The organism is Pseudarthrobacter sp. alpha12b (assembly GCF_054130495.1).
Window position 1 is genome coordinate 1543830 of sequence record NZ_CP196746.1, and the last position, 55868, is coordinate 1599697.

Annotated in this window: 57 protein-coding genes (2 of these 57 cut by a window edge); 25 read left to right on the forward strand and 32 right to left on the reverse strand. The window is 66.1% G+C overall.

Annotation, left to right across the window (positions count from 1 at the left end):
• The 4 genes from ACTAQI_RS06955 to ACTAQI_RS06970 all read left to right on the forward strand — a co-directional run.
• Positions 1-345: the end of a cation-translocating P-type ATPase gene (locus ACTAQI_RS06955; RefSeq protein WP_457950328.1), read on the forward strand. The gene continues 2463 nt to the left of window position 1, outside the view; only the last 345 of its 2808 coding nucleotides appear in the window; the start codon falls outside the window, past its left edge; the stop codon is at positions 343-345.
• Positions 346-487: 142 nt separating this feature from the next.
• On the forward strand, positions 488-745 hold the full coding sequence (locus ACTAQI_RS06960) for an SHOCT domain-containing protein (protein ID WP_457951005.1): 258 nt from the start codon (positions 488-490) through the stop codon (positions 743-745).
• Positions 746-785: 40 nt separating this feature from the next.
• Positions 786-1103, forward strand: a complete 318-nt coding sequence (locus tag ACTAQI_RS06965) for a DUF3040 domain-containing protein (RefSeq protein WP_457950329.1) — start codon at positions 786-788, stop codon at positions 1101-1103.
• A complete protein-coding gene (locus ACTAQI_RS06970; RefSeq protein ID WP_457950330.1) occupies positions 1100-1630 on the forward strand; it encodes a hemerythrin domain-containing protein in 531 nt (176 codons plus the stop codon). The genes ACTAQI_RS06965 and ACTAQI_RS06970 overlap by 4 nt, the downstream gene beginning before the upstream one ends.
• Before the next feature lie 10 nt (positions 1631-1640).
• On the opposite strand, the gene ACTAQI_RS06975 is transcribed toward ACTAQI_RS06970, so the two are convergent.
• Positions 1641-2123: a universal stress protein gene (locus tag ACTAQI_RS06975; RefSeq protein ID WP_457950331.1), complete on the reverse strand. Its 483-nt coding sequence runs from the start codon at positions 2121-2123 to the stop codon at positions 1641-1643.
• Positions 2124-2416: 293 nt separating this feature from the next.
• On the opposite strand from ACTAQI_RS06975, the gene ACTAQI_RS06980 reads away from it, so the two are divergent.
• On the forward strand, positions 2417-3040 hold the full coding sequence (locus ACTAQI_RS06980) for a response regulator (protein WP_457951006.1): 624 nt from the start codon (positions 2417-2419) through the stop codon (positions 3038-3040).
• A 19-nt stretch (positions 3041-3059) separates the two neighbouring features.
• Here ACTAQI_RS06980 and ACTAQI_RS06985 read toward each other — a convergent pair whose 3' ends face one another.
• Positions 3060-4712, reverse strand: a complete 1653-nt coding sequence (locus tag ACTAQI_RS06985) for a GAF domain-containing protein (RefSeq protein WP_457950332.1) — start codon at positions 4710-4712, stop codon at positions 3060-3062.
• A gap of 266 nt (positions 4713-4978) precedes the next feature.
• On the opposite strand from ACTAQI_RS06985, the gene ACTAQI_RS06990 reads away from it, so the two are divergent.
• From ACTAQI_RS06990 to ACTAQI_RS07005, 4 genes are all read left to right on the forward strand, one after another.
• Complete coding sequence (locus ACTAQI_RS06990; protein ID WP_457950333.1) at positions 4979-5437, forward strand: pyridoxamine 5'-phosphate oxidase family protein; 459 nt, start codon at positions 4979-4981, stop codon at positions 5435-5437.
• A 72-nt stretch (positions 5438-5509) separates the two neighbouring features.
• Positions 5510-6376 (forward strand): universal stress protein, encoded by an 867-nt coding sequence (locus ACTAQI_RS06995; protein WP_457950334.1) that lies wholly within the window; start codon positions 5510-5512, stop codon positions 6374-6376.
• A 24-nt stretch (positions 6377-6400) separates the two neighbouring features.
• Positions 6401-8947 (forward strand): HAD-IC family P-type ATPase, encoded by a 2547-nt coding sequence (locus ACTAQI_RS07000; protein ID WP_457950335.1) that lies wholly within the window; start codon positions 6401-6403, stop codon positions 8945-8947.
• The gene (locus ACTAQI_RS07005) at positions 8944-9366 is read left to right on the forward strand and encodes an Hsp20/alpha crystallin family protein (RefSeq protein WP_457950336.1); all 423 of its coding nucleotides are present in this window, start codon (positions 8944-8946) and stop codon (positions 9364-9366) included. The genes ACTAQI_RS07000 and ACTAQI_RS07005 overlap by 4 nt, the downstream gene beginning before the upstream one ends.
• A 102-nt stretch (positions 9367-9468) precedes the next feature.
• On the opposite strand, the gene ppsA is transcribed toward ACTAQI_RS07005, so the two are convergent.
• From ppsA to ACTAQI_RS07025, 4 genes are all read right to left on the reverse strand, one after another.
• Positions 9469-11892 carry a phosphoenolpyruvate synthase gene (gene ppsA / locus ACTAQI_RS07010; protein WP_457950337.1) on the reverse strand — a complete coding sequence of 808 codons (2424 nt, stop codon included), beginning with the start codon at positions 11890-11892 and terminating at the stop codon, positions 9469-9471.
• Positions 11893-11939: 47 nt separating this feature from the next.
• Entirely contained in the window at positions 11940-14495 is a 2556-nt protein-coding gene (locus tag ACTAQI_RS07015) for a cation-translocating P-type ATPase (RefSeq protein ID WP_457950338.1), read from the reverse strand.
• Entirely contained in the window at positions 14492-14953 is a 462-nt protein-coding gene (locus ACTAQI_RS07020) for a universal stress protein (RefSeq protein ID WP_457950339.1), read from the reverse strand. The genes ACTAQI_RS07015 and ACTAQI_RS07020 overlap by 4 nt, the downstream gene beginning before the upstream one ends.
• 63 nt (positions 14954-15016) lie before the next feature.
• The gene (locus tag ACTAQI_RS07025; protein ID WP_457950340.1) at positions 15017-16954 is read right to left on the reverse strand and encodes a heavy metal translocating P-type ATPase; all 1938 of its coding nucleotides are present in this window, start codon (positions 16952-16954) and stop codon (positions 15017-15019) included.
• A gap of 59 nt (positions 16955-17013) precedes the next feature.
• Between ACTAQI_RS07025 and ACTAQI_RS07030 the strand changes: the two genes are divergently transcribed.
• Positions 17014-17319, forward strand: coding sequence for a DUF5655 domain-containing protein (locus ACTAQI_RS07030; protein WP_457950341.1), 306 nt, complete (start codon positions 17014-17016; stop codon positions 17317-17319).
• Between the two features lie 64 nt (positions 17320-17383).
• Entirely contained in the window at positions 17384-17854 is a 471-nt protein-coding gene (locus ACTAQI_RS07035) for a GyrI-like domain-containing protein (RefSeq protein ID WP_457950342.1), read from the forward strand.
• 19 nt (positions 17855-17873) lie between these two features.
• On the opposite strand, the gene ACTAQI_RS07040 is transcribed toward ACTAQI_RS07035, so the two are convergent.
• Complete coding sequence (locus tag ACTAQI_RS07040) at positions 17874-18260, reverse strand: hypothetical protein (RefSeq protein ID WP_457950343.1); 387 nt, start codon at positions 18258-18260, stop codon at positions 17874-17876.
• Between the two features lie 144 nt (positions 18261-18404).
• Here ACTAQI_RS07040 and ACTAQI_RS07045 point away from each other — a divergent pair, with 144 nt between their 5' ends.
• Both ACTAQI_RS07045 and ACTAQI_RS07050 read left to right on the forward strand, forming a co-directional pair.
• Positions 18405-19229, forward strand: a complete 825-nt coding sequence (locus tag ACTAQI_RS07045; protein ID WP_457950344.1) for a DUF4386 family protein — start codon at positions 18405-18407, stop codon at positions 19227-19229.
• 146 nt (positions 19230-19375) lie between these two features.
• Complete coding sequence (locus tag ACTAQI_RS07050) at positions 19376-19639, forward strand: YegP family protein (protein WP_457950345.1); 264 nt, start codon at positions 19376-19378, stop codon at positions 19637-19639.
• A gap of 11 nt (positions 19640-19650) precedes the next feature.
• Here the strand turns inward: ACTAQI_RS07050 and ACTAQI_RS07055 are convergent, their stop codons facing one another.
• On the reverse strand, positions 19651-21108 hold the full coding sequence (locus ACTAQI_RS07055; RefSeq protein WP_457950346.1) for a DUF5129 domain-containing protein: 1458 nt from the start codon (positions 21106-21108) through the stop codon (positions 19651-19653).
• A 103-nt stretch (positions 21109-21211) separates the two neighbouring features.
• On the opposite strand from ACTAQI_RS07055, the gene ACTAQI_RS07060 reads away from it, so the two are divergent.
• From ACTAQI_RS07060 to ACTAQI_RS07080, 5 genes are read left to right on the forward strand one after another with little or no spacing between them, the layout of a single operon-like run.
• Entirely contained in the window at positions 21212-22060 is an 849-nt protein-coding gene (locus tag ACTAQI_RS07060) for a universal stress protein (protein ID WP_457950347.1), read from the forward strand.
• 53 nt (positions 22061-22113) lie between these two features.
• Positions 22114-22644 (forward strand): hypothetical protein, encoded by a 531-nt coding sequence (locus ACTAQI_RS07065; RefSeq protein ID WP_457950348.1) that lies wholly within the window; start codon positions 22114-22116, stop codon positions 22642-22644.
• Positions 22641-22835: a hypothetical protein gene (locus ACTAQI_RS07070; RefSeq protein ID WP_457950349.1), complete on the forward strand. Its 195-nt coding sequence runs from the start codon at positions 22641-22643 to the stop codon at positions 22833-22835. The genes ACTAQI_RS07065 and ACTAQI_RS07070 overlap by 4 nt, the downstream gene beginning before the upstream one ends.
• Before the next feature lie 54 nt (positions 22836-22889).
• Positions 22890-23759, forward strand: coding sequence for an HNH endonuclease (locus ACTAQI_RS07075; RefSeq protein WP_457950350.1), 870 nt, complete (start codon positions 22890-22892; stop codon positions 23757-23759).
• 24 nt (positions 23760-23783) lie between these two features.
• On the forward strand, positions 23784-24755 hold the full coding sequence (locus ACTAQI_RS07080) for an alpha/beta fold hydrolase (RefSeq protein WP_457950351.1): 972 nt from the start codon (positions 23784-23786) through the stop codon (positions 24753-24755).
• Between the two features lie 3 nt (positions 24756-24758).
• Here ACTAQI_RS07080 and ACTAQI_RS07085 read toward each other — a convergent pair whose 3' ends face one another.
• A complete protein-coding gene (locus tag ACTAQI_RS07085; RefSeq protein ID WP_457950352.1) occupies positions 24759-25367 on the reverse strand; it encodes a hypothetical protein in 609 nt (202 codons plus the stop codon).
• 211 nt (positions 25368-25578) lie between these two features.
• On the opposite strand from ACTAQI_RS07085, the gene ACTAQI_RS07090 reads away from it, so the two are divergent.
• Positions 25579-26064: a hypothetical protein gene (locus tag ACTAQI_RS07090; protein ID WP_457950353.1), complete on the forward strand. Its 486-nt coding sequence runs from the start codon at positions 25579-25581 to the stop codon at positions 26062-26064.
• Here the strand turns inward: ACTAQI_RS07090 and ACTAQI_RS07095 are convergent.
• Complete coding sequence (locus tag ACTAQI_RS07095) at positions 26061-26432, reverse strand: hypothetical protein (protein WP_457950354.1); 372 nt, start codon at positions 26430-26432, stop codon at positions 26061-26063. The genes ACTAQI_RS07090 and ACTAQI_RS07095 overlap by 4 nt on opposite strands.
• A gap of 500 nt (positions 26433-26932) precedes the next feature.
• Between ACTAQI_RS07095 and ACTAQI_RS07100 the strand changes: the two genes are divergently transcribed.
• Positions 26933-27475, forward strand: coding sequence for a DUF3090 domain-containing protein (locus ACTAQI_RS07100; protein ID WP_457950355.1), 543 nt, complete (start codon positions 26933-26935; stop codon positions 27473-27475).
• 125 nt (positions 27476-27600) lie between these two features.
• Here the strand turns inward: ACTAQI_RS07100 and nrdF are convergent, their stop codons facing one another.
• The 8 genes from nrdF to ACTAQI_RS07140 all read right to left on the reverse strand — a co-directional run bounded on the left by nrdF (position 27601) and on the right by ACTAQI_RS07140 (position 36072).
• Positions 27601-28575 carry a class 1b ribonucleoside-diphosphate reductase subunit beta gene (gene nrdF, locus ACTAQI_RS07105; RefSeq protein WP_013601219.1) on the reverse strand — a complete coding sequence of 325 codons (975 nt, stop codon included), beginning with the start codon at positions 28573-28575 and terminating at the stop codon, positions 27601-27603.
• Between the two features lie 93 nt (positions 28576-28668).
• Positions 28669-30789: a class 1b ribonucleoside-diphosphate reductase subunit alpha gene (gene nrdE, locus ACTAQI_RS07110; RefSeq protein ID WP_457950356.1), complete on the reverse strand. Its 2121-nt coding sequence runs from the start codon at positions 30787-30789 to the stop codon at positions 28669-28671.
• Between the two features lie 20 nt (positions 30790-30809).
• Positions 30810-31280 carry a class Ib ribonucleoside-diphosphate reductase assembly flavoprotein NrdI gene (gene nrdI, locus ACTAQI_RS07115; RefSeq protein WP_457951007.1) on the reverse strand — a complete coding sequence of 157 codons (471 nt, stop codon included), beginning with the start codon at positions 31278-31280 and terminating at the stop codon, positions 30810-30812.
• 103 nt (positions 31281-31383) lie between these two features.
• Positions 31384-31629 carry a glutaredoxin-like protein NrdH gene (gene nrdH, locus ACTAQI_RS07120; RefSeq protein ID WP_013601222.1) on the reverse strand — a complete coding sequence of 82 codons (246 nt, stop codon included), beginning with the start codon at positions 31627-31629 and terminating at the stop codon, positions 31384-31386.
• 368 nt (positions 31630-31997) lie between these two features.
• The gene (locus ACTAQI_RS07125) at positions 31998-32534 is read right to left on the reverse strand and encodes a TspO/MBR family protein (protein WP_457950357.1); all 537 of its coding nucleotides are present in this window, start codon (positions 32532-32534) and stop codon (positions 31998-32000) included.
• Between the two features lie 39 nt (positions 32535-32573).
• Positions 32574-33950 (reverse strand): class I SAM-dependent methyltransferase, encoded by a 1377-nt coding sequence (locus ACTAQI_RS07130; RefSeq protein ID WP_457950358.1) that lies wholly within the window; start codon positions 33948-33950, stop codon positions 32574-32576.
• Positions 33947-34678 carry a DUF1365 domain-containing protein gene (locus ACTAQI_RS07135; RefSeq protein ID WP_457950359.1) on the reverse strand — a complete coding sequence of 244 codons (732 nt, stop codon included), beginning with the start codon at positions 34676-34678 and terminating at the stop codon, positions 33947-33949. The genes ACTAQI_RS07130 and ACTAQI_RS07135 overlap by 4 nt, the downstream gene beginning before the upstream one ends.
• The gene (locus ACTAQI_RS07140) at positions 34675-36072 is read right to left on the reverse strand and encodes an NAD(P)/FAD-dependent oxidoreductase (protein ID WP_457950360.1); all 1398 of its coding nucleotides are present in this window, start codon (positions 36070-36072) and stop codon (positions 34675-34677) included. Before ACTAQI_RS07140 ends, ACTAQI_RS07135 begins: the two co-directional genes overlap by 4 nt.
• Positions 36073-36169: 97 nt before the next feature.
• Between ACTAQI_RS07140 and ACTAQI_RS07145 the strand changes: the two genes are divergently transcribed.
• The 3 genes from ACTAQI_RS07145 to ACTAQI_RS07155 are packed head-to-tail and all read left to right on the forward strand — an operon-like array spanning position 36170 to position 38411.
• Entirely contained in the window at positions 36170-37087 is a 918-nt protein-coding gene (locus ACTAQI_RS07145; RefSeq protein ID WP_457950361.1) for a LysR family transcriptional regulator, read from the forward strand.
• 45 nt (positions 37088-37132) lie between these two features.
• On the forward strand, positions 37133-37639 hold the full coding sequence (locus ACTAQI_RS07150; RefSeq protein ID WP_159631825.1) for a DUF2004 domain-containing protein: 507 nt from the start codon (positions 37133-37135) through the stop codon (positions 37637-37639).
• A 46-nt stretch (positions 37640-37685) separates the two neighbouring features.
• Positions 37686-38411 carry a hypothetical protein gene (locus ACTAQI_RS07155; protein ID WP_457950362.1) on the forward strand — a complete coding sequence of 242 codons (726 nt, stop codon included), beginning with the start codon at positions 37686-37688 and terminating at the stop codon, positions 38409-38411.
• Between the two features lie 20 nt (positions 38412-38431).
• Here ACTAQI_RS07155 and metE read toward each other — a convergent pair whose 3' ends face one another.
• The 7 genes from metE to ACTAQI_RS07190 all read right to left on the reverse strand — a co-directional run bounded on the left by metE (position 38432) and on the right by ACTAQI_RS07190 (position 47192).
• Complete coding sequence (gene metE, locus ACTAQI_RS07160; RefSeq protein ID WP_457950363.1) at positions 38432-40762, reverse strand: 5-methyltetrahydropteroyltriglutamate--homocysteine S-methyltransferase; 2331 nt, start codon at positions 40760-40762, stop codon at positions 38432-38434.
• 78 nt (positions 40763-40840) lie between these two features.
• A complete protein-coding gene (locus ACTAQI_RS07165) occupies positions 40841-41806 on the reverse strand; it encodes a methylenetetrahydrofolate reductase (RefSeq protein ID WP_457950364.1) in 966 nt (321 codons plus the stop codon).
• A 326-nt stretch (positions 41807-42132) separates the two neighbouring features.
• The gene (locus ACTAQI_RS07170) at positions 42133-42849 is read right to left on the reverse strand and encodes a hypothetical protein (RefSeq protein WP_457950365.1); all 717 of its coding nucleotides are present in this window, start codon (positions 42847-42849) and stop codon (positions 42133-42135) included.
• On the reverse strand, positions 42846-44795 hold the full coding sequence (locus ACTAQI_RS07175) for a VWA domain-containing protein (RefSeq protein WP_457951008.1): 1950 nt from the start codon (positions 44793-44795) through the stop codon (positions 42846-42848). The genes ACTAQI_RS07170 and ACTAQI_RS07175 overlap by 4 nt, the downstream gene beginning before the upstream one ends.
• A complete protein-coding gene (locus ACTAQI_RS07180; protein WP_457950366.1) occupies positions 44795-45271 on the reverse strand; it encodes a hypothetical protein in 477 nt (158 codons plus the stop codon). The genes ACTAQI_RS07175 and ACTAQI_RS07180 overlap by 1 nt, the downstream gene beginning before the upstream one ends.
• Positions 45261-46178 (reverse strand): DUF58 domain-containing protein, encoded by a 918-nt coding sequence (locus tag ACTAQI_RS07185; protein ID WP_457950367.1) that lies wholly within the window; start codon positions 46176-46178, stop codon positions 45261-45263. The genes ACTAQI_RS07180 and ACTAQI_RS07185 overlap by 11 nt, the downstream gene beginning before the upstream one ends.
• A gap of 6 nt (positions 46179-46184) precedes the next feature.
• Positions 46185-47192: an AAA family ATPase gene (locus ACTAQI_RS07190; protein ID WP_457950368.1), complete on the reverse strand. Its 1008-nt coding sequence runs from the start codon at positions 47190-47192 to the stop codon at positions 46185-46187.
• 139 nt (positions 47193-47331) lie between these two features.
• Between ACTAQI_RS07190 and ACTAQI_RS07195 the strand changes: the two genes are divergently transcribed.
• Positions 47332-47535, forward strand: coding sequence for a hypothetical protein (locus ACTAQI_RS07195; protein WP_457950369.1), 204 nt, complete (start codon positions 47332-47334; stop codon positions 47533-47535).
• Here ACTAQI_RS07195 and ACTAQI_RS07200 read toward each other — a convergent pair.
• The 6 genes from ACTAQI_RS07200 to ACTAQI_RS07225 all read right to left on the reverse strand — a co-directional run bounded on the left by ACTAQI_RS07200 (position 47532) and on the right by ACTAQI_RS07225 (position 54278).
• Complete coding sequence (locus tag ACTAQI_RS07200) at positions 47532-48362, reverse strand: carbohydrate ABC transporter permease (protein ID WP_457950370.1); 831 nt, start codon at positions 48360-48362, stop codon at positions 47532-47534. The genes ACTAQI_RS07195 and ACTAQI_RS07200 overlap by 4 nt on opposite strands.
• Positions 48359-49240 (reverse strand): carbohydrate ABC transporter permease, encoded by an 882-nt coding sequence (locus ACTAQI_RS07205; protein ID WP_457950371.1) that lies wholly within the window; start codon positions 49238-49240, stop codon positions 48359-48361. The genes ACTAQI_RS07200 and ACTAQI_RS07205 overlap by 4 nt, the downstream gene beginning before the upstream one ends.
• Before the next feature lie 3 nt (positions 49241-49243).
• Positions 49244-50596 carry an extracellular solute-binding protein gene (locus tag ACTAQI_RS07210; RefSeq protein ID WP_457950372.1) on the reverse strand — a complete coding sequence of 451 codons (1353 nt, stop codon included), beginning with the start codon at positions 50594-50596 and terminating at the stop codon, positions 49244-49246.
• 7 nt (positions 50597-50603) lie between these two features.
• On the reverse strand, positions 50604-51803 hold the full coding sequence (locus tag ACTAQI_RS07215) for an ROK family transcriptional regulator (protein ID WP_457950373.1): 1200 nt from the start codon (positions 51801-51803) through the stop codon (positions 50604-50606).
• 169 nt (positions 51804-51972) lie between these two features.
• Positions 51973-53145 carry a class I SAM-dependent methyltransferase gene (locus tag ACTAQI_RS07220; protein ID WP_457950374.1) on the reverse strand — a complete coding sequence of 391 codons (1173 nt, stop codon included), beginning with the start codon at positions 53143-53145 and terminating at the stop codon, positions 51973-51975.
• Between the two features lie 50 nt (positions 53146-53195).
• Positions 53196-54278 (reverse strand): FAD-dependent oxidoreductase, encoded by a 1083-nt coding sequence (locus ACTAQI_RS07225; RefSeq protein WP_457950375.1) that lies wholly within the window; start codon positions 54276-54278, stop codon positions 53196-53198.
• Positions 54279-54324: 46 nt separating this feature from the next.
• Here ACTAQI_RS07225 and ACTAQI_RS07230 point away from each other — a divergent pair, with 46 nt between their 5' ends.
• Entirely contained in the window at positions 54325-55701 is a 1377-nt protein-coding gene (locus tag ACTAQI_RS07230) for a class I SAM-dependent methyltransferase (protein ID WP_457950376.1), read from the forward strand.
• A gap of 38 nt (positions 55702-55739) precedes the next feature.
• On the opposite strand, the gene mctP is transcribed toward ACTAQI_RS07230, so the two are convergent.
• On the reverse strand, positions 55740-55868 hold the end of the coding sequence (gene mctP / locus ACTAQI_RS07235) for a monocarboxylate uptake permease MctP (protein ID WP_457950377.1). Its footprint extends 1548 nt past the window's final position; 129 of the gene's 1677 nt are visible here — the last part of the coding sequence; its start codon lies beyond the right edge, outside the window — the gene reads right to left on this strand; the stop codon is at positions 55740-55742.

Genomic DNA, 55868 nt, shown 5'->3' on the forward strand with positions numbered 1-55868 from the left:
ACCTGGTGGCTCTTCGACCACGAGGTGGCCGTTGGCGCATCTGTTGCCCAGGCCCGCACTTCCGCCGTGAACCTGTTCGTGGCCGTGGAGGTCTTTTACCTTTTCAGCTGCCGGTCCCTGACCCGGCCGGCCTGGCGGATCGGACCGTTCGGCAATTGGTGGCTCATCCTCGGCGTCGCGGTCCAGGCGGCCGGCCAACTGGCCCTCACCTACACGCCGCTGATGAACGGGCTCTTCCACACAGCCCCCATCAGCCTGGATGCCTGGCTGCGGATCTTTGGCCTGGCAATGCTCGCGTCCCTGGCCGTCTCCGTGGACAAGCGGTTCCGGCGCCGCGGCTTCTAGTATCACGGCTTCCAACCACTGGACCCGCCGCCAGATGGCCGAAACAGGACCAATGGCTCTCCCCCGGCCCCGGCCGGGGCCCAATACTGGAACGGAAAGCAGACGGCTGGCGTCCGCCTTCATGGGAGCGGAGGTCGTGGAAATGTACGGCTGGAACGATGGCATGGGCCTGTGGGGCTATGTCCTGATGAGCATCAGCATGGTGGTGGTCTGGGGAGCAATCATCACCGGCATTGTCCTGCTGGCCCGTTCCCTGCGGGCACCCTCCCCATACGGTACCCACCCGCAACCCCCTCGGATGGCAGAGGACGTCCTGGCTGAGCGTTTCGCCCGCGGGGAGATCGACACTACGGAATACCAGAACAGGTTGGCTGTCCTGCGCGGCCAACCGGGTACCTGAGTCCGTGGCTGCCGTAGGCAATGGACGGTGGGGTGCAGCTGTGCCACTCTCTGAATTCGAGAAACGCGAACTCGACCTGATCATCCATGGCCTGGAAGCGGACGACCCCAAGCTGGCAGCCCTGCTCAACAAGGACGCCTTTGCGGTTTCACTCCGTACCCGCTTCCGGCGGGGACTCATCTTCGTCGCAGCAGGTGCCTGCGTCCTGCTTGTTGGACTGGTGGTCCGCACCCCCTTACTGGGCATCGCAGGTTTTGCCGTCATGAACGGGGCGGCCTACTGGGCAATCAAGGACATCCGCTGGTCCCTGCGGAACACTAACCGGCGTATCACCCAAGTGGAAGGCCACAGCGAATGAACGCTGCAACCGGGACCGGCAAGGATGCCTCCGCCGAGGCGCAGGCCCTGCAGGCGGTCGAGGCGCACCATGCCCACATGCTGCGGCACCTCAACGGGCTGGTGGGCCTGCTGACGGAGGCCGTGGAGACGCGGGACCCTGACGCCGGGCAGGAAACGCAGGCAGCCCTGCTGGACTGGTGCGACAAGGAGCTGGTGCCGCATGCCCTGGCAGAAGAGGGACCCCTTTACAGCGGGCCGCACGGCATGCCGGAGGCCAGGCTGCTGGTGGACGGGATGCTGGCAGAGCATCAGGTCATCGTGGGCCTGGTTGACGAGCTCAGGACGTCAGACGGCATTGCAGCCGCAGTGGCGGCCGGCGCAATCCAGCGGATCTTCGCCCTCCACCTGGACAAGGAGAACCGACTCCTGATGCCCTTCGTCGTAGAATCCCCCGGGCTATCGCTTGCCCAGGCAGTGGAAGGGCTGCACGAACTGGTGGGAGATGGCACGGCCCACCATCATGGGCAGGACCCTCACGGGCACTAGGACTCTGCGCCTATGCGTGGGCAACGTCGCCGTCGGCCTGCGGCTCCGGGGCGTGGACCACGAGCACCGGGCAGTGCGCATGGCTCACGCAAGCTGAACTGACCGAGCCAAGGACGAAGCTCCCGTGGCCGCGCCTGCCCACGATCAGCAGGGCCGCATTGCGGCTCGCGTCTATCAGCACCGGACCTGGTTTGCCGCGAACCAACCGGGGATGTACAAAGGGCGGCAGCTCCTCGAATGCGTCTGCAAGGGCCTGCTGCAGCACCTGGTCGGCGGCATACTTGAAGCCCTCGATCCCTACCGCCAGGTACACCCCGTAGCCGGCTGGGACGTCCCAGCATGCCCAGGCCTCAACTGTTGCTGACAGTGGCTCCGCCATGACCCGGGCCACCCGGAGCGCGGCGACGGAGGCATCAGATCCATCCACCGCGACGATGATCCTGGGGCGCCGTTCGGAGGCAGGCACCGCTGCCCCGTTCCCTGCTGTTGCCACAATGCCTCCCGTTGCCGTCCGACCTCAGGGTGAACCAGATCAACTGCCGCGAACAGGGCCGAAAGTCACCACGGGAGAAACACTGCCGTGGTCCTGGCCGCCACGGCGGCGGCGACATGCCGTGGGCGGACTTTGGTCCCTTCCGGCACACGCCCCGACAGGTAACAATGGGACCAGGCCCTTCCCGGGGGCCCGCCCTGCGCGCGTGCGGGGTCCTGGAGATTTGGGAGCGTTCGGTGCATATCCATGAAACCCGGTCTGATGAAGCGACAGGATCTTCCGGGCAGGTCCGCGTGTTCATCCTTGATGACCACGAACTTGTCCGCCAAGGGCTGAAGGACCTGCTGGAAGGCGAAGGGTTCCTTGTCGTAGGCGAAAGTGGCTCCGCGGCCGAGGCCACGCGCCGCATCCCGGCCCTGCACCCTGATATTGCCATTCTCGACGGGCGGCTTCCGGACGGAACGGGAATTGAAGTTTGCCGGGATGTGCGCTCACTCGATCCCCGGCTGCGCTGTCTTATCCTCACGAGTTACGACGACGAACAGGCCCTCCGGGGGGCGGTCCTGGCCGGCGCGTCCGGGTACGTCCTGAAACAAATCAGGAGCGATGACCTCCTGACCGGTATCCGCCGGGCCGCAGCAGGTGAATCCCTGTTCGAACCGGGAGTCGAGCAGCGGATCATCGCAGGCCTTTCCACCACCCCCACCGATCCACGCCTGGACGGCCTGAGCGCCCAGGAGAAGAAGGTGCTGGCGTTGATCGGCCAGGGGCTGACCAACCGGCAGATCGGCGACGACCTGTTCCTGGCCGAGAAAACTGTCAAGAATTACGTGTCGTCCATCCTGGCCAAACTGGGATTCGAGCGCCGCACGCAAGCCGCCGTGTACGTCACCAAGAGCGCAACGGACTCTGCCTGACGGCGGCCCCTGCCCAGGGTTACGACAGCGGAACGGACCATTTCACGCAGGTGCCCCCACCGGGGGCGCAGTCAATGACGCAGTTGCCCCTCAGAAGCTCAGCGCGATGTCGCATGTTCGCCAGGCCGCTGACCTGGACTGGTTCGGTGAAGCCCTGGCCGTTGTCGCTGATAAGAAGCTGCACCTGATCCCGGCCTACGGCGACCGTGACCTGGATTTCGTCTGCGCCGGAATGCCGCAGCGCATTGCTGAGTCCCTCCGACAGCACCGACAACAGATGAACCGCCACGTCATCCCGGATCGAGTCCACCGCTCCGTCAAGTGTCACCTTGGGCGTCACCGCGTAGCTGCGCGAGCTTTCCCGGGCTACACGGAGGATCCGGCCCGTCAATGGTTCATGTTCCTCTTCTGCGGTTCTGAGTGAGTAAATGGTGTCCCGCAGTTTGCGGATGGTGTCATCCAGTTCCGTGGTCACAGAAGCAATCCGCTCGTGCGCCACTGGGTCCAGGGTGTAGCGGCGAAGGCTCTGGATGCTCAGGCCCGAAGCAAACAAGCGTTGAATAACCTGGTCGTGGAGGTCACGGGCAATCCGATCCCGGTCAGTGAAGAGGAGATTCTCTTCGCGCAGCGCGTTTACGCGCGCCAGGTCAAGCGCCAGCCCGATCCGGCTTGCAAAAATGGCGCTGGACTCCGCCTCGGCCTGCTTGAACACGGCGGCTCCATGTGTGCGGGCCAGCAGGAGAACGCCGGTATCGCCGGAGTTGTGCCCCAGCGAACACACCAGTACAGACCCGAGCTTCCCTGCCACCTCGTCATCAAATACCTGGCGCGGGTCCGTCGCCACGAAAGACCCCCCGCCCTGGATGACGCCCCACACCGCAGGTGAGACCGTCAGTTGCTGCCCTGCCTGGAGACCCTGCACGCCGACGCATGACCGGCATCGAAGCACGCCGTCGCCCGCGGGCGCAGCTATCACTGCAAGCGCCGAGCCCGACACCTCCAAGGCAGTTTCGGCAACGGTGTCCAGGTTGTCGGCATCCCCCGGATGGGAGGTCATGATTAACCGGCCGCTCAGCTCCATGCCTGCCTCCAGCCATCTCTGCCGGCGGCTGCTGTCTTCAAAGAGGCGGGCATTCTGGATGGCCACGCCGGCGGCGGCCGCCAGGGCAACGGCGAGGGCTTCGTCCTCAGTGGTGAAATCCTCTCCGCCATGCTTCTCCGTCAGGTAAAGATTCCCGAAGACTTCGTCGCGGACACGGACCGGCACGCCCAGGAAAGTCCTCATGGGCGGGTGGTTAGGAGGGAAACCGGAAGCGATGGGATGCTGGCCGAGGTCATGGAGCCGTAAGGGCCTCGGCTCACGGATCAGCAGGCCCAGGACACCATGCCCCGTGGGCAGGTCGCCTATGGCTTGGGTACCTTGTTCATCAATTCCCACCGTGATGAAGTGGCTCAGACTGCGGTCCTCGCCGATGACTCCCAAAGCGCCGTACCGGGCGCCGACCAGATCGCAGGCGGACCGCACAAGACGGTCGAGCACAGCTTCAAGGCTCAGGTTCTCGGCGAGGGCCACCACGGCGGCCAATAGGCCATCGATCCGTTCCTGGGCATCCGGCAATTCATTGCCCCGGGCGGTAAAGTCCTGCACCAGAACTTCCAGCCTGTCCGTCATTGGCGAACGCCCTGGCCGCTCAGTGCCCATCTTCCACCTCCTGCCGCAGCAACCCGCGGCGCTGCTGGTCCTGGCACGTCCAAGTGTTCGAAGCGGATTGGCCGCCTCCGCCGCACTCCGCCATCAGCCGGGTATGGAGGCGCTCTCGCTCAATTCTAGGAGGGCAAGGGCAAAAATAGCCGCAATGCTAGTGGATTCCGGGCCGGCACGTTGGCGCAGGACCTTCTTCCCTACCGCCGGCCGGTTGCTGGCCCTAGGCTACGGCCATGAATACCGCATCGACAGAACCGGAAATCAAGGAGCTCGGCGTCCATGATTGCTGGCGATACCTCCGTTCAACTGCCATTTGCAGGATTGCGTTCACTGACGGCGACGCCGTGGAAAATTACCCGGTGAATTTTGTTCCCACCAACGGCACATTGCTCATCCGTACCGGCGAAGGAACAAAGCTTGCCTCCCTTCCCGACCGGAAAGTGGTAGCCGTCGAGGCGGACGGAATGAACCAGTACGGCACCATCGCCTGGAGCGTGATCATGAAGGGGCATGCCATGGTGGTGTCGGATGCGGAGGAAACCCAGGACGCCATGGATGCGGGGCTTTCCCCCTGGCAGCCCGGTCAAAAGAACGTCCTGATAAGGATCACACCGCATTACATCAGCGGCCGGAGGTTCGTCATCGCCGCACCAACCCATTGGTGGCCGCCCCGGGAGCCCACCGCAGGGTAGGCCGCGCCGGACAGCACTGTCCGGTTCCCGAACTGAAACCCTTCACAAGAACCCACAAAGGATGGTCCCCAAATGGCACCTGCCAAGCCGATCGCCGTCGGTATCACCGATACTCCGGCGTCCAACGCCGCCCTGGTGTGGGCGGCAGCGCGGGCCAACAGGCTCAAGTGTCCCCTCACCGTGGTGAACGTCGTGGACGACCGGTGGATGGCAGCCGAAGTCCTTCCCTACATTGACGTCCTGCGTGAATCCGGCTTGGGCCTGTTAAAGGAAGCCGGCGAAAAGGCCACCGCTGCCGAGCCCGGCCTGCAGGTCTCGCTCAAACTGCTGGAAGGAGGCGTGGGGGCTGCGCTGGGTGGCTATTCAAAGGATGCCTCAATGCTTGTCCTGGGTACCAGCGGCCATACGCGCGGCGCCCTGACGGACCGGGCGCTCCAGGCAGCGGCCACGGCCGAGTGCCCTGTGGCTGTCATCGGCGCCGGCCAGGATGCCGGACACGGCATCATGGTGGGCGTCGACGGATCACAGGAATCAACGCAGGCAGTGGCCTTTGCCGCCGCCGAAGCTGACGCGCTCGGGGAGGAACTGACGGTCCTTTACGCGTTCACCGGCCCCAACCGCTGGATCGCAGCCGGGCTCCCGCAGAGCAGTTTTGCCAGCCATGTGCTCGAGGAGGAGCAGATCGTGCTGTCCGAAACCGAGGCGGGCCTCAGGCAGGACTACCCGGACCTGGTGGTGCACACTGTGATGGAAACCGTCCTGGAGCCGGCGGACGCCCTGCTCCGTGCCGCCGCCGGCGCACGGCTGCTGGTCTTGGGCAGCCGCGGCAAGGGCGGCTTCGAGAGACTGTTCCTAGGGTCCACGGCCCACGCAGTGCTGACCCAGCCGCCATGCCCAACCGTCATCACCCGCACACATAAGCAGCCGCACCAGGACTGACCGGGCCCGCCGGCCGGCCGCACCATGTCAATAGCTGGGGAAAACGGGGCATCGGTTCCGGGCCTGGATTTCCACCATGCCCGGGACGGACTCTCCACAGCCGAAGTGCGGGAGCGGACCGTTGCCGGACTCATGAACAGCGTGCCAACGGCGACCAGCAGGAGCGTCGGTGAGATTGTCCAGGCCAACGTGTTCACCCTTTTCAATGCAGTGGTGGGTGGGTGCTTCATCCTGCTGCTGGTCCTTGGCCAGTGGCGCGATGCGCTTTTCGGCCTGTCCGCCGTCAGCAATTCGCTGATCGGCATCATCCAGGAGTACCGGGCCAAGCGTTCACTTGATCAACTTGCCATTTTGCAGGTGGCACGGAACACGGTAGTCAGGAATGGTGCCAGGGAAGTCATTTCCTCAGAAGACCTGGTTACTGACGACCTCGTAGTGCTCAACGCAGGAGACCAGGTCACGGCAGACCTGTTACTTCTCGGCGGCAGCCCGCTGGAAGTTGACGAGTCCCTGCTGACCGGCGAATCCGAGCCCGTCCCCAAACAGGACGGCGACATACTGCTGTCCGGTTCACTGATCCTCGTGGGCAACGGCCAGGCCACCGTGCTCCGGGTGGGACCTGACACGTCCGCCTACCGGCTGGCAGCCGAGGCACGGCGCTTCTCCCTGGTCACGTCAGAGATCCGCAGGAGCCTGGAGAAAGTCTTTACCGTCATCACCTGGCTGCTCCTGCCTACCGCCTTGCTGCTCACGAATGCGCAGATGCAGGACCAGGGCGGGTGGGCTGGAGCCATGGGATCGGGGCGGTGGATACCGGCCGCCGTGGGAGCCGTTGCGGGCCTCATGGCCATGATTCCCTTGGGGCTGCTGCTCATGACGAGCGTGGCGTTTGCCGTGGGCGGCCTCCGGCTTGCCCGCCAGAAGGTCCTGATCCAGGAACTTGCCGCCGTGGAAGTACTGGCACGCGTGGACGTCCTCTGCCTGGATAAGACGGGCACCCTCTCCTCCGGCTCCATGGTCTTCGATGCCGTCCACGACGCGGGTGACGCCGGGGAAGCCCGCGCGGTCGGGTGGCGGGAGGCCCTGGAGTGGTTTGGCGCCAGTCCGGAAGCCAGCAGCACCGCTGCGGCGATCGGGGCCGCCTTTCCCGTCCAGGCTCCGCTCCCGGAGCGTGGCTCCGTCCCGTTTTCCTCCGCCCGGAAGTGGAGCTCGGTGACGTTCGCGCCCGGGTCCGCCGCACCCGGCACCTGGATCCTCGGAGCCCCCGATGCCGTGCTCGGTTCCCCTGGCTGCGCATCTGCGCACGGCAGGGCGGTGGCCCTCGCCTCCACCGGGCTGAGGACGCTGGCACTGGCCCACCTTCCGGCGCCGCTGCCCCCGGACGCCCCGGAGGCGGGTCTGCCCCCGGAGTTGGTGCCCATCCTGCTGCTGACCTTCCGCGAGAGCATTCGCCCGGACGCCGCGAAAACGCTCGACTACTTCCGGCGGCAGGGGGTTACCGTCAAGATCATCTCCGGTGACGATCCCCGGACAGTGGCAGCTCTTGCCCGCCGCGTGGGCTTTGGAACCGGGATCGCCTATGACGCACGGGCGCTTCCCGGCGATCCGCTCCTGCTGGAGGAAGCCGTTGAGTCCCAAAACCTCTTCGGAAGTGTGACGCCATCCCAGAAGCGGGACCTGGTCCAGGCCCTGAAGCGGCGGGGGCATACCGTGGCAATGACCGGGGACGGAGTGAACGACGTCCTGGCGCTCAAGGAGGCGGACCTGGGCATCGCCATGGACTCTGCTTCGCCTGCCACGAAGGCCGTGGCCCGCATGGTCCTCCTGGACGGGCGCTTCGAAAGGCTGCCGGCGGTGGTGGATGAGGGACGCCGGGCCATCAGCAACATCGAACGCGTCTCCCTGGTCTTCCTGAGCAAGACCGTCTACGCCACGGTCATCTCGTTGGTCACCGGCATCCTGTTGCTGGCCTTTCCGTTCCTGCCGCGGCAGCTGTCCGCGCTGGACGGGTTGACCATCGGCCTGCCGGCGTTCTTCCTCGCACTGCAGCCCGGCGGCCAGCGGTACGCACCCGGATTCCTCAGGCGTTCGATTGCATTCGCGGTGCCCGCTGGCATCTGCACGGCCGTGTGCGTCCTGGCGGTGAGCGCCTATGGGCAGTTATGGGGCGGACACAGTCTTCAGTCGGCGCAGTCTGCGGCGACCATGACCCTGGGTTTGGTGGCCGCGTGGATACTGGTGATGGCATCCCGCCCCCTCAACTGGACAAAGGGGCTGATCCTCGCCGGAATGTACGCGGGGCTGGTCCTGTTGTTCAGCCTTCCATTGACGCAGGACTTTTTCCGGGTGGAATGGCCCCCCGCCGCCCTGCTGATCGTGGCGGTTTCCGTAGCTGCGGCAGGGTGCCTGGCGATCGAACTGGTCGGCCGCTTCACCCGGCCCCCGCCCATGCCTGCCGGTGGAAGCGGGCTGGGACCTTTGACTCTGGAACCGGATTCACCGGAAGGGGATGGTGGAATTGCCGGGCAACGCGACGGTCCGGCTTCGAACATGAGCAGGAGGCAAGAATGACTGACCTGATGAAATGGTTTGATAACCGCCGCTCCCCCATGGATGTCATCGAACGGCTTTTCGAGGGTGACATGGGGTCCGCCGCCATCCGGGTTGAAGAGATGGTGGACGGCAACACTCTCGTGGTGCGGGCTGAGCTGCCCGGCATCGACCCGGAGAAGGACGTGGACGTGACGGTCACTGACGGCGTCCTGACGATTAAGGGCGAACGGGAGGAAAAGAAGGAACACAAGGACAAGGACAGCTACCGGTCCGAGTTCCGCTACGGTTCCTTCGTCCGGCGGATTCCCCTCCCCAGCGGTGTGCAGCAGGACGACGTGACCGCTTCCTACAAGGACGGCGTCCTTGAAGTGCGGGCTCCAATGCCGGAACAGGGGCAGGAAACCGGGCCATCCAAGATCCCCGTCACCAGGGGCTGAGAACCACCAAAGTACGACGCCGGCGCATGGCTCCTCGAGGGAGTGCCCCTTGAGGAGCCAGGCACTTTCTTGCGGCCGGCAGGCCGGTTCACCTGGCGCCGGTTAGCCGGCATGTACCGTGGCGGCCCGTGCCTCCGCTGCCGCGATGACGGGCAGCGTTTTAACGTAGGTATCCGGATTCAGGGACACCGAATCGATCCCCTGGCTGACCAGGAACTCTGCGAGGTCCGGATGGTTGCTGGGCCCCTGTCCGCAGATTCCGATCTTGATGCCGGCAGCATGGGCCTTGCTGATGGCCTGGGCAATCATGGACATCACAGCCGGATCCCGCTCATCGAACAGCCCCGCAAGTTCCTCCGAGTCGCGGTCCACCCCAAGCACCAGCTGGGTGAGATCGTTGGAGCCGATGGAGAAGCCGTCAAAGCGCTTGGCGAATTCCTCGGCCAGGACAACGTTGGAAGGGATTTCGCACATCATGTAGAGCTGCAGCCCTTCAACGCCGCGGACCAGCCCGTGCTCTTCCATCGCCTGGATGACCTGGTCCGCCTCGCCCACCGTGCGGCAGAAGGGAACCATGACAATCACGTTGCCGAATCCAGCCTGCTCGCGGACGCGTTTGAGGGCTTTGCACTCCAGCGCGAACCCTTCCCGGTAGTGGCTGCTGTAGTAGCGGGAAGCGCCGCGGAACCCCAGCATGGGGTTTTCCTCGGGACGCTCGAATGCGCTGCCGCCGATCAGGTGGCTGTACTCATTGCTCTTGAAGTCGCTGAGCCGGACGATCACCGGCTTGGGATGGAAGGGGGCGGCGATCTTGGCGATTCCGGTAGCCAGCACGTCAATGAAGTACTCCTGCGGATCAGGGTAGCCGCTGGTGAGCTGCCGGATCATTGCCGCCTCTTCCGGGTCGGCCACCCTCTCAGGGTGGACCAGGGCCATGGGGTGGATGCGGATCAGGTTGTTGATGATGAATTCCATCCTGGCCAGGCCCACTCCGGCCGCCGGCAGCCGCCACCACTTGAACGCGGCTGCCGGGCTGGCGATGTTGATCATCACATCGGTGCGGGTGGCGGGCAGGGCCTGCATGTCCACGTCTTCCACGGCGAACTCCAGCAGCCCCTCATAGACGCGGCCTTCCTCGCCTTCCGCGCAGGACAAGGTGACCTGGCCGCCGTCGGGCAGGATTTCCGTGGCGTTGCGCGTTCCCACGACGGCGGGCACGCCCAATTCCCGGCTGACGATCGCCGCGTGGCTGGTGGAGCCGCCGTGGTCGGTGATGATCCCCGCGGCCCGCTTCATGATGGGCACCCAGTCCGGGTCCGTCATCCGGGTGACCAGCACGGAACCATCAACAAAGGATTCGATGTCCTTCGCATCCCTGACCACGCATGCCCGGCCCTTGGCAATGGAGTCGCCGATCGCGGCACCGGTGACCAGGACCCGGCCAGGCTGCACAAGATGATAGGTCCGGAAAGTGGATGTGCTCCGGCGTGCCTGCACCGTCTCAGGCCGGGCCTGGACCATGAAAAGCTCGCCGGTCACCCCGTCCTTGGCCCACTCCATGTCCATTGGCCGCCCGTAGTGTTCCTCCACCGCCACGGCCCAGCGGGCCAGCAGGACCACTTCCCGGTCGTCCAGCACCAGCGAGCGCTGCTCCCTCCCGGTGGTCTCGATGGTCCGGGTCCTCGCATCGCCGCCATGGCTGTAGACCATTTTCCGTTCCTTGGCACCCAGTTCGCGCTCTATGACGGGGCTGAAGCGCTGGTCTGACAGGAGCGGCTTAAACACCTGGTACTTGTCAGGGTTGATGGTGCCCTGGACCACGGTTTCCCCCAGCCCCCAGGCGGCGCTGATGACCACCACGCCGGGAAAGCCGGACTCGGTGTCGATCGAGAACATCACCCCTGATGCGCCAAGGTCCGAGCGGACCATCCGCTGCACCCCCACGGACAGGGCAACGTCCAGGTGGTCGTAACCCTTCATTTCGCGGTAGCTGATGGCCCGGTCCGTGAAGAGGGAGGCGTAGCAGCGCCGGCACGCCTCAAGAACCCCGCGTTCCCCGGCCACGTTCAGGAAGGTTTCCTGCTGCCCGGCGAAGCTGGCATCCGGCAGGTCCTCGGCCGTGGCGCTGCTGCGCACCGCAACGGCAACCTGGGCCTGCCCGGTGCGGTGGCAGAGGGTGCGGTAGTGCTCCTGGATATTCGCCGCGATGCTTTCCGGAAAGGTTGCCTGCAGGAACAGTTCCCGGATCGCGGCCCCTGCCTGGCGCAGCGTAAGGGTTCCGGCGCGCTGTTCCTCCATATGCTTTTTGATCCGGGGCTCCAGGTTGTTGGCGGCAAGGAAAGCCCGGTAGGCGGAAGCCGTCGTCGCGAATCCTTCGGGTACCCTGACCCCTGCCGATTGCAGGGCACGGCTCAGCTCCCCCAGGGAGGCGTTCTTGCCTCCAACGGATGGGATGTCCGCGATTCCGGTGTCTTCGATCCACTTGACACTGATGTCAGCAAGGAAGGTCTCTGCGGCGGCACTCATGGCTCGATTGTGGTCTCCGGCCGCCGGGGCAGGCAGGGTCTTTGGTCCTAGCTCCGCCGTACGCGGGCGCGGATCGCTTTATGGATCCAGTCCGCAAGCAGAACGGCAGGTGCGGCGAGGAGTGCGAGCAGGATGCCGGTTGGCGTCGGCGGGGCCTGGCCCAGCAATTCGGCGAGGTAGGGCACGAACAGGCATACCGCCAGGATGGCCAGTTCAGCCAGCACGGCCCACACCAGGAGGTTGTTAGTGCGCCAGCCCAGCTTCCATGGCGGCACCGTGGCACTCCGGCAGGCAAAAGCGTTGGCGAGCTGCCCCAGGACAACGGCGCTGAACGCGGCACCGGAGGCAGCCATCAGGAGCCCTGTTTCCGGGACTTGCCCCCGGCTCCAGCCGCCCGCAAAAAGGACGGTCGAAAATGCGGCCATCTCCATGAAGGCCTCTACGGGGCCCAGGACGGCGAATACCCTGATCATCAGTTGCCGGTCCATCAGGTGGCGTCGTTCCGGTGCCCTGGCCAAAATGCGTTGCCCTGGCCGCTCGGCCCCGAGGGCCAGCGCCGGCAGCAGGTCCGTCCCGATGTCCAGGGCAAGGATCTGCAGGACGCCCAGGGCAAGTGGAAACTGGCCGCCGGAGAGCGCCCAGATGACGAAGGGGGTCAGTTCCGCCACATTGTCGGTGAGGTGGTAGGTGAGGAACCGGTGGATGTTGGCGTAGGTTGCCCGGCCTTGTTCGATGGCCGCCACGATGGTTCCGAAATGGTCGTCCAGCAGGACCAGGTCCGAAGCCTCCCGTGCGACGTCGGTTCCGCTCAGGCCCATGGCCACGCCGATATCCGCCTCACGAAGGGCCGGGCCGTCATTGACACCGTCGCCCGTCATGGCCACCACATGCCCCCGGGCCTGCAGCGCCCTCGCCACCCGGAGCTTCTGTTCCGGCGATACCCTGCTGACAACGATTCCGTCGCGGTCCAGGAGTGCTCCGAGCATCTGTTCGTCATCCGGAAGGTCCGTGCCCTCCACCACGAATTCGGGGGATCCGGTCAGGCCGATCTGCCGGGCAATCGCGGCTGCCGTGGCGGGATGGTCGCCTGTGATCATGGCGATCTTCAACCCGGCCCGGCGCGCCGTTCCGATGACTTCGCTGACATCCGGCCGGGGCGGGTCCTGGAGCCCGATCAAGCCCAACAGTTCCATGCCCGATTCAAGGTCAGCCGCCGGAACGGTTTGCCATGAACGCGGTGGACCCTCGAGCCGCCGGCGCGCCACCGCGATCACCCGCAGTCCCCGGGACGCCATCTCCTCCACCTGATCCTTGACCACCGGAGGCACGGTTTCACAGAGGGGCAGCAAGGTTTCGGGGGCGCCCTTGCAGAACAGGTCCGGTCCGGCTATCACGGATTCGCGCCGGCGCACGGGGTCGAACGGCAAACGTCGTGACAGGGCCGGGCCGGTCTCGGTGCCGGTCAGCCTGCGCGCCAGGGCATCCAGCGCGGCTTCCATCGGGTCGCCCTGGGCACGCCACTGGCCGGCGTGCAGTTCAGCCCGGCCCTGTGACGCGGCGCGTGCCGCCAGCGCCGCGTCAGCAGCCCTTGGCAGCCCCTGCCCCTCGATATCCGCTTCAGGGGCATACCCCTCACCTGTCACCAGGACTGACCCTTCTGCGGTGAAGACTTCGACGGCGTTCATCCGGTTCTGGGTCAGGGTCCCGGTCTTGTCGGTGCAAATGAAGGTCGTGGAACCGAGGGTCTCCACGGCCTCCAGGTTGCGGACCAGCGCATTGCGGGAGGCCATCCGCTGCGCCCCCATGGCCAAGGACAACGTCACGGTGGGCAGGAGACCCTCCGGGACCAGCGCCACCGCAACTCCGATGGCGAACAGGAATGAATCATGCCACTTGAAACCCACCAGCAGCGATACCAGGAAAAAGAGGGCGGCAATGCCCAGGGCCACCACGGCGATGACCCGCACGATCCGGCGGAGCTCCAGCGACAGCGGGGTGGGCGGAGGAAGGGCACCGCTGGTCAGGGCTGCTATCCCGGCCAGGCGGGTGTCCCCGCCGGTTGCGGAAACAGTTGCTTCGCCGTCGCCGTTAACCAGGAAGGTTCCGCCCCACGCGGAGTCGCCGGCGGTCTTGGCCACCGGCTCGCTTTCGCCGGTCAACATGGATTCATCCACGGCGCAGGCGGAGGCTGAGAGAAGGACGACGTCGGCGGGAACCCGGTCACCGGCGGTGAGCAACACCACGTCACCCGCCACCAGCTCGCTGGCATGGACCTTGCGCACTTTTCCGTCGCGCCGGACCATCACGTCGGCGGGCAGCAGGCCGCGCAGCTTGGCCGCCGCGTGTTGGGCGCGTTCCTGCTGGATGTGGGCGAACACCCCGTTGACAATCACGACGACGACGATCGCCACGGCGAGTTGCGGCATGTCCGCGATGAAGGCCAGGCCGGCTGCGCACCACAGCATGAGGGCGAAGAAGTGGGTCATCTCGCCCCAAAGCTTCCGCCATTGCGGGACAGGTTTTTCCGCGGGAAGCTGGTTGGGGCCTGCCTGCTTCAGGAGCTGCGCGGCCCGTTCAGAGCTCAGGCCCTCCGCAGTCCTCACACAGTGTCCGCCTCCTGCCCCACCAGGAGCACCGGGCATTTGGAGTGGGCAGCGCATGCCCTGCTGACCGAGCCCATGGACGACTTAAGCAGCCCGCCCTCGCCGTGCCTTCCGACCACCAGCATCTGCGCCCGCGCGCTTTCCTCCACCAGCACCTTCGCCGGCGGCCCGAACTTGACGGCCACATCGATGTTTTGCGGCCGTTCCCCCGAAAAGGCCCGGCCCAAGGCATCCTCGACCAGCCGCCCTGCAGCGTCCTCGAGCCTGGCGGTGAACTGCCGGTCCGCCCCTTCAAGGCGTGACATGACCAGGTAGTCCGGCATCCCGACGCATGAAATGACTTCGAGCCGGGTGCCCAGGCGGGCTGCCAGCGTGCCCGCGTAACGGAGGGCTGCGGAGGAGTATTCAGAACCGTCCACACCCACGATGACGGGCTTGGACCCTGTTTGTGCGTTCATGGACACCACGATCCCGGCCGGGGGTTGCGGTGGGAAGGGCCGAAAGTCATGCCGGCCGGCGCCTCACGCGCCAGGCTTCCGGTCAGCCCCATGCAGTGCCCTCAGTCCGTTCAGGATGGTGGCCAGGTCCACCAGCTCCTGCAGGAGGGCACCGGCGACGGCCGGAATGTACCCCGTCATGGCTATGGCCATCAGGACCAGGCTGAGTCCGATTCCGGTCCAGATACTTACCAAAGCCACAGCCACGGTCCGTTTTCCAATGGCCACGGCCTGGGCCACTTTCGAGACGTCATCGAGCATGATCACCACATCAGCCGACTCACTGGCTGCGGTGGCCCCCTTGGCACCCATCGCGATTCCTACGTCAGCCGCGGCAAGGACGGGGGCATCATTGACGCCGTCACCCACCATCAGGACCGGCCGTTCCAGGATGGCAGCCACGGTGTTGACCTTGTCCTCCGGAAGGCATTCCGCCTGGACGCGGCCGATCCCCGCTTCCTCGGCAATATGCGCGGCCGTGGCGTGCGCGTCGCCTGTCAGCAGCATGGTGTTCCGCACGCCCAGGCCACGCAGGCGGGCCAGGGTATCCACGGCATTGCGGCGCAACGGGTCCTTCATGATCAAGGCACCGGCGTACACGCCGTCCACCGCCACGTGCACCGCCAATTGACCTGTGTGGACTGCTGCCTCCCGGAATCCACTCGATAAACCCTGGACCAGGCCGGCTTTACCCACCACTACCCGCTGGCCGTCGCAGAGAGCTTCCACGCCATGGGTTGCACTCTCCGTCGCCTGCTGCACAGGAAGGAGTCCAAGATTGGCTGACCTTGCGGCTTCGATCACAGAGGCTGCCAGCACGTGCGATGAGTACTGCTCCGCGGAAGCGGCCAGCTGGAGGATTCTTCGGTAGCCCAAAGCTTCCCCTGGCCCCGGTGCCACCTGGATATCGTCGAGGACGGGCCGTCCGGACGTGAGCGTTCCGGTCTTGTCGAAGACCGCTGTCTGTGCCTTTGCAAGCTGCTCAAGCGTTCGGGTGTTCTTGATGATGATGCCCTTGTGGGCGGCCTGGCTGGTACCGGCCAGGAATGCCACCGGCGCTGCGATGAGGAGAGGGCAGGGCGTGGCCACCACCAGGACCTGGGCGAAGCGGAGAGCCTCGCCTGACAGGAACCAGGCGGTCCCGGCCATGGCCAGGGCCAGGAGGGTGAAGGGAACTGCGTAGCGGTCGGCGAGGCGGACCACCGGGGCCCGGCTGTTGGACGCCTCCTCAACCAAAGCGATGATCCGGCTGTATTGCGAGTCAGCCGCGGTGGCCGAGGCCCGCATACGGATGGCGGCTACACCGTTCACCGAGCCGCTGAGCAGCGTTTGCCCCCTGGTGCGCTCCACCGGGAGGCTTTCGCCGGTCAGCGATGATTCGTCGAGGGTCGCGGAGTCGGACAGTAGTTCGCCGTCAACGGGTACCAGCTCGGAGGGACGGACCACCAGCACGTCCCCCGGCACTACATCCCCGATCGGGGTGTCCTCGAGCACTGCACCTGATCCCTCGCGGTGGGCAAAGCGGGGAGCCCGGTCCAGCAGGGACCGCATCTCACGCGCCGCGCGTCCCTGGGCAAAGTTTTCCAGCGCCTCCCCGCCGGTGAGCATCAGGATCACCACCAGCGCTGCGAGGTACTCGCCCACCACCACGGTGCTGACAATCGCCGTCAGGGCCAGGAGGTCGATCCCCCACCGGCCCTCCCGCAACGCCCGGACCATGCCGGCCGCACGTGCCACCACGATGACCGCCGCGTAGGCCGACGCGAGGGCGCGGACCTGCAGTTCCAGGCCGAACTGCAGCAGCACCAGCGTGGCCAAAAGCACCAGGCAGGTCAGGGCGACGACGGGATACCGCCTGACGAAGCCCCACGCCTTTTCCACGGACGACTTGGCGGGTTCCTCTGCCTCAAAGCTGCCGGGGTTCCCTCCGGTTGCCGCAGGCGGGGCAGCCTGCTTCCTCATCCAAAACACTTCAGCATCGAGCGGTAATGGTGATGGCACATAAAGCCGAACCTACCCTGATGCCAACAACCGGGCTAGGGCATTTGGCCCCGGCCGTTGCCACCGCCCGTGCGGCATGCCCCTCGGCCGCGCGCCGGCGCGCAGCGGAGCGAATGGCAGCCGAGCTGGGTCCCCATGAGGTGCGGATCCGCAAGAGCCAGATCCTGTCGTTCACGTTGCCGCGGAACCTGGACTCGCCGCGATTCAAGCAAATCGTCCATCCTTCGGCCGGAACATGGATGCACCACCTGGAACTGACGGACAGCTCCCAACTCGACGCCGAGGTCCGCGGCTGGATGCTGGAAGCTTATGGCGCTGCCGGCTGACCCGGTGTGCCCTTAGAGTCCTATGGCCCTGTCACGCCGCCGGCGAAATGGGAAGGCTGATGCCATGAATGAACCTGGCCAGCAACCGCAAAAGATCCACGTCACCGAACAACCTGTCGCCGTGGTGCGCGAGCAGGTTCCCATGGACGCGCTGACGGGCTTCTTTGGCCGGGCCTTCGGTGCCGTGATGGCCGCGGTCCAGATGCAGGGCGCCAGCCCTGCCGGCCCGCCATTCGCGCTGTACCACGGGATGCCGGGCGAAACGGTGGACGTCGAAGCCGGATTCCCCGTCGCCGGGAACTTCCAGGGCACAGGCGAAGTGGCCAGCGGGGCACTTCCTGAAACGGATGCCTTCGAAGCCATCCACACCGGCCCTTATGACACCTTGGGGACCACATACGACGCCATCAGGGAACGCATGCAAGCTGCCGGTGCCGCCCCTGCCGACATCATGTGGGAGTACTACCTGTCCGATCCGGAGAAGCAACCGGATCCGGCGACGTGGCAGACAAGGGTCATCTGGCCGGTCGCCTGAGACCGGCCGCGTACCGGGGCTACGAGTCCTTGCGACGGCTGAAGGTCAGCTCCCAGGGCTGCGCCCCGTGGCTGGTTTCCGACCATCCGTCGCGGGCAATTTCCTGGCGGAGCTGGCTGAGGCTGGCCTCCATGCCCGGAGCCCAGGCCTCTTCCGGAGGTGTGGGGTTCAGGGGCGGTCCGGGGAAGGTATCACTGGCGTAGAGCCGGCGGCCGTCCACCGTCCTGCCCACAAACTGCAGCTGCGTCCGCCCGTACTGGGAGCCCAGGGTGTAGAGGATGCGCGCCCACCACTTCCGGGATGCTGCGTCCTCCAGCTCTATCCGGAGGCGCTCTTCAGGCCAGGGATGCGCGGCTCCGCCGGCAGGATTGTCAGTGGGTCCCGGTTGCGGGGCATTTGTGGTCATGTCTTCCTCCAGGGAACGCAATCACGATTCAGCTCCGGAGTCTTCCAAGTAATGGCTTGGCAGAACAGGGCCTTTGGTCACGGCGTGCGGGAACGGTGTGTTGCGTGGTTTACGGGGTCCAAAGGCACTACCACCCCCGTCAGGATGATGGCAGAGTCCACGCATGACCAGGCCCGCACCATGACCAGCCACTCTCCAGACGCCCGGCGCGGCTCTGCAGCCCGCGGTGTCACCGCAAATACTGTGGACCAGCCTGACTGGAAGCTCCTCTATCTCGCCGCCGGGGCGTCGTCGATCCTCTTTGTGCTGCTGCTCGTAGCAGCCCTGCTGCTCGACTTCCTGGCTCCCCCACCGGTCCATGGCGGGGCTGCCACGCTGGAGTTCATTGCCGCCCAAAAATCGGGCTACGTGGCCGAGCAGATCCTGTGGATCCTGCCGAACATCCTCCCTGTCCTTGTTTTTGCAGCCCTTTTCGTGGCCCTCTCGGCCTTTCAGAAGAGCCTTCCTTTGATAGCGCTGATCTTCGGTGCCCTGCCGTGGGCACTCCTGCTTGCCGTACCGGTCAGCAGCCGCGGCTCCCTCAACCTGATTTACCTCAGCGACCGCTTTGCAGCTGCCGGGTCAGATGAGGAACGCAGGGCCTACGCCACCGCCGCTGAAGCCATCATTGCCGAGAACAACACTCCCGCCATCGTCGGCGCCCTCTCCGCCTTCGGAATCCTCCTGATGGGACTGGCCATGCTCAAGGGAAGCACAGCACTCTTCCCGCGATACCTGGGGTGGCTTGGCGTTGGTACCGGAGCCCTGGGGGTGGTCAGCGAGGTCCTTCGCCACGCGGTCCCAGAATTCTATTGGGGCTACGGCGTCCTGCTGTGGGTGTGGTTCATCACCACAGGAATCGCACTGATCCGGCTGTCCCGCAGGGCCTCCCATCGTCCGCGCATGGCCTCAAGGGACTTTGGTCCCTAAAAGACCAGTTGGTCCTCTGGGATGGTGGTCTAGGCCGGAAGCACCACGCTGGGGTTGTGCATCCGGGTTTGCTGGGGCCGGGCTTGGGCCGGCATGCAGCCCCGTCGACGTTGACGGAGGCTGGGAGCTAGAGGAGAGCAAGACTTATGGCAGGTACGTTCGAACTGTTTGTCGACGATGATTCAAAGATCCGCTTCAGGCTTGTGATGCCGGGCGGACACGTACTGGCGGTTTCCGGACAGTTCCCCGACAAGCACGCGGCGGCCGCCGCCATTGAAGAGGTACGTGAATGCGCAGGCACCGGCCTGATCCGGGACGTGCCGCCGCCTCCTCCAGGCGTTCTCCTTTCCGCCGCATCGCATCCGCGTTACACGGTCCGGCGCAGGCTCAACTCCGTCGGAGCCGCATAAGGGCCGCAGCACTAGAAGCCGGAGGAGCTGCCCGAACCGGAAAAGCTTCCACCGCTGCCGCCGTACCCGGTGGTGCTGCCGCCGCCCCTGGCCGAGTTGACGCTGCTGACCCCGGTATTGAAGCCGGAGTTGAAGGTGGCCACGGAGAAGAACGTGTAGGACGGGTACACGGTACCCAGGATGCTCGGTTCGTAGGTCCGATGCCTCCGGTGGCCCGTACCTTCGTGGGCCGTTTCCATTTGTTCGCGCATCAAGCGTGCCTCGCGGTCGTTCCTGGCGAACCCCTGGATGACCGTTTCGGCATGGTTCTCCAGCAGCTCCGCGAGCCGGGTACGCGCCTCATAGAGCCGGTCCAGCGCCTCTTCCGGCGTGCTCCGCCCGTCCGCCAGCTCAGCCGTCCACCGCTCGATCTCCCGGAGGCTTTCGTCGCGGAAGGACCGCAGCGCGGTGGCTGTCGCGGAATCCCCCTGCCCGTGGCGTTTGGCCAGGAGCTGCTCCAGCCCGGCCAGGTCCTTGCGGAAGGGCGCCAACTGCCGGTCCCAGGCAGTGGGCCACGTGTCGGCGCGGTTCAGCAAAGCGTTGCTGTCGGCGATGACGTCATCCAGGGCATCCAGCTCGGCGGCACTGTCCGCAAACTGTCGGGCCAGCTTGAGGTTTTTCCTGCTGCTCAATGCCCCTTTACCCAATGCGTGCACCTGGTTGGACAGCTCCGTAGCGGCGGCATACCGGCTGAGGAACGTACGGTGTTTTTCGAGGACCTGGCTGCCGTAGCGGGATGATTCGGGGATGGTGCCCGCGTTCAGTTCCGTGACGTCCAGGTCCATGCTGACGTTTGAGTAGCTGCGGTCCCCGCGTTCAATCTGCCGGCGGCACCCCGTCCTGGTCACGGCGCGGACAATGAACCAGGCGGCCGCACCCAGGGCCGCGATTCCCGCGGTGACCCACGCTGTGATCAGGAAAGCAGCGGAGCGGTACCAGGGCTGGTTGATGAGCTCTGCCCCGCGGTGGATGCCGGCTACGGTGCCGTCGGTCCACTGGGCGTCGCGGAACAGCTCCTTGGACGCGTCCTGGATGTCGCTGCGCTGTTCCAGCGAAACCTTCCGGTCCTCGCCCATATACGTCCCCACGTGCCGGCCCACTGGGTCGAGCGCGAATATGAACAGTCCATCAGCCCACTTCTGCCCATCCGGGCTGATCCACTCAGGATGCCTGGACCGTGCGAACTTGAGGACCTCTTCATTGAGGTTGTCCTCCGCCTTCCCGTTGTAAGTGAAGACGGCAACGCGGGTGGGCTCATAGAACTGGATACGTTCGACGGCGGGTAGCAGGGTGTTTTGGTCAAGCACTCCCGCCGTGTCCTCCACGATGACAGCGACCGGCGCGACAGCGGTGCCAGGTGCCGCCACCCCCAGCAGCAACGCAGCCAGGACAAGCACCATCCCGGCAATCCGGCCCATCATGCTGCCCATGTCCCTCCCCGTTGCTTAGAATCAGGATGAAACCAAGGAGCAGGCCCGCCAAAGGGCCGAAGGTCCCGCCGGTGAAGACCGTTTTGATCAGGAGCGCTGTGGCGTGACGCAGGATCCAGGGTCCATTGTGGCCGGCTTTGACGGCTCGGATGGGGCTGCGGCCGCCGTCCGCTGGGCGGCGCGCCACGCGCACGCCACCAGCTGTCCCCTCCATGTGGTGCATTGTTCGTTGTGGCCGCTGCTGACCCGGCACCTCGGTCCGGTGCCAGGCGTCTCCGGCAGCGGCCTGGAACAGTCAGCCCGGTCCATTCTTGAGGATGGCGTGGCGCTGGCGGCCGCAGAGGTACCCGGGCTCGGGATCAGGAGCACCCTGCTCCATGGGCTTCCGGCGCAGCTCTTGGCCGGGATCTCCGCCGGCGAGCGGATGCTGGTGGTGGGCAGCCGCGGCCTGGGCGGCTTCCTGGGCCTCCTCGTGGGATCCGTGAGCCTGGAACTGGCAGCCACTGCCTCGTGCCCTGTTGCGGTGATCCGGCAGGAACTGAACCCGGAAGGGCCGGTTGTCGCCGCCGTGGATGCATCAGGGTCCCCCTCGGCTGTGGAGGACGCATGTTCGCTGGCATTGGCCTGGCATGCACCCCTCATGGTGGTCCACGTCCGGCACGGGCACGCCCGTTATCCTGCGCCCGGGCAGGACGCGGCGGGTGAGGCCCAAGAAATCTTGTCGTCCGCCCTGAACCGCGCAGCTGCCCTGGCCCCTGCTGTCCGCATTGACGGCCATGTGCTGACGGAGACCTCGGTCCCGCACGCCATCCTCGAAGCCGCCGGAGAAGCCCGGATCGTTGTGGTGGGCTCCCAGGGCCGCGGCATCCTCCGGGAGACCCTCGGTTCAACCGCGCACGCGGTGTTGCACCACGCCCGCGGACCTGTCCTCATTTCCCGGCGCGGCGGCTGATACCCCGGGCGGGGTGCCCGGCTGCCGGCCGGACCTCGGCCTAAGCTGGTGCGGTGACCACTGTTCCCTCCCCCGGCCCGCTGGACGTCGTCGTCCATTCCGGACCGGCGGACTGGTGGGTGATCCTTGCCGGGCTGGGACCCCTGGCCGTTCTCACCGCGGCCCTGCTGGCCTTTTACATCAACTGGCGCACGCTCAAACAACGCACTGCCGCGGACAATACTGCGCTGGACCAGAAGCGCGAGGCAGATGCGAACGCCCTGCAGCAAAAGACCGAGGCGGACAGCCGGGCGGAATGGTGGCGCCGGACCCAGTGGGCGCTGGACCGGGCACTGGATCCGGATGAAGGGACAAAGGCGCTGGGGCTGGCCACATTGGAGGTCCTGGCCAGGAGCGAACTGGCCCGCACTGAGGAGCTCGAGCTGTTCGACATTGCCTGGAAGAGTGTGTCCGGCGACGAGAACGGGGACGACGCCGGGCCTGAAGCCGGTGCCGGGCAGGAGCCCGCCTTCGTGGACGACCGCCGCAACTTAGGCGAGAATGGAACGACGGATGAAGACAGCACCAAGGAGGTTGGACCATGAGCGCAACGTCGCCTGAGCACCGGTTTGTCCACGCTCCCCGGAACAGCGCTGCCAAGCCCGCCACGAAGAAAGCCACCCCGGCCGAGCACCGGGTCCAGGTTGCCGCCGCGCGGCTGCGCGTCACGCTTGATGAACGCCTGGGACGCGAGACGCCCGCAAAAACCAAGGCTTTGGCCAAGGAACCGATCTAAGTCCCGTTGCCTGGGTTCGGGGGGTCGACGGCGCGTGGCAGGGTTCGGTGGGCAATGGATGCAGTGATCCTAGGGTGCGATACGAACCTGCTGCGCCGCTGGAACTACCGTGCCGCCGTGGCGCAGGTGGCCGCGTCCGGAACGTTCCTGGACCGCTGGCGGGTCCGTTTCCACCCTGGCGTCGGCCCGGGGACAGAGGCGTGGTTCCTGCTGGAGGGCGGCAATGACGCCGCCAGCGGCCTGGTCGGGCACGGTTTCGTGACGTCCGAGCCCTACCAGGCTGCCGCGGATGCGGATGCGGATGGCACTGACTGGTTCTTCGCCGTGGCATTGGATTCGCTCCTCCCGCTCGGAGAGCAGATACGTCCCGGCATTCTTTGCGAGGCTCTCCCCGGTGACCTGTGGGACAAGGCGAGTTTCCCCTCCCTGGTGACCGTGCCGCCGTCGTCCGTGCCTGTACTGCGCCGGCTGTGGCGGGACCACGGGCCGTCGACGGCGGATCCTGCCGAGGTGGCAGGCGGAACCTTTCCGCCGGAGGACGTCAGCACTATCCAGGTGAACCGCTACGAGCGGGACCCTGACGCCCGGCGGGCCTGCCTGGCCTTCCATGGCACCTCGTGCGCGGCCTGCGGCTTTTCGTTCGAGTCCGCTTACGGCGTGGCCGGGACAGGCGTGATGGGCGTCCACCATCTGGTGCCGCCGGCGGTGCTGGACGGCAAGTATCAGCTCGATCCCATCGCCGACCTCATACCGCTTTGCCATAACTGCCACGCCATGGCGCACAATGTCAGCCCGCCCCTGACCGTTACTGAACTCCGGAGCATCATCTCCGCCACCGGCCATGTGAGGGGTGAGGTGGTGACCGAGGTGGCCCTCCAAGCCCAGGAGGACGCGCGCCGTATCCTCGGGGGCGGCCAGATGTAGGTGTGGCTGGGCTATCTTGGGAGCATGGCGGAGCCGGGCCGGAAAGAGTACGGGGTTGACCCCGAGGAGTTCGGTTCTGGCCGGGTGGATGCGGCCGCCCTGCTGGATGCGGAGTTGGGCGACGTCGATTGGTCGGTTCCGCCACCGGGCTCCGCGCAGTTCACCATCAATGTTGCCAGCGGCAAACTTGCCGCCATGTCGCTGGGCGATCCGGCCGATCCCTGCGTCGTATTGGTACCCGGCGCCACGGGGTCGAAAGAGGATTTCTCGCTCATGCTGCCGGACCTCGCCGGAGCCGGCTATTACGCGCTGACGTATGACCTGGCGGGCCAGTACCAGTCGGCCGCTGCCGGGCCGGAGAACCTGGTGCCGCCACGGAAGCACTACGACTACCAGTTGTTTGTGGATGATTTCCTGGCGGTTTTGGAAACCACCGCTACCCCTGTCCACGTGGTGGCTTATTCCTTCGCGGGCATCATCGCCCAGCTCGCCTATGTGCAGCGGCCTGAACTCTTCCGGTCCGTCACCTTCCTCGGGTGCCCGCCGCAACCCGGCCAGAGTTTCAAGGGGGTAAGCCGTATTGGCCGGTTCAGCACGTGGGTGAACGGCCGGGCCGGTGCGGCCCTGCTGATCTGGGGGATCCGCAGTGGCCGGATGGTCCATGTGCCGCCGGGACGGCAGCGGTTCGTCAACTACCGCTTCCGCTTCACACGCCGGGCCTCCGTGCGCGATATTTATGCGCTCATGCAGAACGTTCCGGATCTTCGGGACGCTTTGGCGGAGGCCCCGCTTCCCAAGTTCGTGGCAGTGGGCGAACATGATCTGTGGCCGCTCCAACTGCACCGGCTGTTTGCCCAGGCCATCCGGGCCCGGATCGGGGTTTACAGGGGCGGCCACAGCCCGTGCGAAACATCCCCGCACGAGTTCAGCCGCGATCTCCTGGCCCTTTATGGCAAGGCCGGGGACGCGTGGCGCGGTTTCGGGCAAGTTCCCTGAGGCCTACTGCAGGACCGTTTCCGCTCGCTCACGGATATTGAGCAGCATCCTCCGCATCATCCAGATGTCGCCGAACTCCAGGAGTGCGGAGAAGAGGATCGAGGGTGACAACCAGCGGTAATGGGAGCGGACGCGGCTGATGAGCCGCGTCGAGTTCTGCGGGAGCGGGTCGAGCTGCCACGTCCATGTGGTGTCGCCGGGGGTGCCCCAGATCATTGACGTTGGCGGGTCGATCGCCAGTACGGGCATGCCGTGCTTGCCGTCAGGGCTCATGGGCACGATGTCGCCCACCGCCAAGTTCTGCAGCTCCGGGATGATCCGCCGCGCGCTGGGCCGCCCAAGGTTATCGAGAAGGTCGTAGCTGTACCAGCCGCCACGGGTAAGTCCGGCCTGCACCAGCCACGGCCAGATCCTCTCCGGCGGAGCGGCTATGGTGATGGCCCGTGTGGCGTTGAAGGTTGGTGTCGAGACGAGGTCATCGCCGGGCAGCGAGCGGGACACCTCTTCCGGCGTCGCACCCCACGTGAGCTGCCAGGGGCGGACCCAGCGCACATAAATGATTGCCGCAGCCGCAGCCAAGGGCAGGAGGACTAAAGGCGCGTTGGGTCGCATCAGTCCAGTGTGGAGGCTGGTTCCTGACCAGTGACAGGGTCAGATGGCCCGCCGGGGTGGCCCGTACCGGCCGCTGCACACGTGCAGGACGTCGCCCGCAAGGTGGGCCCCGTTCGCCAGCGTCACGAAGCCCCGGGGCCGGAAGGCCCAGCACCCAGGCTGCCCGCCTGAGGAACCTGTCCCTTTGTTGAAGTGCAGTAACTTTGACGGCATGGGCGAACCGTCACGCGTGAGGCCGGAAGGCAATGTGAAGGGGGCCACGGCCTTCGGTGCCGTCGCCCTGCTGTGTATTGTGGCTGGCGGACTCGTTGCCGCCGTCACCAGCCCGCTTCGTCTTGAGCATGGATCGTGGGCGGCGGCGTATCTCGTGCTGGTCGGAGGCGTGGCGCAAGGTGCCTTGGGCGTCAGCCAATACTTCCTGGCCCCGAGGCGCATTATGGGCTGGAAAGTTGTTGCCGAGCTGGTTGCCTGGAACAGCGCAAGCGCGGCCGTCATCGGCGGGACACTGGCGGCCAACCCATGGGTGGTTGATGCCGGAGGAGGGCTCCTGGTTGTGTCACTGGCACTGATGCTCGCCACCGTACGCGGCCCTGACTCCAGGTCCGGTTGGGCTTTACGGGGTTACCGTGCCCTGGTGGTGGTGATCGGCATCAGCATCCCCATCGGCCTGGTGCTGGCCCACCTGCGTGCTCCTTAGCCGGCCGCAATCAGTCGCAGAACCCACGGAGTAATTGTCAGGGCCTGAGTCCTGGCGGCGCAGGAAACCCTGACAAGTCCTGCTGGATGGGCAACGCGGTTATTCCTGCCCGTGTCGTCACACCAATCCACGCCGTAAGGGTAGGCCTCAACGGTGGCCTCCCCCGGAACCACTCCTGGCGGCACCTCAAACTGGAAGCTGAAACCACCCGCATCAGTCATCGGCGCAGTCGTATTGATGACTTTCTGGTTGGAAGTATCGGTGACTGTGATCTGGATACGTGCATTTTGTCCGTAGCGGGGGTTGCAGTCCGCGTCGGGCGCGTTGACTGTGACGGTGTCACCAGCTTTTGCCGCCAGAGGATTCACGGAATAGCTCGGTGGGAAACAGGGCGGCTCACCTTGCCAGGAGCCGCCGCAGGCCGACGAAGCACATGCCAGAAGAACCCCGATGGCGGCCCCGCTTGCCGCCCTACGCCGCCAGTGACCGGTTGTAAGAGCCCCGAACCCCATCAGGCAATTGTGCCCGCGATACAGGGCCAAGCACATCACCCAAGTGGCTTTGTCGCCGTACCGTTGCCATGGACGGAGGGGCCGGTACCGGATTCCGTAGCATTTAGCAAAGGGATGCCGAACCAGTCTTGAGCGAACCTTGCGCCCATCATGGGGTGCCGCTTAGGGACGGATCCTATTGTTGACGTCAGGATCCTGCTGCTGGGGCAGGGCCTAACACCTGGGACAGGGCCGGCGGCCAGCATCCTCAGACCGGATGCCGCCCCCCAAACCGCCGCCGGCCCCTACCAGGTTCGAATCCCCGAAGACCCGAGTCGCCGGCGGGCCGCGAACCCCATGTCGCCTAAGATACTGGCATGCCTACACGTGTTCATGAGTTTTCCTGGCCTGACCGGGTGGTCATCGGCACCATTGGCGTTCCGGGGGCGCGGACGTTCTACCTGCAGGTGCGCGCAGGTAGCCAACTGGTGAGTATCGCCATGGAGAAGCAACAGTCGGCTCTGCTCGCCGAGAAGATTGACGACATTCTGGATCAACTCGGCGCGCTCGAGGGCAACCCCTTCAGCGTTCCCACGGGCACTCCCATTGAACTGGTCGACAACGATCAGCTCGACTCGGTTGAGGAGCAGTTTCGAACGGGCGCCATGAGCCTGGGGTGGGACCCCACGACGGCGCAGGTGGTCATCGAGGCGTACCCAATCACCGATGACGACGATGAATCGCTTGACCAGAACGGCGTCGAAGTGCCCGAAATGCTGCTGGTGCGTATGCCGGTGGGTACGGCCCGCGCATTCACCAAGCGCACACGCGAGGTAGTGGGCGCAGGGCGTCCCATATGCCCGCTCTGCGGTTACCCCGTAGACGCCGACGGGCATGTTTGCACTCCTCCCGACATCTGATCCCCGTCAAACGCCATGTAGCTGGGGAGCATCGAGCGTGTCGCGGTGTTGCCACTTGGCAATCCAGACAAAGATGACCCCGCATGCCTGGGCATGCGGGGTCATTGTTGAGCAGTAGTGAGTGACTAGAAGTCCCAGTCCTCATCCTCTGTGTTGACAGCCTTGCCAATCACGTAGGAGGACCCGGAGCCCGAGAAGAAGTCGTGGTTCTCGTCCGCGTTCGGGGACAGCGCCGAAAGGATGGCCGGGTTCACGTCGGTGACGGACGCCGGGAACATGGCCTCGTAGCCCAGGTTCATCAGCGCCTTGTTGGCGTTGTAGTGGAGGAACTTCTTGACGTCCTCGGCCAGCCCCACGCCGTCGTAGAGGTCGTGCGTGTACTGGACCTCGTTCTCGTACAGCTCGAAGAGCAGCTCGAACGTGTAGTCCTTGATTTCCTGGCGGCGCTCCGGGGAAACAGCCTCCAGGCCACGCTGGAACTTGTAACCGATGTAGTAGCCGTGCACAGCCTCATCGCGGATGATCAGGCGGATCAGGTCAGCCGTGTTCGTGAGCTTGGCGCGTGAAGACCAGTACATGGGCAGGTAGAAGCCCGAGTAGAACAGGAAGCTCTCCAGCAGCGTGGAGGCCACCTTCCGCTTCAGGGGGTCGTCGCCCTGGTAGTAGTCCATGACGATCTGCGCCTTCTTCTGAAGGTTCTCGTTCTCGGTGGACCAGCGGAAGGCCTCGTCGATCTCCTTGGTGGAGGCCAGCGTGGAGAAGATGGAGGAGTAGCTCTTCGCGTGCACGGATTCCATGAACGCGATGTTCGTGTACACGGCTTCCTCGTGCGGAGTCAGCGCATCCGGGATCAATGAGACGGCGCCAACGGTGCCCTGGATGGTGTCCAGCAGGGTGAGGCCCGTGAAGACGCGCATGGTGAGCTGCTGCTCTGCCGGGGTCAGCGTGTTCCACGACTGGACGTCGTTGGACAGCGGCACCTTCTCCGGCAGCCAGAAGTTATTGACCAGACGGTTCCAGACGTCGACGTCCTTGTCGTCCTGGATGCGGTTCCAGTTGATGGCCTCGACGTGGCTAAGCAGCTTGACCTTCTCGGTCATGTCATCCCCTAAGCGTTGGGTGGGTTTCACTAAGTTAAAGCGTACGACGGCGGGCGGGCACCCGCCGTCGTACTGGCACGATTTAGTTGAAGACTAAAGCATGCAGGAGACGCAGCCCTCTACCTCGGTTCCTTCCAGCGCGAGCTGGCGGAGACGGATGTAGTAGATGGTCTTGATGCCCTTCTTCCAGGCGTAGATCTGGGCCTTGTTGATGTCGCGCGTGGTGGCGGTGTCCTTGAAAAACAGTGTCAGCGATAGGCCCTGGTCCACGTGCTGGGTGGCGGCAGCGTAGGTGTCAATAACCTTCTCGTAGCCGATCTCGTACGCGTCCTGGTAGTACTCCAGGTTGTCGTTGGTCAGGTACGGCGCCGGGTAGTACACGCGGCCCAGCTTGCCTTCCTTGCGGATCTCGATCTTGGACGCCACCGGGTGGATCGAGGAGGTGGAGTTGTTGATGTAGGAGATTGAGCCGGTGGGCGGCACGGCCTGCAGGTTCTGGTTGTAGATGCCGTGCTCCATGACGGAAGCCTTCAGCGCCTGCCAGTCAGCCTGCGTGGGGATGTGCACGTTCTTGAACAGCTCGCGGACCTTTTCGGTCTGCGGCACCCACTCCTGCTCCGTGTACTTGTCGAAGAACTCACCGGACGCGTACTTGGACTTCTCGAAGCCGCCGAACGTCTGGCCCGTTTCGATGGCCAGCAGGTTGGAAGCGCGGACAGCGTGGTACACCACCGAGTAGAAGTAGATGTTGGTGAAGTCCAGCCCCTCTTCGGAACCGTAGTGGACCCGCTCACGCGCCAGGTAGCCGTGCAGGTTCATCTGGCCCAGGCCAATGGCGTGGCTCTGGTCGTTGCCCTTGGCGATGGACGGCACCGAGGTGATGTTGGACATGTCGGACACTGCGGACAGCGAGCGGATGGCCGTCTCGATGGTCAGGCCAAAGTCCGGCGAGTCCATGGTCTTGGCGATGTTCAGCGAACCAAGGTTGCAGGAAATGTCCTTGCCGGTCTCGTCATAGGACAGGTCATCGTTGTACGTGGTGGGCTGGGAAACCTGGAGGATCTCCGAGCACAGGTTGGACATGATGATCTTGCCGTCGATCGGGTTGGCCCGGTTCACGGTGTCCTCGAACATGATGTACGGGTAGCCGGACTCGAACTGGATCTCGGCGAGGGTCTGGAAGAACTCGCGGGCCTTGATCTTGGTCTTCTTGATCCGGGAGTCGTCCACCATCTCGTAGTACTTTTCGGTGACCGAGACGTCGGAGAAGGGCATGCCGTAGACGCGCTCGACGTCGTAGGGCGAGAACAGGTACATGTCCTCGTCCTTCTTGGCCAGCTCGAACGTGATGTCCGGGATGACCACACCGAGGGAGAGGGTCTTGATGCGGATCTTCTCGTCCGCGTTCTCCCGCTTGGTGTCCAGGAACCGGTAGATGTCCGGGTGGTGGGCATGCAGGTACACGGCGCCGGCACCCTGGCGGGCGCCAAGCTGGTTGGCGTAGGAGAAGCTGTCTTCGAGGAGCTTCATCACGGGGATGACGCCGGAGGACTGGTTCTCGATCTGCTTGATGGGCGCGCCCACTTCGCGGATGTTGGTCAGGGCGAACGCCACGCCGCCGCCGCGCTTGGAAAGCTGCAGGGCGGAGTTGATGGAGCGGCCGATCGACTCCATGTTGTCTTCGATGCGCAGCAGGAAGCAGGAGACCAGCTCGCCGCGCTGCTTCTTGCCGGCGTTCAGGAATGTGGGGGTGGCCGGCTGGAAGCGGCCGTCAATGATCTCGTCCACCATCTGCAGGGCAAGCTGTTCGTTGCCGCGGGCAAGGTGCAGGGCCACCATGCAGACGCGGTCCTCGTAGCGCTCCAGGAAACGCTTGCCGTCGAACGTCTTCAGCGTGTAGGAGGTGTAGAACTTGAAGGCGCCCAGGAAGGTCTCGAAGCGGAACTTCTTCTTGTAGGCGCGGTTGAACAGCTCACGGATGAAGTTCATCGTGTACTGGTCCAGCGTCTCGCGCTCGTAGTACTGGTTCTTCACCAGGTAGTCGAGCTTCTCCTCCAGGTCATGGAAGAACACGGTGTTGTTGTTCACGTGCTGCAGGAAGTACTGGTGCGCGGCCTCGCGGTCGGCACCGAACTGGATCTCGCCATTGGGACCATAAAGGTTCAGCATGGCGTTGAGCTCGTGGTAGCCCAGCCCCTTGTAGGCTGCGGGCATTTCAGGCTCCTGGGCCCTGGTTACTTCTGTGTCTGCGACAGTCGTGTCCAAAACTTGTCCAATCCTTGGTTGACCCGGGTGACGTCTTCCGGCGTTCCCATAAGTTCGAATCGATAAAGCGGGGGTACGTGGCATTTGGCGGCGATGATGTCCGCGGCCATGCAGTAGTTTTCCCCGAAGTTTGTGTTGCCGGCCCCGATCACGCCGCGCAGCAGTTGCCTGTTCTGCGGGTTGTTCAGGAACCGGATGACCTGCTTGGGAACGGACCCCTCTCCCCCGGTGCCGCCGTAAGTGGGCACCACCAGCACGAACGGCCGGGTGGCGAGGAGGGGTGCGTCCTTTGCATACAACGGGATCCGGGCCATATCACGGCCAAGCTTCGCGACGAAGCGGCTGGTGTTCTCGGATGCCGAGGAAAAGTAGATGAGCTGGCTGTACGTGACAACCTGCTCCGGTTGGTGGTGCGAAGTGGCCGGCGGGGACACCTCCACGCGCTGAGCCGCGTGGTGTTGCGAAGCGCTTCGCTCTGCTGTTGGTGCTGCCATGGGAGTCACCTCAGCTGATGGATGGTTGCCGGCAGGAAAAGTGGAACTCCTAGGCCACGGAGGAAACGGCCGACAGTGCGAGTTCCTCGATCTTGTCGGGGCGGAAACCTGACCAGTGGTCCTGGTCGGTGACCACAACGGGTGCCTGCATGTAGCCCAGTGCCTTCAGGCGCTCGAGTGCCTCGGCGTCCTGGGAGATGTCAACGCTCTGGTAGGTGATGCCCTTCTTGTCGAGCGCGCGGTAAGTGGCGTTGCACTGAACACAAGCAGGCTTCGTGTAAACCGTTACGGTCATTGTCCCTGTCCCCTTAGTTGAAATCTTTGCTGGTTCGGTGTCCCCGTCCAGCTGTATGTAGATACTACATGTAGTGCAGACGCCTCTTTGGAACCCCAAGATGATGTATTACAAGTATGTCATTTAATGCACCGTTAATCCACAGGCAGGAGCTGGAAAAATGCCCGGGATCCCGGGTTTTTTGCGGGCTGGGTCCACACCCTGTGGAGTACTTAGCCACATTTAAAGCACAGCGTGTCGCGCTGCAGCGGCGTGTCGCCGTCCTCCTCCCGCCCATACGAAAGGGGTCCGCGACCACTACATGTAGTGGTCGCGGACCCCTGGCTCCCCCGCGGGCCGGCCGAAAAGATGAACGTTGCCTCCGCCTCCTATGGCTTGGCGGGATTGCGCCTGGCGATTGCGGTGGACAGTACTGTGGCAAAGCCGCACCATGCAGCGTAGGGAGCGAGCGATGCTCCGGCGGTACGGTTCAGCCGGTAAGTGCGCCGCACCAGATCCGCGCTGCTGGCTGCCAGCACCGCCGCCTCAGCCGCTGCCAGCCACGGCCGGCGTGACCGCCAGAAAAGCCAACTCCACGAAGCATTGAGGACCAGGTTTGCGGCCAGTGCGCCCCGGTAAGCCCGCAACTCACGGTTCCTCCCGTCACCCGCCCCGGAGGGACCGGTGGCCTGATCCGCTGCGCCGGCCCGGTCCACTTCAGCGGCCCGGTCCAGTGCCACGGCGGATGTCACGGCCAGATCGACGTAAAGGGCGGTCCACACCACGGGGAACGCAATGGCAGGCGGCTGCCAGTCCGGCTTGCGCAGCCTGAGGTACCAGCTGCTCTCCGGGTCCGTCGCAACCCCGCCCGCCGCGGCGGTGGCGACTGTCGCCGCCGTCGTCCATGCCAGTGTCCTCAGCTTCATCCCCGGTCCTCCGCTCCGATTCCCCTTGCTACGTGCAAACTACAGCTGGGCCTCCCGGCGGTCCAGCACTATCTGCTGCACGTCCAGGTAGCCGGACTGGAAGCCGGCGCGCGAGTAGCAGAGGTAGAACAGCCACATCCGCTGGAACACTGCGTCGAAGCCGAGTTCCCCCACCTCACTCGAGCGGGCAACGAAGCGTTCCTCCCACAGCCGCAGGGTGGCGGCGTAGTGGTCGCCCATGCCCATCCGTTCCCTGACCCGCAGGGTGGTGTGCTGCTGGGTCACGCCCTCGATGGCCCGGACGGACGGCAGGAAGCCGCCGGGGAAGATGTATTTGTGCACCCAGGTATAGGCGTTGCGGGTGGCCAGCATTCGACCGTGCGGCATGGTGATTGCCTGGATGGCCACCTTTCCGCCGGGGGCCAGGACGCGGTCGATCGTCTGGAAGTAGATGGGCCAGTACTCGTACCCCACGGCCTCGATCATCTCAACCGACACCACGGCGTCGTACTCCCCCTCCACCGCGCGGTAGTCCTGCAGGGCCACCGTCACGCGGTCCGCGAATCCGGCCTCCGCAATGCGTTCCTGCGCCAGCGCCTGCTGCTCGCTGGACAGTGTGACGCTGTAGACGGTGGCGCCGCGGGCCGCGGCGCGGAGGGCAAGTTCACCCCAACCCGTGCCGATTTCCAGCAGCCGGGTTCCTTCGCCCACGCCGGCCTTGTCCAGCAACCGGTCGATCTTGGCCTGCTGGGCCTCGGCCAGGAAATCCCATGCCACGGAAGAGACTGGCCCGGCGGCCTCAGGAAACAGTGCCGACGAGTAGCTCATGGTGGAGTCCAAAAAGTTGGAAAACAGCGCATTGGACAGGTCGTAGTGCCGGGAAATGTTGTTGCGCGTGTTCTGTTCGGCGTTGCGTTCCTGGCGGGGTGTCCGCGGCAGGTACAGCGAGCGCAGTTTCTGCAGCGGCATGGGGATGAGCGTGTCCACGGAGGCGGCGAAGACCTCAAGCACCGCGGCCAGGTCTGATGCCTCCCAGTCGCCGGCCATGAAGGATTCACCCAGCCCGATCAGCCCGTTGCCGCCGATCCTGGCCTCGAATGCCGCGGGTCGCACCATGGTCATCACGGGAGCGTCAGGCCCGCCGGTTCCAAGGACTGAACCGTCCGGGTATTCGACGCGCATGGGGAGTCGCTTGACCGCACCCCTGAACAGCAGGCCGGCGGCCTTCCCGGCCACTTCAGCCTTAACGCCCGACGGCGGCTGGGCAACACCGGGCCACAGGCCGGGATCGATGGTAGCGGGCGCCGCCGGCACACCGGTTGCGCCCCACGTCACAGGCGCGTGCGTGGCGGACGGGCCGTGGGCCTTGTTGCCGACGTTGGCTGCGGTGGTGCCGTTGTCGTCAGTCATTGTCATTGAACTGCCTCCTGTGAGGGGTGATGTGGTCTGGCAACGACGGGCAGGCGTCTTGCCCAGAGTTTAATGCCCTGGACCCGGATCAGGGCGGATACCAGCAGCGGCGCGGCAGGCACGGTGAGAGCCGCCGCAAGGATGTTGGGAACGGTGGCCGGCCTGCGCCGGCCGTCCATGGTGGCAACGAAGGGCCGCTGCCCCTCCCGCTCCAGGATGATGGATACCGCAAGCCGCTCCGCGGGTGCCGGGAGCTTCATCCGGTACTGCCCGTCGACGTCGTTGAAGGGGGAAACGTAGAACGCCTTCGGGACTGAGGCCCGTCCGGAGGGATCGGTTCGAAGCAGGTAGCAGTGCCGCTCCCCGTACGTGTTGTGGACCTCGGCCACCACGCACTGGAGTTCTCCGCTGGACCGGTAGCACCAGAACAGCGTGAGCGGGTTGAAGACGTAGCCAAAAACCCTGGCGCTGGTCAGCATGTGGATGGGACCGCCGTCGGGCTCTATGCCCTGGGTCCGAAGGTACCGCTCCACATTGGAGCGGATGCCGGCGTCCGGGTCTCCCAGGTGGTCCCCTGCGCGGAACACGGCGAGTGGCCGCAGCAGCCCAGTGAGGCGCGGAAGCGCGTCAACATCCACAAACCAGCTGTAGCTCCGGTAGGTGAACGCATTCTTCAACGGGGTGCGCCGCACATGGGAAATGGACGTGCGGTAGATCGAGGGCTGCATGGTCATGCAGGCTCCGCGGCCAGCAGTTCCCGCTCCCCCTCACCGGTGGAGTCCGCGGTATCGGCCGCCCGGGCCACCGGCCAGGTCCGGCCCAGTTTTTCCGCGGCCCGCACCCCCGAGAGGGCACCGTCCTCATGGAAGCCCCAGCCAAGGTATGCCCCGGCGTAGGCGATCCGGCTGTCGCTCAGCGCTTTGATGGCCTGCTGGGCCTTGAGCGATTCAGGGGTGTACTGCGGGTGTTCGTACACCATCCGTTCCAGCACCGCGCTGTCGGCGATCAGCTCGGATTCGCCCAGGCTCACCAGGTACGGCTTGCCGTCCACGGGGCTGAGCCGCTGCAGCCGGGTGAGGTCGTAGCTCACCAGTACCTTGTCCGGGCGCGCGTCGCAGTCCGGAAGCCGGTAGTTCCAGGAGGCCCTGGCGTTCTCCGCCGCGGGCAGGACCGCGGGGTCCTGGTGGAACACGGTGTGGTTCACCGAGTAGGGCATACCGCCGAGCGCCTCCTTTTCCTCCGGGGTGGCGTCGGCCAGGAACCCCAGGGCCTGCGCGGGGTGGGTGGCAATCACGACGGCGTCAAAGTCTTCCAGCCCGTTGGCCGTTGCGAGCTCCACGCCATCGGGCAGCCGCCGGATGGCGGTGACAGGCGTGTTGAGGCGGACGTCGGGGAGCGTCGCGGCAAGTTTTTCGACATACCGCGCCGAGCCGCCGGTCACGGTGCGCCACTGCGGTGAGCCCTTGATGCCCAGCATGCCGTGGTGGCCCAGGAACGTGAAGAGGTACCGCGCCGGATAAGCCAGGGCGGTGGTGGGGTCGCAGGACCAAACGGCGCTGACCACCGGGGTCATGAAATGTGAAATGAAATAGGGGCTGAACTTCTCCCGCGCCAGGAACCCGCCAAGGGTCAGTTCCGGCACCTCAACCTCGCCGCTGACGGCCGACGGCGGCGCAGTCCTGAGCAGTTCCCTCGCCTTCCGGTAAAAGCGGGTAACCTCCAGCAGCATCAGCAGGTAGCGGCCGCGCAGCAGGCTGGAGGGTTTGGCGATGATGCCGCGGGCGCCGTCGCGGGCGCCGGCGTATTCCAGTCCGCAGCCGTCGCAGCGGATGGACATGCTCATCTCGGAGTCCTGGGTTTCGACGCCAAGCTCAGCGAATAACCGCAGCAGGGTGGGATAGGTCTTCTCGTTGTGCACGATGAACCCCGTGTCCACACCGATGACGCTCCCGTCGGCCTGCGGCATGTCATGGGTGTGGGCATGGCCGCCCAACCGCGAGTCCGCCTCGAACAGGGTGACATCGTCCTGCCTGTCCAGTATGTACGCGGCCGTCAATCCGGCCACGCCACTGCCGATCACGGCGACGCGCCGCCGGCCGCCGGCACCTGCTGCTGGGTCAAGTGACACTTCGTGCTCCTCTGCTGAACATCTGCCGCTGTGCTGGGTTATACAGACGGCTATTCGGCGCAGTCACGGCAGCGGATGGGTGCAGTACTGTGAACTGGTGGTAAACCCCGTACACCTGAAGACCTTACTGGAGGTCACGCGGCTGGGCTCGTTCGCCGCGGCAGCGGCAACACTCGGCTACACGGCTTCCGCCGTCTCGCAGCAGATGTCCGCTTTGGAGCGGGACACGGGCGTAACCCTCTTCCAGCGGTCCGCGCGCGCCGTGATCCCCACGGAAGCCGCCGTCGTCATGACCCGGCACGCTGCCAAGGTGCTCACGGACATCGAAGCGCTGATGGCCGCCGCCTCAAGGACCCAGGACACCGAAAGCCAGGAACTGCGGCTGGGGATCTTTCCCAGCCTGGCCACATACGTCCTGCCGCGGATCCTCAAGAACCCGGCGTGGAAGAAACTCGGCATCGACCTGCGGGTCTCCGTGGCGGAACCGGGCCAGACCATCCAGGGCCTTCGCACCGGCGGGGACCTGGACCTGGCCGTGGTGTTCCAGGTGGGACAGACCGGCTTCGCGTGGCCCAACACCATCAACCGGCAGTGGATCGGTGACGATGATTTCCGGGTGGTGCTGCCTGCCGGCTGGGGCTTCCGGGCCGACGCGAAAGTTGCGGCCGACCACCTCTCGGAGATGCCGTGGATCATGCATCACCCCGGCACCAGCGATGCCATGGTGATTGAGCGACTGTTCGCCGGCTGCAACCTGCACCCACGGGTGGTGGCGCACAGCGACGATTTCCATGCCAGCCTGGAGATGGCAGCGGCAGGCCTGGGCGCTGCCCTGGTCCCGGAACTGGCGCTGCGGAACAAACCCGCGGGCGTGGTGGTGCTGGACGTCCCGGAAATCCGGCTGGCACGGAACGTGTTTGCGCTGCTGATCAATGACCGGAAGACGGCCCGGGTGCAGCTTTTCGTCGACCTGCTGGCCGAAACACTGGCGGGGATGCGCACCGCGGTGAATTAGGCCCGAACGCTGGAATGGGCTGCCCTTCGGGGCTATGTTGAGACTATGAACAAGGTAGCGAGCCAGCACTTTGGGGAGATCGAGCTCAACCACGGCATGGACCACCTCTTCGCCGCCAAACATGAGCTGCGCGGCCATCCGCTGGAACTCGACCTGAACATCAATGCCCACGACCACTTCGACGAAGCCGCGCTGCGCAAAGTCGAGTACCGGCTCAGATTCCTGCCCGAGCTGGTGGACGAGGTCCGGGAAATGATTGCCGAAGAGCTTGAGCAGGAGGGCACCAGTCCGCAGGAGTACCTGCACTTCCACTGCAACGCCCTCAAGGACGAGCAGCTGCACAAGGTGTTCGGCGTCCAGGACCGGAGCCAGCTCACCAACGAGGTCTTCCTCAAGGCCCTGAAGCTGGGCCACGTGGCCATCTACCCCGGACAGCCGGAGCGCTACTTCGTCCTGGATTTCACCCTCGGGGAGCACTTCACCGACGAGGTCCTGGTGGCGTCTGCGGACCAGGACGGCGTGGTGGACGACGAAATCGTCTGGGAGTCCTGAAGCGGGCGCTCCAACAATCGCCCGGAACTAGGGATGGTGGGCGGCCATGGATGGGATCAACGGGATCCATGACGGGCGTAAGACCTGGCGGCTGGCTGCGTCCCTCCTCCTTGCCGGCGTAGCGGTCTCAATTCTCGCCGGCGTGTTCCATGCCGAATCCCACGACGCCAACGACCATGTTGCCTCGTTCACTGCCTACGCCAACAGCGACCTCTGGACCGGTGTGCACCTGGGCCAGTTCCTGGGTATGGCCCTGGTGTGCGCCGGACTGGTGTCCCTGTGGGCGGCCGTTAACGTCCAGCGGCACGCTCTGGCCTGGACAGCACGATTCGGTGTTCTTTCCGCCACCGCTGCCCTTGCCCTGTACGCAGCACTGCAGGCGGTGGACGGCGTGGCCCTGAAACAGGCGGTGGACACGTGGGCCGCCGCGCCGGAGCCGGACAAGGTGGCACGGTTCGCCACGGCGGAGGGTATCCGGTGGCTGGAATGGGGTATGCGGAGCTACCACAACTTCCTGCTGGGCACCGCGCTGGTGCTGTTCGGCGTTGTGGTGGCCGCAACGCATCACGTTTCCCGGATGATTGGCTACCTCATGGCGCTGTCCGGGCTGTCCTACCTGGCGCAGGGATGGATCATCGGGGCATCCGGATTCTCCGCGGCCAACTCGCTGCCTACCCTGGTGGGCATCGTGGCAATCGTCGCCTGGACCGTTTGGCTGTTTGTCAGCGCCCTGCGGATGAAAGAGACGACGCCGGCGGCTCACCTGGGGTGACCCGCCGGCGTCGCTACGTACTACTTGGCCGTTTCCAGCAGGCCCGCACGGACCGTCTGGGTTGCCTTGACCAGGTTGCGGAGGGACTCCTCCGTCTCGGCGTAGCCGCGGGTCTTCAGACCGCAGTCCGGGTTGACCCAAAGCTGGCGGGTCGGGACGTGCTTGACGGCGGTGCCGAGCAGTTCGGTGACCTCCTGCTCACCGGGGACGCGCGGCGAGTGGATGTCGTAGACGCCCGGGCCAACCCCGCGGCCAAAGCCGTGGGACTCGAGGTCGTGGACAACCTCCATGCGGGAGCGAGCGGCCTCGATGGAGGTCACGTCCGCGTCCAGGCCGTCGATCGCATCGATGATCACGCCGAACTCCGAGTAGCAGAGGTGGGTGTGTATCTGGGTGGCGTCCGCGGCACCGGCGGTGGCCAGGCGGAAGGAGTCAACGGACCACTTCAGGTAATCGGCCTGGTCCGCCTTGCGCAGCGGCAGCAGTTCACGCAGCGCGGGCTCGTCCACCTGAATGACCTTGATGCCGGCTGCCTCCAGATCGGCAATCTCGTCGCGCAGGGCCAGGCCAACCTGGTTGGCGGTTTCGCCCAACGGCTGGTCGTCGCGGACGAAGGACCAGGCCAGGATGGTGACCGGGCCAGTGAGCATGCCCTTCATCGGCTTGGCTGTCAGGGACTGCGCGTACTCCGCCCATTTGACCGTAATGGGGGCGCTGCGGGTGACGTCGCCCCAGAGGATGGACGGGCGGGTGCAGCGTGAACCGTAGGACTGGACCCAGCCGTGGACCGTGACGTCGAAGCCCTCGAGGTTTTCGGCGAAGTACTGGACCATGTCGTTGCGCTCGGGCTCACCGTGCACCAGGACGTCGTAGCCCAGCTCTTCCTGCAGGTCCACCACGCGCTTGATTTCGTCCTTCATGAGCTGCTCGTACTGCTCATCGCTCAGCTCACCCTTGGTGTTGCGCGCACGGGCCGAGCGGATCTCTGACGTCTGCGGGAAGGACCCGATGGTGGTGGTGGGCAGCGGCGGCAGGTGCAGCGCCTCCTCCTGGGCCGCTTCACGGACGGCGTAGTCGGACCGGGTGAAGTCAGCTGCGGTCAGGGCTTCGGTGCGGGCCCGGACGTCAGCGCGGTGGACGCCTTCGGCGGTGGCGCGGGAGGCGATCACGGCCGTTGCGTGGTCGATGGCGGCTTTGGCGGAGGCAGGGTCTGCCAGGTAGGAGGCCAGGGTGGCAACTTCGACGGCTTTCTGGTCCGAGAACGCCAGCCAGCTGCGGAGCTGTGCGGGCAACTGGGTTTCCTCGGCCACGTCGTGCGGGACATGCTGGGTTGAGGTGGACGTGGAGACGGCGACCCTTCCGACGGCGGCCTTCAGCTCATCGAGCTTCGCGGCGGACGCGGCGAGGTCGTTGCCCCAGATGTTGTGGCCGTCCACGATGCCGGCAACCAGGGTCTTGTTGCCCAGGCCGGCCAGTGCTGCCGCGGAGGGAATGGCGCCCTTGAAGACGTCGATGTGCAGGGCGTCGATGTTGGTGGCGGCAAGGGTCCCGAGCTGGGCGCCGAGCGAACCGTAGGGGGTGGACACGAGGATCTGCGGGCGGTTGGCCGCACCCGCCAGGATGTCGTAGGCCCGGGCAACGGCTGCTTCGACCTCTGCGGCCGGCCTCTCCTGGTCGACCACCAGGGCGGGCTCGTCGAGCTGGACCCAGCCGGCGCCGGCGGCGGCCAGCTTCTCAAGCAGCTGGACGTACACCGGCAGGATGTCCTCAAGGCGGGACAGCGGCGCGAAGCCGGCCGGGGCGCCGTCGGAAGCCTTGGACAGCAGCAGGTAGGTGACCGGGCCAACGATGTATGGGCGGGTCTCGATGCCGTTGGCCAGCGCGAACGCGAACTCGTCGACCTTGGCCGTGGAGGCCAGGGTGAATTCGGTTTCGGGGCCGATCTCAGGGACAAGGTAGTGGTAATTGGTGTCGAACCACTTGGTCATTTCCAGCGGCTGCTGGTCCTTGGTGCCGCGGGCCAGGGTGAAGTAGCCGTCGATGTCCAGCTGCCCGCCGGCGTTGAGGAGCTTGCCGAAGCGTGCGGGCACCGCGCCGAGGTGGGCGGTGGTATCCAGGACCTGGTCGTAGTAGGAGAACGTCCCGGGAACAGCTGCTGCTTCGGTCAGGCCGAGTTCCTGCAGGCGCCTGGCGGTGGTCAGCTGAATGTCCTTGGCGGCGGCGTCCAGGGCAGCGGCGTCGATCCTGCCGGCCCAGTAGGCTTCGACGGCCTTCTTGAGTTCGCGGCGGCGGCCGATGCGGGGGTAGCCGAGGAGGGAGGCGGAGGGGAAGGGCGTGTTGTTTTCAGGCATGGCAAAGGTCCTCAGGTCGGAGGTAGGTCAAAAGGGCGTGGGTTAGCGCTGTGAAGCGTGGAGGTGCCGGGTCGGCGTTCAGCTGGCCAGCTGTGGCCTGGCTACGGCACCCCGGGCGTGGCTGCTGCGGTTGTGGCGCGGCAGGGCCAGCTTGTCGAGCACTTCCAGTGCACTCTGGTGCTCGTTGAACGTGTAGAGGTGGATTCCGGGGGCTCCGGCATCCAGCGCAGCGTTGGCCAGGTCAACGGTGGCATCGACGCCGATGTGGAGCCGTTCAATGTCATTGTCCGCAGCGGCGAGGCGTTCCATCAGTCTGGGTGCCGGCTCGACGCCCGCCAGTTCCCCCAGCCGGTTGAGGCGGCGGAGGCTGGTGAACGGCATGACGCCGGGAATGATGGGAATGGTCACGCCGGCACGGCGTGCACGGGTGAGCAGGTCCTCGTACTGGGCGGCCTCGAAGAACACCTGTGTGATGGCGAAGTCGGCGCCGGAACGTTGCTTGGCGAGCAGCACTTCGACGTCGTGTTCCTCGCTGGGTGACTCCGGATGGCGGGTGGGGTACGCCGCCACGCCAACCGCGATCTTTCCGGCGCACAGCAGCGCCGAACGGCGCTGCTCCACCCGCCGGATGAGATCGATCAGGTCCTGGGCGTACCGCAGCGACCCGGCTGCCGGCCGGCCGCCGTCTTTGGGGAGGTCACCGCGCAGGGCAAGAATGCCCCGCACCCCGATGTCCAGCAGCTCGCCGATGATTGCAGCGAGTTCCTGCGGCGTGTTTCCCACGCAGGTCAGGTGCGCCAGGGGCCGCAGCGTGGTCTCGACCAGGAGCCGGTTGATGAGCTCGAGGGCGGTGTCCCGGTTTGATCCGCTGGCACCATAGGTCACTGAGACGTAGTCCGGCTCAGTGGTCTCCAGTTCGCGGATCGTGGTCCAGAGGGTCTCCGCAGCCGCAGGCGATCGCGGCGGGAACAGCTCGTAGGAGAGCGCTACCGGGGCGGTCTCGGAAAGATGTGGATGGGCGTCAATAAGGCTTGGTGGTGACATTTGCGTCCTTGGCTTTGGGCCATTGGGGCTGCCTGCCGAAGAGACAGTAAGCCGGCAATGAATTTGAGTTTGGGGAACACGGAGGGACTCCACGAGGACGCAGCCGCGACTGTTACGCCTGGAATGAAGTAGTCCGTGAGCAAATGTCAGGCCCACATGGGGGCACCCACACCCTCCGGAACGGAGGATCGCTGACACGTTACCGCGGTAACTTGTATACGACTCTAAGAGGGCCGGCGGGGCAGGTACAAGTCGGCGCCGAATTAAGACGCAGTTTTACAGCTTGTTTCCCGCGGCAACAGAATTTCCTTCGCCGCCGGCCATTCCTACCAGGGCCGTTCCGGCGCAGTCCCGTCGCTGCCGTCCAGGTATTCTTCCCGTTCGCGCCCGCTGTTCCGCTCGCGTTCGGCCTGCCGGGCACTGTCCTGCAACTGGTCCAGCTGGCTCTGCCGGGTATCACTGGACCCGTCCGGGGACGGCTCCTTTGCCGGGTCAGGTGGCTGGGCGGCAGGTTGTCCCGTGGCGCCCAGTTTGCCTTCCAGCCTCCCCTTGGCTTCCGCCAGCCGCCCGTCCGCTCCGGTTTGGGCATCCGGGGACAGGCAACGTTCCGGCGCCTGGCCGGCAACTGCCAGCGCTTCCTTGAAGAGAAAAGCGGCCGACGCCGGGTCCCCGGCCTGCAGGCGCTGGTCACCCAGGCGCTCAATCACCAGGGTCAGGTTCACCCGGACCGGGCATTCGTCACCGGAACCGCCCGGGACCATGGTGAGTGACTGTTTGAACAGGGTCCTGGCAGTCCCGTAATCACCAGCCAGCACGGCAGCGTCACCGCCCGCGAACAGCGCCTTGTGCGGTTCCACCACGTTGGCTACTCCAAGGGCGCCGGCAGCGGCATCCACCGCGGACGCGTTTCCGGCTTCGAAACCGGCGGCGGCACGGTGGGCGAGGACGTCCACGCTGAGGAACTTGGCGGCGAGGCACAGCACCAGGAGCACCGGCAGCGCGGACCACAGCAGCAGGCGGCGCCTGCGGACCTTGGCGTTCACCCCTTGCCCTCCTTGCCCGGCGCGGGCCGGAGACCGCGAAGCTGCCGGCTGATGCCCACCGCGTCAGGTAAAGCAAGCAGGAAAGCTCCGGCGGCGAAGATCCAGTACAGCTCGGTTGCGGCCGCCAGCGAACCGTCCTGGTCCGCCCGATCGGCCCTGCCGGGGTGCGCCTGCTCCATCATGTCCACCACCGGATCGCCGGCGGCACGGTGGACATAGGGCACGCCCAGCTGTGAGGCAAGGTTGCGCAGCCGCCCTTCGTCGATAACGGACAGCGCGTCCCCGGAGCTGCCGGCCCGGGTGTCCTGCACATACCCGTCGTCCCGCCCGGCGCCAGTACCGGCGTCGTGGTCCTGCCCTGTGTTCGCCGCCTGGCCCGTGTTCTCCTTCATTCGGCCGCCGCCCGAAGTGCCGTAGCCCAGCACCGCTCCCCCGGCCAACAACCCGCCGTCGAACGTCATTGCCTCCGGTTCCTTGCCGCTGGTCTGTTCGCCGTCGCCGAGGTAGTAGACCAACCGCGGCCGGTCCGGGTGGCTGTCCCGGGCTGCGGCCAACCGCTCGGCGAGCACCTGCCTGGCTGCCGTGATGCTGCTGCCCTTGGCATAGGCGGTCACCTGGGGTTCGAGGACGTCCGTGACGGTTTCCAGCGCCAGGGTGTCGGTGCTGAGCGGCATTCGGACGTGGGCCGTTGTGTCGAAGGTGATGACGGAAAAACGGGCGCCGGGCAGCTCTTCGGCGATAGCCTTGATGTCCTTGCGGACGCCCTCCAGCCGCGGGACCGCGTCGCCGTAGTCCTCGGCCACCATGCTGGTGGTGGTGTCCACCACGAAGAACACGTTGAGGTCTGCGGTGGCAGCCTGCACTGAACCGCCGGGCAGGCTGGGCCGCAGGGCCGCTGCCAGGACCAGAAGGACAACGGCGCCGCGCCGCAGCCAGGCCCTGCTGCGGAGGCGGGTTCGCTGCAGGCGCCACAGGACGGTGCACAGGACCATTCCGGAAAACAGCGCAACCCCCAGCGGCAGGCCCGGTACCTCGGAGAACACCGCCCGTGGCGCGCCCTGGATGGTTGCCGTTTCGGTTCCCTCCACGGCGGTGACGATCCCGGGCACCGCGTCCGGACTGTCAAGGGCGTGGTACGAACCGCCCGTTGACACCGCGGCGGCACGCAGCTGGGCGCCTGGCTGGTCGGGGCCGCTGCCGTAGTCCAGGTCGCCGGGATTCAGGGCGTAGACGTGGACGGACCGCTCCTTGGCCAATTGCGCCGCCTGGTCCAGTGACATGATCGGCGTGCCGGAAAGGAAGTTGTCCGTTGCCAGCACTACGGACCGCGAGCGCTGCGGCCCGGTGGCACCCGTGGTGGCTGCGCCCGGAAAACTGTTGAGGCAGGATGCCAGGCCATCCCCGATCAGTGACGATCCCCTGCCGCTCCACGTGCCGGCCAGGAATCCGGAGCTGCCGGGCTTGCCGTCGAAGGCGTCCTTGGCGGCCTGGAGCTGCTCCTGGGCGTAGGCGTAGTCGTCGGTCAGCGGAAAGACCTGGATGGCGCTGCTGTCGAAGATGGTCAGGCCGATCCGCTCGCCGTCGAACTTCCGCGCCAGGCCGGCGAAGACGTCCACTACGGCGGCGTCGGCGCTGCTCATGGAGCCGGATGCGTCCAAACACAGCATGATGTCGCGGTTGTGCTGCTCCGGCCGGATGGTGGTCACGTCAGCGGGGCGTGCTGCCGCAACAGCCGTGGAAACCAGCAGCACGGCACAGGAGGTCGCGGCCAGGGCCAGCCAGCGGCGGTGCCGGCGGAGTGCTGCCTGGTATTCCGGCAGCGCGGTGAGCCTGTCGGCGTGGGCTACGGGCCGTCGTCGTACGTTGGCCCCCCGGTTCCTGCGCACGGCAACCCATACCGCCGCCCCCGCGGCAGCCACGGCCAGCGGCAGCATCCACCAGAACATCAGTTCCACCCGCGCACCGCCTCGGAAGCCTTTGCGGCCGATGCAGCCACCGACGGCAACGGGCCGGGACCGAATTCGGCAGGGTACAAGGCTTCGATGACCCCGGCCGCCGCCGGCAGCGGGTGCCGGGCCAAATCCAGGTGCGTCATCCTGGTGGCATCCACACCCGTTGCATCGCGCACGAACCCGCGCAGCAGCAGGCTGATCTCCTGGTGCGCTGCACGTGCCTCGAGGTTGCCGGCCGCCGCTTCCCGGTCCACGTCATGGATGCGCTGCAGGTATGCCGCCTTGAGCGCAGGCAGCTCGGTCAGGGCTGACCGGGGACCGGCGCTGCCAGGTTTGGCGCGGGCAGCCACGCGGGTGGTGGCGAACACGAAGACGTACCACCCTGCCACCAGGGCCAGCAGCGCTGCGCCGCACCACATCCAGGCGGGGCTGTACTGCAGCGGACCGTAAAATTCCGGATCAGCCTGCACGCCGGTGCCTCTCCAGGAGGGCGAACAGGCCGGAGATGACGTCCCCGCTGCCTGCCACCGCCCCTTCCGTGATCCCGGCCGCGCCGAACATGGCCTTGCGGCCCGCGTCGCGTTCCAGGGACGCCTTGGTGTAGGCCGCCGCCACCGCTGCAGACATGGCCGGCTGCCAGGCCAGGAGGGACGAATCGGCCACGCTGTAGGAATCCCCGCCGGTGAGTGGATCAGTGGCGGCGCTGGAACCCGTGGGGTGGTGGGATGGCGCCAGCTTCGCATCCCTGACCGTGAGCCAGAGGATTTCGTGCTGGGCCCGCAGCCTGCGCAGGAGCCGCCCGGTGGCAGCGTCCGCAGCCAGTTCGTCCGCGACGACGAAGAGCAGGTGGCGGCCCTTGATGTTGCGTGCCACGTAGTCCAGCTGGTCCCTGATCCTGCTGGGTGCAGCTTCCAGGGCCGCGTGGGAGTCCACGTGCCGCAGCAGCCGCTCAAGGTGGGCTTCGCCGGTCTTTGCCGGGAAGGCGCGGGTGGCCGCGGAGTCACCGCATACCAGCCCCACCACGTCGCCGTGCCGGTGCGCCAGATAGCCCAGGACGCCGAGGGCGAGCACGGCGACGTCCTTCTTCACTTCCCCGGACCGCGCCTCGGCCGCCATGTTGCGCCCCGTGTCGGTAACAAGGAGGACAGTCTGGCGGCGGACCGCCACGTAGCGCCGGATCAGCGGTGAGCCGTGGCGCGCCGAAGCTTTCCAGTCGATGTCGCGGACTTCGTCGCCGGGAACATAGGCGCGCAGGTCATCGAAGTCCAGGCTGCGGCCCCTGAAGACGGAACCGTATTCGCCGTCGAGCATGCCGCGGGCTTTGCGGTGCGCGAAGATGGCCATCTTCGACTTCACGCGCTGGAGGAGGCTGGCCATGCTGGGTCAGGGAGTCTGGACAGCGGCAACGACGGCGTCGATCACCGATTCCACCGGGACCTGCTCGGCCACGGCGTCAAAGTTCAGGATCAGCCGGTGCCGCAGCACCCGGTGGGCCAGCGACCTGACGTCCTCGGGGATGACGTGGTCCCTGCCGTTCAGCAGCGCCACCGCGCGGGCTGCCTGGCTGAAGGCGATGCTGGCCCGGGGGCTGGCGCCGAACTCGATGAATCCGGCAAGCCTGGCATCGATGTATTGGGATGCGTTCCGGGTCACGTACACCAGCCCCACGATGTAGTTGATGACGGCCGGGTCGATGTAGATGCGCCTGGCCAGCTCCTGGATTTCGGTGACGGCATCGAGGGAGGCGGCGGCCGCTGGCTTCTGTTCAGGGGTGTACACGCCGGCGTCGATCCTGCGGATGATCTCTGCCTCTTCGGCGGGAGAGGGGTAGTCCAGCACGTCCTTGAGCATGAACCGGTCCATCTGGGCCTCCGGCAGCTGGTAGGTGCCCTCCTGCTCTATGGGGTTCTGGGTTGCCAGGACCAGGAACGGCGAGGGCAGGCGGTAATCCTGGCCGCCGATGGACGTTTGGCGTTCCTGCATCGCTTCGAGCATGGCGCTCTGGGTCTTGGCGCTGGAGCGGTTGATTTCATCCAGCAGCACGATGTTGGCGTGCACCGGGCCCAGCTGGGTGCGGAAGTTTCCCTTGGCGGCATCGTAGATCTGGGTTCCCACGATGTCGCTGGGGAGCAGGTCCGGGGTGCACTGGATCCGGCGGAACTCACCGCTGACGGCCTCGGCCAGCGTTTGCGCGGCAGTGGTCTTAGCCAGTCCCGGGACGCTCTCCAGCAGGACGTGGCCGCCGGTCAGCAGGCCCACCATCAGCGATTCCCGCAGCCGGGACTGCCCCACCACCTTCGCATCGAAACTGCGTGAAATGTTGGCGGCCACGTGCTGTGCCCTGGCCAGCTCCGCAGGCTGGATTCTTGCGGGCACGCTGGTCGAAAGCACTGGATTCCCCCTGATGACGGTGATGGGCGCGCGGGCCGGCCTGGCCGTGTCCCGCCCGCCATCCTATCCAAGCCGCAGGTCCGGAGTCCGGCAATGGGGACCCCTCCCCTTGCGCCGCTGACAGGTCTATCCTTTTGCCATGATTGAGCTTCCAGCCAGTTACAAGGAATATCTCGCCGGCAAGAGCCAGATGTTCGTCGATACGGTCAGGCCTGTCCTGATGCAGTCGGCGGCGGAAAAGCTGCACGGCGTCCGGGTGGTCAGCAACCCCAGGTCCACAGGCCACCAGGCACACCTGGACGACACCCTGCCCTTCGGTGTGGTCCTCGAAGACATCGACTAGCCCCGCACAGCTCCCGACAGGGCCAGCGAGTTGCCGGACCCGCGCGCCACAACGGCGTAGAGGGCCAGGACCGGAACCGAATAGAGGATCGAGAAGGCGGCCAGCTGGCCGTAGGCAACTGCCCCGTGCTGGCCGAAGAAGCTGAAGATCGACACTGCTGCGGGCTGGCTGCCCTCTGACAGCAGGAGCACGAACGGGACGAAGAAGTTCCCCCAGGCCTGGATGAACACAAAGATGAACACCACGCCCAGGCCCGGGCCCATGAGCGGAAGCACGATCGAACGCAGGCCGGCCAGCCTGGAGGCGCCGTCCACCCAGGCCGCCTCCTCCAGCGCCAGCGGCACTGCGTCCATGAAGTTCCTGGTCATCCAGATGGCCATGGGCAGGCTGGTGGCGGCCAGGAACAGCACCGTGGCCGGCAGGGAATCCAGCAGCCGGAGCTGCACGAACAGGCCGTAGACCGGCACCATGATGGCGGTGATGGGCAGGCAGGTACCGAACAGGATGCCGTACATGAATGGCGTATTGAAGCGGGACCGGTAGCGGGACAGCGGGTACGCCGCGAGCACGGCCGCGGCCAGCGTCACCACCCCGGTCCCCGCGGACAGCAACAGGCTGTTCCACAGCGGCCGGAACAGCAGTTCCGGGGTGAGGACGGCGGCGAAATTGTCGAGGCCGGGCTGCCGGGGCACCTTGACCGCATGTCCCGCGGCAGGATCCAGGGAGCCGAGGACCAGCCAGAGAAGGGGCAGCAGGAAGCAGGCGCCAATCAGCAGGAGGACCAGGTCCGCCCACGTGCTGCGGGTACGTAGGCGCCGGGCGGTCACGGCCTCTGCTCCCGAAGCAGGCGGAGATAGGCTGCCCCGAACACGGCCCCGATGAGGATCAGGACGGAGGCAACGGCGGTGCCGTAACCGATGTCTCCAAATTTGAAAGCCTCCTGGTAGGCCAAGACGGGCAGCGTGGTGCTGCCGTTGGCAGGGCCACCGGCAGTCATAACCCAGATCAGGGTGAAGACAGCCAGGGTCTGCAGCGTGACCAGCATCAGGTTGGTGGCAATGCTGCCCCGGATCACCGGCAGCGTGATGAACGCCAGCCGCTGCCAGGCACCGGCACCGTCCATCTGCGCGGCCTCGGTCAGCTCGGCGGGGACGCTGTTGAGCGCGGCGCGGTACACCAGCATGGAAAATGCGGTCCCGCGCCACACGTTCGCCAGGATCACAGCCGCCATGGGAACGGCATAGAGCCAGTCGGTGTTCGCCGCCCCCAGCCGGCCGACCAGCTGGTTAAGGGTCCCGTCGCGGCTGAAGAAGGCATAGGCGGCGAACGCAGCCACGATTTCCGGGAGCACCCAGGCGGCCACGACGGCGGTGCCAACCGCAGCGGAGACAGCGGGTCGTGCACGCCGCATCAGCACCGCAAGGGCCAGACCCAGCACGTTCTGGCCCAGGATCGCGGAGCCGGCGACGAACAGGACTGTCAGCGCCAGCGAGAGCGGGAAGACCGGATCCTGCAGCAGCCGCTGGTAGTTGTCCAGGCCCACCCACTCGGGGTTCCTGGCGTGCCGGCCGGTGAGTCCGGCGTTGGTGAGCGAGGCGTGGAAGGCCCACAGGACAGGGCCGGCGAGGAACACGAACAGGAGCACGACGGCGGGCAGGACCGGCAGGTAGCGGAGCGCTTGCCGTGTGCGGTGGCTGGCGGGCACCGCTTACTTCCGGATGGTTTTGTCGCCGCCCACAATGCCGGCCACGGCCGTGTCATAGTCGGCCGCTGCCTGCTCCGGGGTTCTGCTCCCGGTAATTACGGCCTCGGTGGCCTCCTGGACGGCGGCGGATATTCGTGGATAGTCGGAGGTCGCGGGCCGGTACCTGGTGACGGCCACCAGGCCGGACACGTCCTTCACGAACGGATTGGCGGACTGGTAGCCGGGGTCGGCGGCGACGTCGGTCCGCACGGCGATCTGGGAGCTGTTCACAGTGAACGCCAGCGAGTTCTTCGCATTCAGCGCGGTAGTCAGGAAATTGAAGGCAAGATCGGGCTGCTTGGTTTCCGCGCCAACGGCCAGGGTCCACCCGCCCGACATGCTGACCGCGCCGGGGGCGTCCCCGTCCTGCGTGGGGAACGGGGCCACCGCCATGTCCTGCCCGTACCCCGGCCAGGCATAGCTTCCGCCGTCCTGCCAGAACGACGGCGCGTAGGAGCCTTCCACGGTGGCGCCGAGTTTTGCTTTGGGGAACCATTCGCCGAACACCTTCTTCCAGACGTTCGGGTCCAGCGCCTGGGCCGGAGCGACGGCCAGGTTCTCGCCGTACAGCGTCTTGAGGAAGGTCAGCGAATCCTTGAAGCCGGTCGAGCCAACAACCCACTTCTTCGAATCCTGGTCGTAGAGGCCCGTTCCGGTACCGTACAGGAGCTCGTAGAAGCCCTGCATCACGGTTCCTTCGCCGGTGCCCTTGCCGGCATACATGTTGAAGGGGATCACGTCCGGCTGGGAGGCTTTGATCTTCCTGGCGGTGTCCAGGATGTCCTGCCAGCTGGACGGGCGCCACGGCAGGGCGATGCCCGCCGACTCGAAAACCTTCTTGTTGTACCAGATGGCCCGCGTGTCGGTGCCCAGCGGCACTGCGTACGTGCCGCCGTCGTCCGCTTTCCCCGCCTCCTTGGCGCCGGCGTCGAACTTGTTCCAGTCCGCCCACCCTGCCAGGTGGCTGTCCAGCTTCAGGAGGTACCCGGCGTCCACGTCGGAGCGCACCTTGAACGTGTCTTCGTAGAAGACGTCAGGGGCTGTGGATGGCGACCGCAGGGCCAGGGCGAGCTTGGTGCCGTAGTCGTCGTCGTTGGCCTGGATGGGCTGCAGTTCAATCGTGACGCCCTGGTTCGCGGCCTCAAACTCTTTCTTCGCGTCCTGGAACATGGTGTCCAGGGCCGTGAAGGAGTCTGTCTTCTGGTAGGCCACCTTGATGGTCCTGTTTCCGCCGGCCGGATCGGCAGGCGTGCATGCTGCGAGGACCAGGACCGCGGCGGCCACCAGGGATACTGTCTTGGATGCCCGGCGAAACATGCCGCACTCAGCTTTCCAGCAGGAGCCGCTGGGCGCGGGGCGCGAGGGTATGTTCAAGGACCAGCGAGGCTGCGCCGATGGCTCCTACGTCCTCCCCCACGCCTGTGCCCACGACCTCGATGGGGTGGATCAGGCGGGCGGCGCTGTTGGCGTCCAGCAGCGGGGGCACCAGTTCGAGGTAGCGCTGCGACAGGCAGGTCCAGAAGGGGCCGCCGAAGACCACCCTGTCAACGTCCAGGGTGTTGGTCACCACCGAGACCGCGCGGGCAACCAGGACGGCGGACTTGTCCAGGATGGCAGCGGCACGGTCATCCCCCGCGTACGCACGTGCGCACAGCTCAGAGAAGCTCTGCTGGATTTCGGCGGCCGTCCCGGCCTGGGAGCCTTCCAGGATCCCGGCGGCCTCCGCTTCCGCCACCAGCACCTGCGGGATGGCTGAGGACTTCACGCAGCCGCGCTGGCCGCAGTCGCAGGGCGGGCCGTCAGGGTCAACGATAATATGGCCAATTTCGCCGGCGTTGCCGGAGGTGCCGCGGACCACTTCATCATTCAGGACGATGCCGCAGCCGATGCCGGTACCCATGTACATGAAGACGAAACTGCCGGCGCCGCTGGGGCCACCCGCCCACGTTTCCGCCACGGCGGCACTGGTCACGTCCTTATCCACCAGCACAGAGTAGCCGGTGGCCTTGGCCAGGGCGTCCCGCAGTTCCACCCTGTCCCACCCGGGCAGCAGCGGCGGGTCCACCACGGTTCCGTTGTCCAGGTCGATGGGGCCAGGGGCGGCCACTCCCAGTCCAGCGATGCGGCTCCGGTCCACGCCGGAATCGGCCACGAGCTGGGCTATTTCCGCTGCGATGGTGGCGATGACGGCGGCGGGATCGTTTCCGCCGGGGGTCTTGATCCGGGAGTGCCGTACCACCGCTCCCACGAGGTCCAGCACCACGAACGTTGTGACGGCCGGGTCCAGGTGGACCCCAAGGGCGTACATGCCGCCGGGATTGAGGCGCAGGATGGTGCGCGGCTTGCCGGGGCCGCTGCCCTCCTTGCCGGCTTCGACGATCAGGTTCTGGTCCAGCAGGCGGCGGGAAATGTTCGAGATGGTCTGGGGCGACAGGCCCACGATCTGGGCGAGCTCCACCCGGCTCAGGCCGCCGGATGTCCTGCGGATTGCGTCGAGGATGACGGTGAGGTTGAAGTCCCCCATCCTGGGCAAGTTGGTTCCGCGTCTCGGAGAGGATTGGCGGATCTCAGACACTGTGTCCCCTAAACGTCTTCGGCTACCTGGCGGTGGTGATGCTTTGAATCGTACGTTAAGCGTGCGCCCCCGCCCACATGTGCGGGCAGCGGCGCGGCGCGGGACGCTTTTCCCCTGGTCAGCGGGGACTGCGCGTGCTGCGGGTGACCGTGAACTTCGGGTTCCGGCCCTCCACCACGGTGGGTCCTACGTGCCGCTCCAACGCCGGGAGGTAGGCCAGGTGCCGGTTGTAGACCGTCCAGAGCTCGCCCCCGGGAGCCAGGACCCGCCCGGCCGCCTCGATCAACTTCAGCCCTGCGCCGGCGTGGACACCGGCGCCGACGTGGAAGGGCGGGTTCAGCAGTACGGCGTCAACCGCGCCGTCAGGGAACGTGCTGAGCGCATCGTCCTGCAGCACGGTGATCCGGTCCGCCAGTCCGTTTGCGCGGGCCGTGGCCAGTGCGGACTGCACCGCGGCCGCCGATTGGTCAGTCGCCGTCACGGCAGCGGCGGGGAACTGCCTGGCATACATCGCCGCGAGGATTCCGGTGCCGCAGCCCAGGTCGACGGCGTGCCGCGCCGGCTTCATCGCGGGCAGGAACGTCAGCAGGAAGCGTGTGCCGATGTCCAGCCTGGCGCCGGCAAAAACGGCTCCATGCGCGGCCACGTCCAGGTCCAGCTCGTCAAGGTGCTCCACCACCGGAAAGCGCGGGGAGGCCGTAGCGGTCTTGGGGCCACCGGCAAGGAGGACCCGCGATTTCTGCCGCGCGAGCTGGGGCTGCACGGAAACGAAGTACCGTTCCAGGACCGCGTTCATGCCCAGTGACATGTGTTTCACCCGGCCACCTGCCAGCAGCCGGACGTCCGGTGCGGCGTGCCGGGCCACGGCAGCAGCGACTTCCTCCAGCTCGGCCAAGGTCTTGGGGAGCTGCAGGAGGACGGTGTCCGCCCCGGCCAGCAGTTCGTGGGCCAAGGGCAGCTGGACGAAACCGGGCCCGGAACCGTCCCCTTGGAGCCCGGCGGCCTCCCCCGTGGCTGCCAGTTCAGCGGCGTTAAGCCGCAGCGCCCGTTCCCCGGTGACCAGGTCCTGGTGGACGCGCAGCGAAGCGGGTGCGAGTACGGCGGCTGCGCCCAGGGTGAGTGCGCCGTAACGGTCACCGATCACGGCAACGGTGCTGCCGGACCGGCCAAGCTGGACCGCAGTCTCAAGGAGCAGCCGGTCCGTGGCGTCCCAGGCCTGAAGGTTGGGGGCCTCTACATCGGGCCGCCTGCGCAGCATGTCGAAGATGTCCGCCAGGGTGTTTGCTGCCACCGGTGTCCTGCCGCCTTCTGTTGCCCTTGCCGGCCCCGGGGCCCGGGGCATCACCCCCACGTTACCGTTTTCGCCGCCGTCGACATTCCCGGCAGCTTCAGGATCGCGGCCACTGCCGCACGTCCCGCCCGGTTGGCGCCAATGGTGGACGACGACGGGCCGTAACCCACCAGGTGGACGCGCGGCTCGGCTGCCACCTGTGTTCCGTCCATGGCGATCCCGCCGCCGGGTCCCCGCAGGTGGAGCGGCGCGAGGTGTTCCAGTGCGGCCCGGAAGCCCGTGGCCCAGAGGATGACGTCGGCCCTCAGCAGGCTGCCGTCGGCACGGCGGACCCCGTCAGGTTCGATGGCGGTGAACATGGGCTGCCGGTCAAGCGCGCCCCGTTCGCTGGCCGCGCGCAGGGCAGGAGTCCAGATAAGCCCTGTCACCGACACCACGCTTTGCGGTGGAAGCCCTTTGCGGACGCGATCCTCCACCAGCGCCACCGCGTCATGGCCTGCCCTGGCATCAAACCCAGCATCCCGCCAGACCGGTTCCCGGCGCGTGAACCAGCTGGTGGTGGTGACCCGCGATATTTCGTCCAGCAGCCCGACGGCGGAGATGCCGCCTCCCACCACGATCACGTGCTTGCCGCGGAACTCCTCCGCTGAGACGTAGTCGGCCACGTGCAGCTGCCGGCCGCGGAACGAAGACCGGCCGGGATAGATGGGCCAGAACGGGCGCGTCCACGTCCCCGTGGCGTTAATGAGTGCCTTGGCACTCCAGGCGCCATGTGCGGTTTCGACCCGCAAGCGCCCGGCTGGATCGCCGTCTTCACGCCTGACAGCCCTGACCCTGACGGGCCGGTGGACGGACAGCCCCAGCTCAGCCTCATAACTACCGAAATAGCGGGCGAGGAACTCCGAACTGGGTTCCTCGGGATCCACTTCCGGTTTGGCGATGCCGGGCAGGTCGCTGATCCCGTTGACCGTGGCCATGCGCAGGCTCTTCCAGCGGTGCCGCCACGCACCGCCGGGACCTTCTTCGGCGTCGAGCACGGCATAGTCGAGCCCTCGGCGCTGGAGGTGGTACGCGGCCGACAGGCCGGCCTGGCCCGCCCCGATGACCACCACATCGGTTGGGTCAGGAATCACGTCCCCATGATAGTCGTGGAGGGCAGCCGGGCCTTAGGGTGGGCGCATGGACACTGCAGCAGCCCCACACACCGTACCGGGAACCCGTGGGCACGCAGCCCGGTTGGAAAAGGCCCTGGGGGTGGTATTGGGGACCGGGCAGACGCCCCTGCGGCTGCGGGCATGGGACGGCTCGGAAGCAGGACCCGCAGACGCGCCGGTGCTGGAGTTCAACTCCCGGAAGGCACTCCGGCGCATGCTCTGGTCACCGGGACAGCTGGGCTTGAGCCGGGCGTATGTGGCAGGAGACATCGACGCACCGGGCGACATCTTCGCAGCCTTCAAGGCATTGAGTTCGGCCGGCAAGTTCGCCGAACCCGGTCCCTTCCGCCCGCTGTCCGCCAGAGAGCTCTCGCTGCTGCTGCGCACCGCGGTCCGGCTCGGCGCCATCGGCCCCAACCCAGCCCCGCCGCCCGAAGAGGCACGCATCGAGAAGAAGGGCAGGATGCACTCCCGCAGGCGGGATTCGGCCGCCATCTCGCACCACTACGACGTGGGCAACGACTTCTATGCCCTGGTGCTGGGACCATCGATGGTCTACTCCTGCGCCGTGTGGCCGGACGGAGACTGGCCCGCCCCCGGGGACCCCGTCGCCGGCCCGGGCCAGGACTCAACCTCGGACCCAACTCCGGATAATGCCCTGGACGCCGCGCAGGAGGCCAAGCTTGACCTGGTCTGCCGCAAACTGGGCCTTCAACCGGGAATGCGGGTCCTCGATGTTGGATGCGGTTGGGGAAGCTTCGCCCTCCATGCTGCAGCCAGGTACGGCGCCAGCGTGGTGGGCGTGACGCTGTCCACCGAGCAGGCTGCCCTGGCGCGCAAGCGTGCAGCGGAGGCCGGCCTTACGGACCAGGTGGAGATCCGGGTCCAGGATTACCGCGACGTGCAGGACGGGCCGTACGACGCCATCAGTTCCATCGGGATGTCCGAGCACGTGGGACGGGCACAGACCCCCGCCTATGCCGAAGCGCTCTTCGGGCTGCTCCGCCCCGGCGGGAGGCTGCTGAACCACGCCATCTCCTGGAACGCCGGCCCTACCAGCCCCGATCCGGACTCGTTTATCCCCCGGTATGTCTTCCCTGACGGCGAAATGATCAGCCTCGGCGAGATGGTGGCCGCCCTGGAAGCCGCCCGGTTCGAAGTCCTTGACGTGGAGGCCCTGCGCCGGCACTACGCCCTGACCCTTCGGGCCTGGGTCAGCCGGCTCGAGCAGAACTGGGACGAAGCGGTGCAGCTGGCCGGTGAAGGGCGCGCACGGGTGTGGCGGCTCTACATGGCCGCCAGCGCCATTGGCTTCGAAAACGGCCTCACCGGGGTCAACCAGGTCCTGGTGCGCCGGCCGGGCGGGGAGGAACCGCCGCTGCGACGCACCGCCTGGCTGTAAGCGCTGCCGCCGTCCCGTCAGGCTCGGCACCCGCGCCGTCAAGCCACCGGGGAAGGGCCGCCAGGCTGGGTGAAATGCTGGGTCTTCTCGATCTGCACTACCTTCGGGTCCGTTTCGTCGGCAGCGTAATCCGTGGGCCGGGTAAGGTCCGCGCCGGGCCGGACCTT

Bases quoted from the DNA above. Each gene is read 5' to 3' on its own strand.
- ACTAQI_RS07125 (WP_457950357.1), bottom strand. From the start codon at position 32,534: ATGAAGCTGAGGACACTGGCATGGACGACGGCGGCGACAGTCGCCACC.
- ACTAQI_RS06990 (WP_457950333.1), top strand. From the start codon at position 4,979: ATGAATACCGCATCGACAGAACCGGAAATCAAGGAGCTCGGCGTCCAT.
- nrdF (WP_013601219.1), bottom strand. From the start codon at position 28,575: ATGACCGAGAAGGTCAAGCTGCTTAGCCACGTCGAGGCCATCAACTGG.
- ACTAQI_RS07135 (WP_457950359.1), bottom strand. From the start codon at position 34,678: ATGACCATGCAGCCCTCGATCTACCGCACGTCCATTTCCCATGTGCGG.
- ACTAQI_RS07005 (WP_457950336.1), top strand. From the start codon at position 8,944: ATGACTGACCTGATGAAATGGTTTGATAACCGCCGCTCCCCCATGGAT.
- ACTAQI_RS07055 (WP_457950346.1), bottom strand. From the start codon at position 21,108: ATGGGCAGCATGATGGGCCGGATTGCCGGGATGGTGCTTGTCCTGGCT.
- ACTAQI_RS07045 (WP_457950344.1), top strand. From the start codon at position 18,405: ATGATGGCAGAGTCCACGCATGACCAGGCCCGCACCATGACCAGCCAC.
- ACTAQI_RS06970 (WP_457950330.1), top strand. From the start codon at position 1,100: ATGAACGCTGCAACCGGGACCGGCAAGGATGCCTCCGCCGAGGCGCAG.
- ACTAQI_RS07150 (WP_159631825.1), top strand. From the start codon at position 37,133: ATGAACAAGGTAGCGAGCCAGCACTTTGGGGAGATCGAGCTCAACCAC.
- ACTAQI_RS07175 (WP_457951008.1), bottom strand. From the start codon at position 44,795: ATGTTCTGGTGGATGCTGCCGCTGGCCGTGGCTGCCGCGGGGGCGGCG.
- ACTAQI_RS07040 (WP_457950343.1), bottom strand. From the start codon at position 18,260: ATGACCACAAATGCCCCGCAACCGGGACCCACTGACAATCCTGCCGGC.
- ACTAQI_RS07080 (WP_457950351.1), top strand. From the start codon at position 23,784: ATGGCGGAGCCGGGCCGGAAAGAGTACGGGGTTGACCCCGAGGAGTTC.
- ACTAQI_RS07130 (WP_457950358.1), bottom strand. From the start codon at position 33,950: ATGACAATGACTGACGACAACGGCACCACCGCAGCCAACGTCGGCAAC.
- ACTAQI_RS07155 (WP_457950362.1), top strand. From the start codon at position 37,686: ATGGATGGGATCAACGGGATCCATGACGGGCGTAAGACCTGGCGGCTG.
- ACTAQI_RS07000 (WP_457950335.1), top strand. From the start codon at position 6,401: ATGTCAATAGCTGGGGAAAACGGGGCATCGGTTCCGGGCCTGGATTTC.
- ACTAQI_RS07230 (WP_457950376.1), top strand. From the start codon at position 54,325: ATGGACACTGCAGCAGCCCCACACACCGTACCGGGAACCCGTGGGCAC.
- nrdH (WP_013601222.1), bottom strand. From the start codon at position 31,629: ATGACCGTAACGGTTTACACGAAGCCTGCTTGTGTTCAGTGCAACGCC.
- ACTAQI_RS06985 (WP_457950332.1), bottom strand. From the start codon at position 4,712: ATGACGGACAGGCTGGAAGTTCTGGTGCAGGACTTTACCGCCCGGGGC.
- nrdE (WP_457950356.1), bottom strand. From the start codon at position 30,789: ATGCCCGCAGCCTACAAGGGGCTGGGCTACCACGAGCTCAACGCCATG.
- ACTAQI_RS07030 (WP_457950341.1), top strand. From the start codon at position 17,014: ATGCCAACAACCGGGCTAGGGCATTTGGCCCCGGCCGTTGCCACCGCC.
- ACTAQI_RS07050 (WP_457950345.1), top strand. From the start codon at position 19,376: ATGGCAGGTACGTTCGAACTGTTTGTCGACGATGATTCAAAGATCCGC.
- ACTAQI_RS07035 (WP_457950342.1), top strand. From the start codon at position 17,384: ATGAATGAACCTGGCCAGCAACCGCAAAAGATCCACGTCACCGAACAA.
- ACTAQI_RS07085 (WP_457950352.1), bottom strand. From the start codon at position 25,367: ATGCGACCCAACGCGCCTTTAGTCCTCCTGCCCTTGGCTGCGGCTGCG.
- ACTAQI_RS07165 (WP_457950364.1), bottom strand. From the start codon at position 41,806: ATGTCACCACCAAGCCTTATTGACGCCCATCCACATCTTTCCGAGACC.
- ACTAQI_RS06995 (WP_457950334.1), top strand. From the start codon at position 5,510: ATGGCACCTGCCAAGCCGATCGCCGTCGGTATCACCGATACTCCGGCG.
- ACTAQI_RS07210 (WP_457950372.1), bottom strand. From the start codon at position 50,596: ATGTTTCGCCGGGCATCCAAGACAGTATCCCTGGTGGCCGCCGCGGTC.
- ACTAQI_RS07100 (WP_457950355.1), top strand. From the start codon at position 26,933: ATGCCTACACGTGTTCATGAGTTTTCCTGGCCTGACCGGGTGGTCATC.
- ACTAQI_RS07215 (WP_457950373.1), bottom strand. From the start codon at position 51,803: ATGGGGGACTTCAACCTCACCGTCATCCTCGACGCAATCCGCAGGACA.
- ACTAQI_RS07185 (WP_457950367.1), bottom strand. From the start codon at position 46,178: ATGGCCAGCCTCCTCCAGCGCGTGAAGTCGAAGATGGCCATCTTCGCG.
- ACTAQI_RS06960 (WP_457951005.1), top strand. From the start codon at position 488: ATGTACGGCTGGAACGATGGCATGGGCCTGTGGGGCTATGTCCTGATG.
- ACTAQI_RS07020 (WP_457950339.1), bottom strand. From the start codon at position 14,953: ATGAACGCACAAACAGGGTCCAAGCCCGTCATCGTGGGTGTGGACGGT.
- ACTAQI_RS07090 (WP_457950353.1), top strand. From the start codon at position 25,579: ATGGGCGAACCGTCACGCGTGAGGCCGGAAGGCAATGTGAAGGGGGCC.
- ppsA (WP_457950337.1), bottom strand. From the start codon at position 11,892: ATGAGTGCCGCCGCAGAGACCTTCCTTGCTGACATCAGTGTCAAGTGG.
- ACTAQI_RS07070 (WP_457950349.1), top strand. From the start codon at position 22,641: ATGAGCGCAACGTCGCCTGAGCACCGGTTTGTCCACGCTCCCCGGAAC.
- ACTAQI_RS07025 (WP_457950340.1), bottom strand. From the start codon at position 16,954: ATGAGGAAGCAGGCTGCCCCGCCTGCGGCAACCGGAGGGAACCCCGGC.
- ACTAQI_RS07195 (WP_457950369.1), top strand. From the start codon at position 47,332: ATGATTGAGCTTCCAGCCAGTTACAAGGAATATCTCGCCGGCAAGAGC.
- metE (WP_457950363.1), bottom strand. From the start codon at position 40,762: ATGCCTGAAAACAACACGCCCTTCCCCTCCGCCTCCCTCCTCGGCTAC.
- ACTAQI_RS07075 (WP_457950350.1), top strand. From the start codon at position 22,890: ATGGATGCAGTGATCCTAGGGTGCGATACGAACCTGCTGCGCCGCTGG.